At 48.9% G+C, this 57,671-nt stretch carries 55 protein-coding genes, 1 tRNA gene and 1 pseudogene (1 of these 57 running past the window's edge); 27 read left to right on the top strand and 30 right to left on the bottom strand.

Features of this window, described 5'->3' with window-relative positions; all coding sequences use genetic code 11:
- The 3 genes from IXB50_RS11045 to IXB50_RS11055 form a co-directional block, all read left to right on the top strand.
- Positions 1-286, top strand: a 286-nt coding sequence (locus IXB50_RS11045; RefSeq protein ID WP_215609026.1) for a hypothetical protein, incomplete at its 5' end; no start/stop codon positions are given.
- A 237-nt stretch (positions 287-523) separates the two neighbouring features.
- Positions 524-1,300, top strand: coding sequence for an SDR family oxidoreductase (locus IXB50_RS11050; RefSeq protein ID WP_215609027.1), 777 nt, complete (start codon positions 524-526; stop codon positions 1,298-1,300).
- A 183-nt stretch (positions 1,301-1,483) separates the two neighbouring features.
- Positions 1,484-1,798: a helix-turn-helix domain-containing protein gene (locus tag IXB50_RS11055; protein WP_215609028.1), complete on the top strand. Its 315-nt coding sequence runs from the start codon at positions 1,484-1,486 to the stop codon at positions 1,796-1,798.
- A gap of 47 nt (positions 1,799-1,845) precedes the next feature.
- Here IXB50_RS11055 and IXB50_RS11060 read toward each other — a convergent pair whose 3' ends face one another.
- Positions 1,846-3,048, bottom strand: coding sequence for a Shedu immune nuclease family protein (locus IXB50_RS11060; protein ID WP_215609029.1), 1,203 nt, complete (start codon positions 3,046-3,048; stop codon positions 1,846-1,848).
- 117 nt (positions 3,049-3,165) lie between these two features.
- Here IXB50_RS11060 and IXB50_RS11065 point away from each other — a divergent pair, with 117 nt between their 5' ends.
- Positions 3,166-3,303, top strand: a complete 138-nt coding sequence (locus IXB50_RS11065) for a hypothetical protein (protein WP_215609030.1) — start codon at positions 3,166-3,168, stop codon at positions 3,301-3,303.
- Between the two features lie 117 nt (positions 3,304-3,420).
- Positions 3,421-3,660 (top strand): hypothetical protein, encoded by a 240-nt coding sequence (locus IXB50_RS11070; protein WP_215609031.1) that lies wholly within the window; start codon positions 3,421-3,423, stop codon positions 3,658-3,660.
- Between the two features lie 331 nt (positions 3,661-3,991).
- Here the strand turns inward: IXB50_RS11070 and IXB50_RS11075 are convergent, their stop codons facing one another.
- From IXB50_RS11075 to IXB50_RS11090, 4 genes are all read right to left on the bottom strand, one after another.
- On the bottom strand, positions 3,992-4,594 hold the full coding sequence (locus IXB50_RS11075) for a hypothetical protein (RefSeq protein WP_215609032.1): 603 nt from the start codon (positions 4,592-4,594) through the stop codon (positions 3,992-3,994).
- Positions 4,595-4,653: 59 nt separating this feature from the next.
- On the bottom strand, positions 4,654-5,163 hold the full coding sequence (locus IXB50_RS11080; protein ID WP_215609033.1) for a hypothetical protein: 510 nt from the start codon (positions 5,161-5,163) through the stop codon (positions 4,654-4,656).
- 7 nt (positions 5,164-5,170) lie between these two features.
- Entirely contained in the window at positions 5,171-7,795 is a 2,625-nt protein-coding gene (locus IXB50_RS11085) for an eCIS core domain-containing protein (protein ID WP_215609034.1), read from the bottom strand.
- A 236-nt stretch (positions 7,796-8,031) separates the two neighbouring features.
- Positions 8,032-8,385 carry a hypothetical protein gene (locus tag IXB50_RS11090; protein WP_215609035.1) on the bottom strand — a complete coding sequence of 118 codons (354 nt, stop codon included), beginning with the start codon at positions 8,383-8,385 and terminating at the stop codon, positions 8,032-8,034.
- A gap of 102 nt (positions 8,386-8,487) precedes the next feature.
- On the opposite strand from IXB50_RS11090, the gene IXB50_RS11095 reads away from it, so the two are divergent.
- On the top strand, positions 8,488-9,063 hold the full coding sequence (locus IXB50_RS11095; protein ID WP_215609036.1) for a Uma2 family endonuclease: 576 nt from the start codon (positions 8,488-8,490) through the stop codon (positions 9,061-9,063).
- A gap of 134 nt (positions 9,064-9,197) precedes the next feature.
- Entirely contained in the window at positions 9,198-9,866 is a 669-nt protein-coding gene (locus IXB50_RS11100) for a CIA30 family protein (protein WP_215609037.1), read from the top strand.
- Between the two features lie 75 nt (positions 9,867-9,941).
- Here IXB50_RS11100 and sodC read toward each other — a convergent pair whose 3' ends face one another.
- The 5 genes from sodC to IXB50_RS11125 all read right to left on the bottom strand — a co-directional run bounded on the left by sodC (position 9,942) and on the right by IXB50_RS11125 (position 15,122).
- The gene (gene sodC, locus IXB50_RS11105) at positions 9,942-10,490 is read right to left on the bottom strand and encodes a superoxide dismutase family protein (RefSeq protein ID WP_215609038.1); all 549 of its coding nucleotides are present in this window, start codon (positions 10,488-10,490) and stop codon (positions 9,942-9,944) included.
- Positions 10,491-10,845: 355 nt separating this feature from the next.
- A complete protein-coding gene (locus IXB50_RS11110; RefSeq protein ID WP_215609039.1) occupies positions 10,846-11,736 on the bottom strand; it encodes a DMT family transporter in 891 nt (296 codons plus the stop codon).
- Between the two features lie 14 nt (positions 11,737-11,750).
- Positions 11,751-12,326, bottom strand: a complete 576-nt coding sequence (locus tag IXB50_RS11115) for a Uma2 family endonuclease (RefSeq protein ID WP_215609040.1) — start codon at positions 12,324-12,326, stop codon at positions 11,751-11,753.
- 117 nt (positions 12,327-12,443) lie between these two features.
- Positions 12,444-14,351: a fumarate reductase/succinate dehydrogenase flavoprotein subunit gene (locus IXB50_RS11120; RefSeq protein WP_215609041.1), complete on the bottom strand. Its 1,908-nt coding sequence runs from the start codon at positions 14,349-14,351 to the stop codon at positions 12,444-12,446.
- Between the two features lie 72 nt (positions 14,352-14,423).
- Positions 14,424-15,122, bottom strand: coding sequence for a succinate dehydrogenase cytochrome b subunit (locus IXB50_RS11125; RefSeq protein ID WP_215609042.1), 699 nt, complete (start codon positions 15,120-15,122; stop codon positions 14,424-14,426).
- A gap of 223 nt (positions 15,123-15,345) precedes the next feature.
- Between IXB50_RS11125 and IXB50_RS11130 the strand changes: the two genes are divergently transcribed.
- On the top strand, positions 15,346-17,994 hold the full coding sequence (locus IXB50_RS11130) for a BRCT domain-containing protein (protein WP_215609043.1): 2,649 nt from the start codon (positions 15,346-15,348) through the stop codon (positions 17,992-17,994).
- A 132-nt stretch (positions 17,995-18,126) separates the two neighbouring features.
- On the opposite strand, the gene IXB50_RS11135 is transcribed toward IXB50_RS11130, so the two are convergent.
- Positions 18,127-18,546 carry a peptidylprolyl isomerase gene (locus IXB50_RS11135; protein WP_215609044.1) on the bottom strand — a complete coding sequence of 140 codons (420 nt, stop codon included), beginning with the start codon at positions 18,544-18,546 and terminating at the stop codon, positions 18,127-18,129.
- Between IXB50_RS11135 and IXB50_RS11140 the strand changes: the two genes are divergently transcribed.
- Positions 18,545-18,691, top strand: coding sequence for a hypothetical protein (locus IXB50_RS11140; protein ID WP_215609045.1), 147 nt, complete (start codon positions 18,545-18,547; stop codon positions 18,689-18,691). The genes IXB50_RS11135 and IXB50_RS11140 overlap by 2 nt on opposite strands.
- On the opposite strand, the gene IXB50_RS11145 is transcribed toward IXB50_RS11140, so the two are convergent.
- Positions 18,669-19,556: a HEAT repeat domain-containing protein gene (locus IXB50_RS11145; protein ID WP_215609046.1), complete on the bottom strand. Its 888-nt coding sequence runs from the start codon at positions 19,554-19,556 to the stop codon at positions 18,669-18,671. The genes IXB50_RS11140 and IXB50_RS11145 overlap by 23 nt on opposite strands.
- A 212-nt stretch (positions 19,557-19,768) precedes the next feature.
- Between IXB50_RS11145 and rsfS the strand changes: the two genes are divergently transcribed.
- From rsfS to IXB50_RS11170, 5 genes are all read left to right on the top strand, one after another.
- Complete coding sequence (rsfS, locus tag IXB50_RS11150; protein WP_246564409.1) at positions 19,769-20,224, top strand: ribosome silencing factor; 456 nt, start codon at positions 19,769-19,771, stop codon at positions 20,222-20,224.
- Between the two features lie 97 nt (positions 20,225-20,321).
- Positions 20,322-20,819 carry a CGLD27 family protein gene (locus tag IXB50_RS11155; RefSeq protein WP_215609047.1) on the top strand — a complete coding sequence of 166 codons (498 nt, stop codon included), beginning with the start codon at positions 20,322-20,324 and terminating at the stop codon, positions 20,817-20,819.
- 151 nt (positions 20,820-20,970) lie between these two features.
- Positions 20,971-21,924, top strand: a complete 954-nt coding sequence (locus IXB50_RS11160) for an asparaginase (protein WP_215609048.1) — start codon at positions 20,971-20,973, stop codon at positions 21,922-21,924.
- A gap of 82 nt (positions 21,925-22,006) precedes the next feature.
- Positions 22,007-22,083: transfer RNA gene (locus IXB50_RS11165), tRNA-Met, on the top strand.
- A 186-nt stretch (positions 22,084-22,269) separates the two neighbouring features.
- Positions 22,270-22,830 (top strand): peroxiredoxin, encoded by a 561-nt coding sequence (locus tag IXB50_RS11170; protein ID WP_215609049.1) that lies wholly within the window; start codon positions 22,270-22,272, stop codon positions 22,828-22,830.
- 56 nt (positions 22,831-22,886) lie between these two features.
- Here IXB50_RS11170 and IXB50_RS11175 read toward each other — a convergent pair whose 3' ends face one another.
- Entirely contained in the window at positions 22,887-23,624 is a 738-nt protein-coding gene (locus IXB50_RS11175; RefSeq protein ID WP_215609050.1) for a succinate dehydrogenase/fumarate reductase iron-sulfur subunit, read from the bottom strand.
- Between the two features lie 493 nt (positions 23,625-24,117).
- Here IXB50_RS11175 and IXB50_RS11180 point away from each other — a divergent pair, with 493 nt between their 5' ends.
- Positions 24,118-24,702, top strand: coding sequence for a hypothetical protein (locus tag IXB50_RS11180; protein WP_215609051.1), 585 nt, complete (start codon positions 24,118-24,120; stop codon positions 24,700-24,702).
- Here IXB50_RS11180 and arsM read toward each other — a convergent pair.
- The 8 genes from arsM to lysA all read right to left on the bottom strand — a co-directional run bounded on the left by arsM (position 24,699) and on the right by lysA (position 32,207).
- Positions 24,699-25,667 carry an arsenosugar biosynthesis arsenite methyltransferase ArsM gene (gene arsM, locus IXB50_RS11185; RefSeq protein WP_215609052.1) on the bottom strand — a complete coding sequence of 323 codons (969 nt, stop codon included), beginning with the start codon at positions 25,665-25,667 and terminating at the stop codon, positions 24,699-24,701. The genes IXB50_RS11180 and arsM overlap by 4 nt on opposite strands.
- 212 nt (positions 25,668-25,879) lie before the next feature.
- Positions 25,880-26,302, bottom strand: coding sequence for a hypothetical protein (locus IXB50_RS11190; protein WP_215609053.1), 423 nt, complete (start codon positions 26,300-26,302; stop codon positions 25,880-25,882).
- A 14-nt stretch (positions 26,303-26,316) separates the two neighbouring features.
- The gene (locus IXB50_RS11195; protein WP_215609054.1) at positions 26,317-27,018 is read right to left on the bottom strand and encodes a DUF5671 domain-containing protein; all 702 of its coding nucleotides are present in this window, start codon (positions 27,016-27,018) and stop codon (positions 26,317-26,319) included.
- A gap of 148 nt (positions 27,019-27,166) precedes the next feature.
- Positions 27,167-27,781 (bottom strand): GNAT family N-acetyltransferase, encoded by a 615-nt coding sequence (locus tag IXB50_RS11200; RefSeq protein WP_246564411.1) that lies wholly within the window; start codon positions 27,779-27,781, stop codon positions 27,167-27,169.
- A gap of 32 nt (positions 27,782-27,813) precedes the next feature.
- A complete protein-coding gene (gene hisS, locus IXB50_RS11205; protein ID WP_215609106.1) occupies positions 27,814-29,097 on the bottom strand; it encodes a histidine--tRNA ligase in 1,284 nt (427 codons plus the stop codon).
- An 87-nt stretch (positions 29,098-29,184) separates the two neighbouring features.
- Positions 29,185-29,475, bottom strand: coding sequence for a photosynthetic electron transport-dependent transcriptional regulator PedR (gene pedR / locus IXB50_RS11210; protein ID WP_215609055.1), 291 nt, complete (start codon positions 29,473-29,475; stop codon positions 29,185-29,187).
- 112 nt (positions 29,476-29,587) lie between these two features.
- Entirely contained in the window at positions 29,588-30,439 is an 852-nt protein-coding gene (gene cdaA, locus IXB50_RS11215) for a diadenylate cyclase CdaA (RefSeq protein ID WP_215609056.1), read from the bottom strand.
- A 376-nt stretch (positions 30,440-30,815) separates the two neighbouring features.
- Positions 30,816-32,207, bottom strand: a complete 1,392-nt coding sequence (gene lysA, locus IXB50_RS11220) for a diaminopimelate decarboxylase (protein ID WP_215609057.1) — start codon at positions 32,205-32,207, stop codon at positions 30,816-30,818.
- Between the two features lie 147 nt (positions 32,208-32,354).
- On the opposite strand from lysA, the gene rimI reads away from it, so the two are divergent.
- The 3 genes from rimI to IXB50_RS11235 all read left to right on the top strand — a co-directional run bounded on the left by rimI (position 32,355) and on the right by IXB50_RS11235 (position 36,547).
- Positions 32,355-32,903, top strand: coding sequence for a ribosomal protein S18-alanine N-acetyltransferase (gene rimI, locus IXB50_RS11225; protein WP_215609107.1), 549 nt, complete (start codon positions 32,355-32,357; stop codon positions 32,901-32,903).
- A 336-nt stretch (positions 32,904-33,239) separates the two neighbouring features.
- Complete coding sequence (locus tag IXB50_RS11230; RefSeq protein ID WP_215609058.1) at positions 33,240-35,711, top strand: ATP-dependent Clp protease ATP-binding subunit; 2,472 nt, start codon at positions 33,240-33,242, stop codon at positions 35,709-35,711.
- 377 nt (positions 35,712-36,088) lie between these two features.
- Positions 36,089-36,547: a hypothetical protein gene (locus tag IXB50_RS11235; RefSeq protein ID WP_215609059.1), complete on the top strand. Its 459-nt coding sequence runs from the start codon at positions 36,089-36,091 to the stop codon at positions 36,545-36,547.
- A gap of 88 nt (positions 36,548-36,635) precedes the next feature.
- On the opposite strand, the gene IXB50_RS11240 is transcribed toward IXB50_RS11235, so the two are convergent.
- On the bottom strand, positions 36,636-37,601 hold the full coding sequence (locus IXB50_RS11240) for a DUF362 domain-containing protein (RefSeq protein WP_215609060.1): 966 nt from the start codon (positions 37,599-37,601) through the stop codon (positions 36,636-36,638).
- Positions 37,602-37,747: 146 nt separating this feature from the next.
- Here IXB50_RS11240 and IXB50_RS11245 point away from each other — a divergent pair, with 146 nt between their 5' ends.
- Positions 37,748-38,491 (top strand): DUF554 domain-containing protein, encoded by a 744-nt coding sequence (locus IXB50_RS11245; protein ID WP_215609108.1) that lies wholly within the window; start codon positions 37,748-37,750, stop codon positions 38,489-38,491.
- 3 nt (positions 38,492-38,494) lie between these two features.
- On the opposite strand, the gene IXB50_RS11250 is transcribed toward IXB50_RS11245, so the two are convergent.
- Both IXB50_RS11250 and IXB50_RS22465 read right to left on the bottom strand, forming a co-directional pair.
- On the bottom strand, positions 38,495-39,124 hold the full coding sequence (locus IXB50_RS11250; RefSeq protein ID WP_215609061.1) for a hypothetical protein: 630 nt from the start codon (positions 39,122-39,124) through the stop codon (positions 38,495-38,497).
- A 125-nt stretch (positions 39,125-39,249) separates the two neighbouring features.
- Positions 39,250-39,375: a hypothetical protein gene (locus tag IXB50_RS22465; RefSeq protein WP_281413272.1), complete on the bottom strand. Its 126-nt coding sequence runs from the start codon at positions 39,373-39,375 to the stop codon at positions 39,250-39,252.
- A 213-nt stretch (positions 39,376-39,588) separates the two neighbouring features.
- Between IXB50_RS22465 and IXB50_RS11255 the strand changes: the two genes are divergently transcribed.
- Positions 39,589-40,395 (top strand): Uma2 family endonuclease, encoded by an 807-nt coding sequence (locus IXB50_RS11255; RefSeq protein ID WP_215609062.1) that lies wholly within the window; start codon positions 39,589-39,591, stop codon positions 40,393-40,395.
- Between the two features lie 39 nt (positions 40,396-40,434).
- Here the strand turns inward: IXB50_RS11255 and IXB50_RS11260 are convergent, their stop codons facing one another.
- On the bottom strand, positions 40,435-43,383 hold the full coding sequence (locus tag IXB50_RS11260; protein ID WP_215609063.1) for a two-partner secretion domain-containing protein: 2,949 nt from the start codon (positions 43,381-43,383) through the stop codon (positions 40,435-40,437).
- A gap of 392 nt (positions 43,384-43,775) precedes the next feature.
- On the opposite strand from IXB50_RS11260, the gene IXB50_RS11265 reads away from it, so the two are divergent.
- The 4 genes from IXB50_RS11265 (at position 43,776) to IXB50_RS11280 (ending at position 50,525) form a co-directional block, all read left to right on the top strand.
- On the top strand, positions 43,776-46,316 hold the full coding sequence (locus IXB50_RS11265; RefSeq protein WP_246564415.1) for a CHAT domain-containing protein: 2,541 nt from the start codon (positions 43,776-43,778) through the stop codon (positions 46,314-46,316).
- A gap of 359 nt (positions 46,317-46,675) precedes the next feature.
- Positions 46,676-47,326: a DUF928 domain-containing protein gene (locus IXB50_RS11270; protein WP_215609064.1), complete on the top strand. Its 651-nt coding sequence runs from the start codon at positions 46,676-46,678 to the stop codon at positions 47,324-47,326.
- A 189-nt stretch (positions 47,327-47,515) separates the two neighbouring features.
- Positions 47,516-49,930, top strand: a complete 2,415-nt coding sequence (locus IXB50_RS11275) for a CHASE2 domain-containing protein (RefSeq protein ID WP_215609065.1) — start codon at positions 47,516-47,518, stop codon at positions 49,928-49,930.
- Positions 49,931-49,988: 58 nt separating this feature from the next.
- Positions 49,989-50,525 (top strand): Uma2 family endonuclease, encoded by a 537-nt coding sequence (locus IXB50_RS11280; RefSeq protein WP_215609066.1) that lies wholly within the window; start codon positions 49,989-49,991, stop codon positions 50,523-50,525.
- A 29-nt stretch (positions 50,526-50,554) separates the two neighbouring features.
- Here IXB50_RS11280 and IXB50_RS11285 read toward each other — a convergent pair whose 3' ends face one another.
- Complete coding sequence (locus IXB50_RS11285) at positions 50,555-50,944, bottom strand: VOC family protein (RefSeq protein WP_215609067.1); 390 nt, start codon at positions 50,942-50,944, stop codon at positions 50,555-50,557.
- Between the two features lie 187 nt (positions 50,945-51,131).
- Between IXB50_RS11285 and IXB50_RS11290 the strand changes: the two genes are divergently transcribed.
- The 3 genes and pseudogenes from IXB50_RS11290 to IXB50_RS22100 form a co-directional block, all read left to right on the top strand.
- On the top strand, positions 51,132-51,476 hold the full coding sequence (locus IXB50_RS11290) for a DUF4870 domain-containing protein (protein ID WP_215609068.1): 345 nt from the start codon (positions 51,132-51,134) through the stop codon (positions 51,474-51,476).
- A gap of 223 nt (positions 51,477-51,699) precedes the next feature.
- A complete protein-coding gene (locus IXB50_RS11295; RefSeq protein WP_215609069.1) occupies positions 51,700-53,886 on the top strand; it encodes a hypothetical protein in 2,187 nt (728 codons plus the stop codon).
- A gap of 165 nt (positions 53,887-54,051) precedes the next feature.
- Positions 54,052-54,162: pseudogene (locus IXB50_RS22100) on the top strand (Uma2 family endonuclease); the annotation flags it as partial.
- A 74-nt stretch (positions 54,163-54,236) separates the two neighbouring features.
- Here IXB50_RS22100 and IXB50_RS11305 read toward each other — a convergent pair.
- From IXB50_RS11305 to cobA, 4 genes are all read right to left on the bottom strand, one after another.
- Positions 54,237-54,992 (bottom strand): DUF4058 family protein, encoded by a 756-nt coding sequence (locus tag IXB50_RS11305; RefSeq protein WP_246564418.1) that lies wholly within the window; start codon positions 54,990-54,992, stop codon positions 54,237-54,239.
- A gap of 398 nt (positions 54,993-55,390) precedes the next feature.
- On the bottom strand, positions 55,391-55,738 hold the full coding sequence (locus tag IXB50_RS11310) for a putative quinol monooxygenase (protein WP_215609070.1): 348 nt from the start codon (positions 55,736-55,738) through the stop codon (positions 55,391-55,393).
- 520 nt (positions 55,739-56,258) lie between these two features.
- A complete protein-coding gene (coaE, locus tag IXB50_RS11315) occupies positions 56,259-56,861 on the bottom strand; it encodes a dephospho-CoA kinase (protein ID WP_215609071.1) in 603 nt (200 codons plus the stop codon).
- Positions 56,858-57,671, bottom strand: partial view of a uroporphyrinogen-III C-methyltransferase gene (gene cobA, locus IXB50_RS11320; RefSeq protein WP_215609072.1) — the 3' portion only. Its footprint extends 728 nt past the window's final position; 814 of the gene's 1,542 nt are visible here — the last part of the coding sequence; its start codon lies beyond the right edge, outside the window; the stop codon is at positions 56,858-56,860. The genes coaE and cobA overlap by 4 nt, the downstream gene beginning before the upstream one ends.

The following is a 57,671-nucleotide window of genomic DNA, read 5'->3' on the forward strand; positions in this document are numbered from 1 at the left end:
CCATTCGTATCACTTCATGTCTTTGCTATCTTGTCAATGCGTAAGTCCTAAAGACCATCCATTATTCTTCCTGACAACATTATTTGCCAATCTACCATTTATCCAAAAGTCATTGGGCACTTTTCATTTTCAATGTGATCAGCTGAAATCGTCATTACAGGGCTCATCTATTCATTGTGCTGAGGTTGGAGACGAGCTCTTGCAGCTTTACTTTAAGGCTTTGGTAGCACAGAATCTGTTGTCTGCTAGTTCTCCTGTTGTGGAGCACTTACCTATGGCTGTATAGATGAGAAAAGGGGGTGTCGAATTAACCTAACTCGACACCCCCTTCTAAAAAAATGTTCTTGTGTCGCTATGTCGCTGCGCGAACCTGAGCTTCATTCTTTAATTTATACGGAGTTTTCCTGGATAATATGCTGAGTATGAAAGCTATATTGCCTTGTTCAGTTAAATAAATGCAAAATTTGTATCTGCAGAAAGTCTCTATACTAAAGACTACGGAACCCTATGGTGTTTACCTTTTATGTCCCATCCTCTTCAAGTTTTAGTCACAGGTGCAACTGGACGGACCGGTTCTTTGGTAGCCCAAAAACTTCAAGCATTAACTGAATCATTTGTTGTTAGGGGTTTTGCTCGCTCCTCCCAAAAAGCTACAGAACTGTTTGGTTCAACTGAGAATTTCTTTTTTGGCAGCATCCTTGAGCCTGATAGCCTGACACCTGCCCTGGAAGGTTGTGATGCTTTGGTGATCCTGACCAGTGCTGCACCGCAGATGAAACCGCCCACTCAGCCGGGACAGCGTCCAGAGTTTACGTTTGCACCGGGTGAAATGCCTGAACAGATTGACTATCAGGGGCAGATTAATCAGATTGATGCGGCTAAACGAGCAGGGGTGAAGCAGATTGTGGTGGTGGGATCCATGGGCGGCACCGACGAGAAGCATTTTCTCAACACCATGGGTAATGGCAAGATTTTGGTCTGGAAACGCAAAGCGGAACAGTATTTGATTGACTCGGGTGTGGATTACACGATTATTCGAGCGGGTGGTTTGTTAGATCAACCAGGGGGCAAGCGAGAACTGGTTGTGAGTAAAGATGATGTCCTACTTGGCAATGCACCAGAGGGTGTCACGACTTCCATTCCTCGGGCTGATGTGGCTGAAGTAGCAGTACAGGCATTGCTAGAGTCTGCTGCTCGCAATAAAGCCTTTGATGTTGTTTCAAAGCCAGAGGCAACGAATCAAGCACCAGTAACAAATGATTTCAAGGCTCTATTTACTAAAACTCAACCGGGTTTGTAGGTAAACTCTATGGGGCTACACGTCATGGGCGAACACAATGGAGTAATAAATCAGTCCACTGAATACAGGCTCGGGCTTCTGTTCCAGTAGATTTGAGAAAAAACAGAGCCGAGATTCGTCTAGTGCTACTTCTGCCCAGTAAGCGCCCTAGACAATACGGTACAGATAAATCGGAGCAATAGGATGGATCAGGCTAAAAGAGAACGTTTGGAATCTAAAGGGTGGAAAATTGGAACAGTTTCAGACTTTCTAAAGTTAACACCCGAGGAGACTATTCTTGTTGAAATTAAGTTAGCACTCAGCCAAGGCTTGAAGGAGCGTCTTCAAAAGCTGATGACTCAAAGTACGCTTGCTTCTAAAATCAGCTCCAGCCAACCTCGGATTGCCAAAGCTGAAAATGGTGATGCTTCGGTCTCTATTGAATTATTGCTCCGGGCGATATTGGCAACCGGTGCAACACCGCAAGATATTGGAAAGATTATTGCTAGTGTGGGGTAAGCGGCTAAAGCTCTGAGTAATGCGTTAAGAAAGCATTTTACAATAGGCTAACAATTAGTATTACGGATGTGACGCCAATGGTCAATTATCCGTTCTAGTCGGTTCAATAGGTCATCATACGTAATGATGTCTACAAGGTTTTTGTACTTCCTACGAATTACCTCAAAATCAAGTAACTGCGTATTCGAAAGGTTATGACTTCGGCCAGCAATGACAATTCCGCTCGGATTAGTGATTTTGATTTTCATTCCTGTAGGAAGTTCGGCAGCATATCGCTGAGTGAGAGTACGTTCGCCATCAGAGCCCCATCTATTTAGAAAGAATATATATTTTTCAAGTTGCATAATGCTTCCCGACAACTCCCGCAGAGGAACATGGTTATCTCTATATGTACCAGGCGTTACGATTGCACTATCGGATGGTTTCTTTATTTCAATCAAGTCAATGGTCCCTGAAGCATCAACAAGCAAGAAGTCTACACGTCTTATAGTCTTTGAGAATGGATCGCGTATGGGAGGCTCTCGAAATACCCTTACATATTTGGGGTAGAGGAGTTGAAGAATATCAACAATTTCCTCTTGCCAGCGATTCTCAGAAGGGGTTTCTTCAGCATTAAGCATATCTTTCAGTTTGCAATATGTTGCCTCAAATTTATGCTGTTCAAACTCAGCGACATCAGGTAACAACAAGTCCACATGACGATCACCTCGAAGATTTCGTACTCTGTGGAATTTTTGCAAGTAGTCTTTTTTGGGGTTTAGATATTCACTTAATATACTAGAAATCCTTGCTTGTGCATATCTTGTAACTTCAGTTGAGGTTGGGAAATGAGATAGCAATTCTTCAAAGCCTTCTGTAGGAATAGCTGCATGATGTGACCCACCAACATATATGTCATCGGATGAGAGTTTGTCTATTCGGCCAAAAATTGAAATATCTCGCTCTGCAAGAAATATCTTTCGCGAGAACCTTAGATCTTTGTGCAGATATAGAGAGTTTTCGAGATTAAGTATTCGCTTTTTAACCTGGTAGTATTCACCGCGCAATTCCGCCAAGATAAACTCCACTGGCTCAAATTCTAAGTCAGGCTCCTCACTTTTAGCTGAGATGAGGTCCTCTGACTTGAATAGAAACCGTTTGGCAATTCGAACTTCTCCTGCAGACTGTAAATTTTTATATATCCACGATTCTCCCCTAAGGTTAGGAGTATACGAAAGAATTAGACGATTTTCACGCTTGATAAATTCCAATGGTTAATTCGTTAGTTAAATTAAAGATATAGCTATTGCGTATATAAAAATTTTCTGGATTATCTTTTCACTTCAGGAGCCATACAGATATTTTAGGTTAACGTTGCTTTTGAGACTTTGATATGGCTTGACGAAAGCCTGGTAACCGTTCTAAAGTTACCCAATGCTGCTAGTGCAGCTGTTCCACTAGAACCTAATAACTTGGCACCATCGGCAGGTGTGGCGACACCTAACCGATGGCTACCCACGGATTAACACGCAATCCACGGGATTGGGATATTATGCCCTACCCCCTGCGATTTGCAATACATCGTGGGGGCTAGGGAATTAGGTTCTGGCTTTCCTTAACCCTTCTGATGGAGAACCAGAACCATGTTTCAAGACCCAACTCAGGGCGCGATCGCGCCCACCCATTCACCTGCTCCGCTACCAGAACACAACTACGAATACGGACGACATATGCTATTTGGCACCCTGAGCTTTGTGCAGATCACCATTAAGCTACTGCACAAACTCAACTACGCTGAGCCCAACGACTGGAGCCGTCCGCTACCCACCGGACAGCCCAATGAAGTCATGGCAATTTTGACCAAGAAGGTAAGAATCGACTAAGGCTGAGGCGTACGGTTGTGCTGCTTGCAGGTGTGCGATCGCACACCTGCAGCAAACTAAAATATAGCAGCAGGGTATCAACTTAATGCGGGACGTTTTCTGGAAGATAGTCGTTGGTAGTTAGTCGTGAAACTTCAGTCAGGGACTAACTGCCAACCACGAACCACTAACTTCCTTACCTGATAAGAATTTCCCGTTTACGCGGATACCCTAGTAGGACACAATATGACAGCAGCAATTATTAAGTGCTTATGCAAAATTAATTGCAAACTCTTCTCCAAAACCTGCCAGTCCCACGCCCGGTTCAAACCCTAGGTGCAAGATATAAGCATCAACTTTTACTAGGCGCAATATCTAGCAGCATTAGTGAGCCCAGGCTCGCACTGGCCCTGACATGATCATTCCTTTCTACAAGTTCTTCTGGGGCGTCAGGGGCACAGGCAGAGATCAGCGAGAGATGCACTTTCCAGGCTGCGGCTTGGCGACGCAGCAGTAGGGTATAAAGCCTAAGGTAAGTATGCGGCAGCTGGACTAGCCCCTGATAGAGCTGTAGCTCATCTACAGCGAGTTGCATTTGTAGCTCTGGACTGATTGGTTGCGATCGCCATTCCACTAACCGAGGCGAGGGAGTCGATAGCTGCATCAGGTGAATGCTGGGTAGCCCTGTGAGCTGAATGAAGGCATTAACCCAGTTACTCAGGTCATGGTCGGCATTCGCCCGGGACATATAGCTCACCGTGAGCAGCTCTCCAGGCTGCGGTCCAGAATAAATATGCTCTTGCTCGATGGAGGTTTCATTCAGTTGGGGAGATAAGGACCAGTGACGGCAGACCGGCAAACGATACTTCAGTCTGGAGCAAGTGACGACTTTAGTCGGCCAGTCTTCCAGAGTGACAGACTGCATCCAGATGGGTCTAGTTTCAGGCTTGAGCATGGGTTTGGAGAGAGTTTATAATTTTAGCCTTGTGTTCTTATATCAAAATGCTTAACGATCTACTCTACAGGCTCCCAACCATTGGGTTCGAGTAGAGTTAGCTGCCCTTGCTCAACCGTTAAAAAGAGTCGAACGGTGGTTTTAGATTTGAGTGAGCGGTATTGCCCGGAGGGACCGGCCCAGCCAGTGGGACGTTGGCCAGATTGCCAATAGTAAACATCAATTTGGCTAGCTGGGGCTGGCAAAACGTCAGGTAGTGGAAAACTGATCAGTGGGGCAGTGTTGGGAGAAATCGCAGCCTTTTCAACCGTCTCGACAGTGACCACGGCATGATATTGGTGGTTACTACCTATATCGATTGGGACTTCTTCCGTAGATACCTGCTGGATGGCACCAGTCACCACAAAAAGAGAATTATCTCGTAACTCAGTATTCGCCTGGGGCGGTAGGGCGGCCTGGGCAGGTGCTGCCGTCAGCAAGACGATGCCGACTAGACTGACCAACATGGCGATCACTATGCCAATAATTAGGCCAATAACATTGGGTAGTGCCAGGGTTGCAAGCATCATTTAACTCCTAATCCGTGGGAATCTTCGCGCCGATGCTCAGACCGTCGAAATATTTCGTCACTTCGCTCAGCTCGATCCAAAAGACACCTGCATTTCTATTTGATTTTGTCTTAACAGGTACATTCCCATCATTATCAATATTTTGATAGTCATATTGATATTCGCGTCCATATGATCCCCAAGGATTGCGCAGCTGCATCAAACGATACTTGCCATCTTCTTTTCCGAGTGCCGGGGCGCTGATATCGTCACTAGTACAGGTTTGCAATACTGAGTAGGCATGTCTGCCTGCAAGGCCGCCTTTTTTCTGCTCGCCAGCAGCACCGTTAAAGCCTGATTGAGTAGCTTCTATGTATTTATGGGTGCTCATTGTAACGGGTTGTCCTGCCTTTAATGCCACCTGAATGTTGGTGAACAATCCTGTTTGAAACTCAGTATACTGACCTTTGCCAAGCTTACCTGGCAAATACTTGGCAAGTGCTTTGAGAACAACCTCTTTTTTCCCATTCTCTTCTTGTGAGCCTTGCTTAAAGGCCTTATCGACTTCTTCTAACGTTACCTGGACAGCAACGTCACCGCCCAGATTCTGACGTGTGCTCTCTTTTAAGAACAGCATTCCTTGAACGGCTGCAAACGTATTACCACTGGTGGAAAGACCATTTTTTTCAAATACTTCACCAATCTTGGCTAAGGTTTCGCCCGCTGGGTCATTGTCACTGCGCTGATTGAGTGAGGTATGTTCTGAAGCTTCACCTAAGAGTACTTCAAAGGCATGACTAGACAAGCCTCCAGCAATATCATCGTAGGATGGGCTTTGACTTTGATTATCCTCTTCTAAGGTGCCAGCAAAACCGCCTGCTACATAAGCTTTTTGCATCATCTTCACCCATAGTTGCCCCTGGTTATAAAGTTTTTGACCACTCTGACTCTGAGGAATTGATTTTTCGACTTTAATGTATTGGGGAGTGAATGTTTTTTCGCCATTGCCTCCTGACTGGACCTGGAACAAGCGCACAGCTACCGCGTCCTCTTGGTCACGCATAATCTTTTTGAAATACTGAGGTCGCGTAGTGGCAATACTCATCAGAGCTGCTTGGAAGTAGCAATCACCCAAATTTGTTTGTTTGACATCATTGGGGTCAGGATCGCGACCATCGGGGAACAGTTCAACATCGACTTTTTTGTATCTTTCAGATTCTGTTTTAATTTCAGTGAGATCCGTTTTCGCAACCCAGCAAATGTGCTGATTAAATCGTCCCTGCAGAAGTTTGACTGCCACATGGTTAGGGAAATTCTGTTGACCTTGAACGGGGTTAATGATGTGGACCTGGACATCTGCTTGAATCCCAAGATTCTCTCGCGTCATTGGGAAGAATGCTTGCGTTCCTCCAGGGACAAAATGTAGGGCTGATTGAGTTTCCTTGATCTTATGGTGGGCCTCATCCTGCTGCCTGAGTTTAGGATCGTCTTGCAAAGGTGCATCTTCAAACGCTTGTTCTGTTTGAATTTGAGTCTCGATTATCGTCAGCTGCTCCTGAATATGGTTGAGGAGCTCAACCACACTTTGCTTGAGCTCCTGCATGCTTGCCCGCTTGTTATTTCTTCTTTCTCGTTTCGTTTTATTACTAAAGAATGTATTTTCCTTCTCAGGATGAGCGGTTAGCCAGGTATCAATTGAACGACTAATTCCATCTAAATCGTCTATGCGTCTCCTAAATTTAGATTTTTTAACTTCATCAGGATTATCGAGATTCAAGGGTTCGTAGCTAAGGCTGTGGGTATTGTAACTGTCGACAGCGGTGACAATATTGTTAAATGCAGTTCCAGTACTGTTACCTGTAGGAGCTGTTAATGAATCATTTTCTGTCACCCGTTGAATAATGCCTGTTGCTAGGGGGCTGACCTGTTCTGGTTTGCGCTGAGGCTGCTGCTGAATTTGCTGAGTTGCGCCCTGTTGCAGTGTATGGGTGACTTCATGGGCAATCAGTTCCTGACCATTGCGACTGCTGGGGTTGTATTCTCCTTGTTTGAAGTAAATATCTGCCCCGGTGGTAAAGGCTTTGGCCTGAATAGACTGGCTCAGCTGATTTGCTTGACTGTCGGTGTGCACGCGCACGTTGCTCAAGTTAGCGCCCATGGCCGATTCCATCTGACTCTGCAACTGGGGCTGTAGGGGACTACCACCGCCTCGGGTGTGGTTGAGCTGCGATTCAAAATCACTGCTGGCTTCACCAGAGACAATGCCGCCTTGACGCTGGACGGGAACCTGTAGCAGAGGATCGGGTACAAGGCGAGTTGTGCTACTCAGTGGCGATCTCTGAATGGGATTGCCTGGCGGTGCAGAGGGGGGTGTAGGGACTGGTGTCAGGGGACCTGCATTAATGTGGTCTACGACCTGATGAGCCACGGCGTCGGCTTCTTTTTCTAGTGGATCGTTGGGCGTGCCAATCGTCACCTTGGGCTGAACAATATCGATATCAGCAAAGCTAAAGCTGAGCGACTGGGGAGTCTGTCCGTCTAACTGAGTGGGTTCGGTGGCTGGTTGCGACGCAAAGGGGCGAGTTTGTAGAGCGTTTTGCAATTGAGGCGCTGTGCCTTTTTGCGGATCTGGGAACCGATGGGAGGTTTTCATAGTTAGCTGCCTTTAGCCTGTACCTATCACCACGTCTGATTCTGAATTCTGATATGGATAGCTACGCTAGGATGCACAGCTCAACAGATCAACTAACTGCAGTTGATGATATTTCTGCCTGCGGTTAACGGATATTCGGTTGGAATTAGTGGCAGCTTTGTATAAGTTGCTGTGGTTTCGAATCGATCAGAAATCAATCAATCATTAGTCAGCGATACACTTGTTGGTCCACTACGCTAGAGGTTTATTCCGTAGTAGTTTCGAACATCCTGGCGTAGCAAAAATATCACCATTGGGATGCCAAAGAAAATGTATGCCGAGGGAATGTATAGAATAGTGATGATAAGCGCGATAATGTAAATCGCCTTATTGGGTTTATGCAGGATGCAGGCAAAAATAATTGTCGCCAGGCCTAGCAAAACGCAAAAAATCCCAAAACCATAGAAAAAGACAGCGGGTAGTTCCGCCTCCCTGAGTGCTGATTCAAACATGGGTAGAGCAAAGCAACCTGCGCCTAAGCCAAGGTATACCAATCCACTGAGGATCAGTGGAATACGCATCAGCGAAAAAGGGATATTGGGATTAGCCATGGCTTCTTTTAGCGATGTAGGTATATATCAAAAATCGGAATCATGCTCTATCTTAACTATCGCTAAAATTAGATAATTAGGAATGCCTTGGGGCCATTGCTTATGACACCCCTTACCTTGACCCTCAATCCCATTGTGCCGTTGACCCGCGAACAGTTTTATCAGCTGTGCCAGGTCAATCGCGATATCCGTATGGAGCGAAGCAATACAGGAGACTTAATTTTGATACCACCAACCGGATGGGGCACGGGCAAACGTAATGCGGACCTGACGACGGAACTCAATATTTGGAATCGTCAGACAAAGCTTGGCATCGTCTTTGACTCTTCTACAGGATTTTCATTGCCCAATGGCTCCGATCGTTCACCTGATGCCGCTTGGGTACAAAAAACACGCATCGAAGCCCTGGCCCCTGACCCAGCTAGGTTTTTACCCTTAGCCCCCGACTTTGTCATTGAACTGCGGTCAGCAACGGATAAACTAGTGCCGCTACAACACAAAATGGCAGAGTATCAGGACTGTGGTGTGCGTTTGGGTTGGCTGATTGATCCCCAGAATAAACAGGTAGAGATTTATCGTGGGGGACAATCACCAGAGTGTTTGAGTCATCCTAAACAGTTATCGGGTGAAGAGGTACTCCCTGGCTTTGTTCTGAAATTAGTGGATATTTGGGATTAATGGTTGAGAGTCATGGCAGAGCTATAGGAGCCACTCGCCAGGCAGAAGTCTGGGAGCTAAGTCTGAGGAGCAGCAACGCCCAGAAATTTATACCGCTTATACAATAAAGGAGTTCGTCAACTGGGCTTGGGGCTATGCCAGAGCAAACCCGTCAATCGTGGGATTTCGGTCGCTTTTTTGACACCCTCAATTACTTTGACGCCATCCCTATCATTAGTTCATTGCAAACCATGTTCTTTGGTTCACCGCCACCGCCGCCACCTCAGCTCCAGGCCAATATTATCTTTGACTTTCGTCAGCCTACGGAGCAAATGCGTGAACTGTGGGGTGCCCTTGATGATGTGGTCATGGGCGGCGTTAGCCAGAGTGGAGCCCAGCTGCAGTCAGAAGGATTAGCCTTTACTGGCTATGTGTCCACAGCAAATTCTGGTGGCTTTGCCTCAGTGCGTACTCGAAATTTTGAGCCGCCCTTAGACCTGAGTGCCTATAGCGGTATCGAGCTACGGGTAAAGGGTGACGGACAACGCTATAAATTCTTTTTACGTGACGGAGCAGGCTGGGATACTGTGGCCTACGCCTATTCTTTTGATACGGCTAATGGTGGTTGGGTAACCGTGAGGATTCCATTTGCTGATATGAAAGCTGTGCAGAGAGCAAGAGTCGTACAGCGGAGTCCCATCAACACAGGACGGATCTACTCGCTACAGATCATGCTGAGCAAGTTTGAGTATGATCGTCAACTGAATCCGCATTTTCAGGCGGGTCCGTTTCAGCTACTGGTGGAGTCGGTGAAGGTTTATTAGCTGGGTTCGCCTATGCTCATCTTTTCGATAATGCTCTGGGTGAACGGAGTTGAACCCAGCGACAGATCGTCTCAACTACTCACCAATAACACCACAGGCAAGACGAGGGCCGCCACCGCCAAGGGCGGCAGGCTCATCGGAGAAGTTATCTCCATGCATATGAATCATTAATGAACGATTTTTTAGGAAACTGGCATCTAGTCGAGGTGCTAAGACAGGTGTGGTTGCTGTGCCGTCTGTTGCCACAAAGAGAGGGGGTAAGTCTCCTAGGTGACCAGAACCGTAGGGACCTTCATGGCTACCGGTTTCAAAGGGATCAAAATGCCCCCCCGCAGCTAACCCAGCAACGGGTTCGCCTTGCTTGAATCCAGGGCCACAGGCAGGATTTGTATGGATATGAAACCCATGCATCCCTGGGGACAGGTTGATAAGATTTGGGGTGAGAACTAAGCCATAACGAGTATCTTTAAGGGTGACAGTGCCGATGGCCGGGCCCAGACCTCGCTGGTCGGTTAGATTAACATCAACGCTAACGATATGGTCATTAGCATAGGCTGGTGCAAAAGCGATAACAACGATGAGTGCTGCCAGAGCAATGATGAGGGGTTTTAAGCGCTTAACCATACTAAGAGTTTGTATTTAGAGGGTGCTTGTGAACTGATTGTCAGATTAATTGTTAAGAATTAATCAACAATAAGAATTAACCAATAGTTAGCTGGGAGTCAGCTATCCCTCTCTACATAGATAATTGCTACAGTCAGACCCGCTTCAGGGGAAGATTGTTAAACTTTCTACGAACTATCTTTAAAGTCTCGAAGTATTTTGCTTAGGAAATGCTGAGGATGATTTAGGAGACAAAATCCTGGCGAATAACCCCCGATATCGAAGGGCATCCACAAGGGGATGCCCCTACAGAATTATCCATTTTGAATCGAGGTTATCGAGGGTGAGGAATTCGGATTTGGTATTACTTGCCTGCTTAGTTTGTAGTATCTCCCTTCCGAGCATAGAGAATCCCGACAATGAGCAATAAGGCTCCAAGCGCTCCAGACCAGCTAATAGGCTCTTTAAAAGCAAAAATCCCTAATAAAGCGGCGGTCAGCGGTTCTAGTAAAACAGCAATGCCTGCTACAGTAGCCGGTGTATGGCGAATGCCGAGCATATAAATGCTATAGGCGATGCCACAGGTGATCAGGCCAAGGTAAAGCGAAAAGGGTAGAGCCTTGAGCCAAATGTCTAAGGTGGGGTGGATTACTAGGGTGGGAGTGAGTACGAGCGCAGCGGCAGTGAAGCTATAGGTTGCGATCGCAATAGCATCCATTCGAACCACCAGCGATTTTGCCAGAACTGCATACCCTGAATAGGAGAAAGCGGCTCCAAACGCTAAGGCTACCCCAAGGAGAAATTGACTGCCATCGATTTGTAACGCCTCAGGTTGAGCAATTAACAGAACTGTCCCCGTAACCCCCAGGGTTAGAGCGATACATAAACCGCGAGTCAGTTTCTCTCCCAGAAATGCAATAGCTAGCAAAGCGATGATCAACGGTGACGAACAAACCGAAACCATTGCTGTCATGGCCACCCCGACATAGGGCACTGCTGCAAAGTAAAACACTTGATACCCTGCCATACATAGACCCATGGCGATTAAGGGTAAACGACAGACTTTAGGCGGCCAATAGATCGAGGTTCTCTGAAGTTGTCGACGAGTATTCTGCCTGTGCCACAGCCAAAAGATAGGCAGACCAAAGACGATACGCCATAGGCTTACGATTAATGGAGAAACGGTTACCTGCTGGGAGATCAGGACTGAGATGGTCCCGGTGGTGCCCCACGTAATGGCAGCAAGGCATATAAGAAGTAGACCCATGTGATGGCTTCAACTTACCAAATTAAGGTTAGGTTTAATACAAAGCCTGGTAAAACCTCTTCATCGGAAAGAGATTGTGGATTATCTAAAATTTCAGGTGACTGATTAGGGCGATAAATTTCAACCTGTCGCTGTTTACGATGCAGCAGCCATCCTAAACGAGCACCGTTGTCTCGGTATTCTTCCATTTTCTGACGCGTGCGTTCTAGCGAATCACTGGGAGACATCAGCTCCACAACAAAATCTGGGCAGAGAGGCACAAATTTTTCCCGTTGTGCTGGTGTTAAAGCATCCCAACGCGAACGTTTTACCCAAGCTGCATCGGGTGAACGATCGGCTCCATTGGGTAGCTTGAATCCAGTGGAGGAATCAAATACTTCACCCAGGTTTGTACGCGTATTCCAAAGATCGAGCTGGGTGGTGAGCTTCACATTCCGTCTACCAGTTTCACCCCCCGTCGGTGCCATGATGATTAATTCTCCAGATGCTGTCCGCTCAAATTTCAGCTCATGGTTTTTCTGGCAGAGCTGCAAAAACTGCTCGTCGGTTAAATCTAGATCCAATACCAGTGGGGCCAGCAATGCTGTCATTAATCCTCCCAACATTCACTAGAGATATCCATAGTATAAGCAAACAGACATTGGCTTGAATTTTCGTGCTCTTGCTTTATTGCTGCTTAGAGAGTAAAGATTCAGTTTCCATGCTGCTTACTTATAACTTCTTTGCGTCAGTTCAACGTTATCAAAGACCAAAGGCTCCTGATGTAACTCAGGGGGCTGTTCATCACCGTTGTAGGCCCAGGCAGCCGCATAGGCATAGTCGTTGTCGTTGCGTTTGGCCTCACCATCATTAGTCTGGTATTCCTCTCGGAAGTGGCAGCCACAGGATTCTTCTCGGTTGAGGGCATCACGAGCCATGAGTTCGCCAAGTTCTAAGAAGTCGGCCAGACGCCCCGCATATTCTAAATTCTTGTTGAGGGTATTGGCTTGGCCAGGAACGCGCAGATTTTGCCAGAATTCTGCACGGAGAGATTGGATTTGGCTGATGACAGAATGGAGGCTGTTGCGATCGCGACTCATGCCCACATGGTCCCACACCAGCTGCCCCAGCTCCCGGTGGAACTGCATCACGGTTTTATCACCTTGAATGCTCAGCAGTTTTTGCGTTTTACTGCGGACGGAGGCCTCGGCTTCGGCAAAGGCTGCATGGCTAGTATCTACTGGTGGCAAGGGATTGCCAGCCAGATAGTCGCCCAGGGTATAGGGAATCACAAAGTAGCCGTCTGCCAGTCCTTGCATAAGCGCACTGGCTCCCAGGCGATTGGCTCCATGATCAGAGAAGTTAGCTTCACCCAAGACAAACAATCCTGGAACCGTACTCATGAGGTGATAGTCCACCCACAGGCCACCCATGGTGTAATGTACCGCTGGGTAAATGCGCATAGGGACTTCATAGGGGTTTTCATCCGTGATGCGTTGGTACATCTGAAAGAGATTGCCGTAACGGTTTGCGATCGCTTCGCGACCATCTCGCACCATGGCATCCCGAAAGTCTAGATACACAGCCAGCCCCGTTGCACCCACACCACGACCTTGATCTGTCATTTGCTTGGCATTCCGTGAGGCCACATCCCGAGGCACTAGATTACCAAAGCTGGGATAGCGTTTTTCTAAATAATAGTCTCTCTCCTCTTCAGGAATGTCATTGGGGGGACGAGGGTCTCCCGGCTTGAGTGGGACCCAAACGCGACCATCATTACGTAAACTCTCACTCATCAGGGTGAGTTTTGACTGATAGTCTCCTGATACTGGAATGCAAGTAGGATGAATCTGCGTATAACAAGGATTGGCAAAGTAGGCCCCCCGCTTATAGCAACGCCATGCGGCTGTCACATTGGAGTTTCGGCCATTGGTAGATAAGTAAAACACATTGCCATACCCGCCAGTACACAGCAGCACTGCGTCCCCCTGGTGACGCTCTAACGCTCCCGTGATCAAGTTACGAGTAATAATCCCTCTAGCATGGCCATTGATCACCACCAGATCGAGCATTTCTCGCCGTGTAAAAATCTCAATCTGGTCTGCCATTTTCATCATGGCGCTGTAGGCTCCGAGCAGGAGCTGTTGCCCCGTTTGACCACGGGCATAGAACGTTCGCGATACCTGAGCACCACCAAAGGATCGATTAGCTAACAGACCTCCATATTCCCTGGCAAAGGGTACTCCCTGGGCCACACAGTGGTCGATAATATGGTTGCTAATCTGTGCTAAACGATACACATTGGCCTCGCGGGAGCGATAGTCTCCCCCTTTAATGGTGTCGTAAAACAACCGCCAGATACTATCCCCATCATTGGGATAGTTTTTGGTCGCGTTGATACCTCCCTGGGCCGCAATGCTATGGGCTCGCCGAGGAGAATCTTGAATGCAAAAGCTTTTGACGTGATAACCCAATTCTGCCAGTGTTGCTGACGCTGACGCTCCGGCCAGACCCGTTCCAACAATAATAATCGTGTGTTTCCGCTTGTTATTAGGATTGACAAGCTGACAGTGGTCCTTAAAATTATTCCACTTGTCTTTTAATGAACCGTGAGGAATCCGAGGGTCTAGAGACATGGGGAAAAGACTGTAGGTTGCGGTTAAAGGATAAAACCCAACAGGGGTTAGACAGGGTAAAGGGCACAAAACTCACGTCACCAACCCAAAATAAATACCTAAAGGTAAGGCAACAAAACCAAGTGCAATACTGATGGCTAAGACCAAGCTAGCTACATACATAGCTGGTCGTACCGTTGTATCTAAAGCTCCTAAGGATTGAAACGCACTCCAGATCCCATGGCGAAGATGGCTGGCTAACATCACTAGAACCCCGGTATAGCTAAAGGCATACAAAGGCTGTTGAAATTTTTCGATTACTAACCGGGCTAGATCCCGCACGTCCGAACCAGGCACGGTATAGCGTGTCCCAAACTTAAAGGTGAGTAGGTGCCAGACCAAAAAACAGCCCAGCACTAGCCCGGTCACAATCATGGTGCGAGAACTGAGGGTTTGATAGCTTGGGTTTCCGGCTGATGCATAGGTGGCATACCCTTGGGGACGAGCTTGCAAACGCCCTAGGAAAATCTGCACCCCCATCAGGATATGAAAAACAACAAAGCCTAGCAGAATTAGCTCAATCAGCCACAACAATGGTCCTAGCTGCTCCAGGGTGTGGCCATATTGGTTATACCCATCGGCACTCACTAGCAAAATCAGATTGCCTGCCATATGGATAATGACGAATGTGACTAGGGCTAGGCCACTGATACCCGTGATCAGCTTTTTGCCAATGGCGGATTGGTGGAGAGTAAGTAGCCGGTTTAATCCAGCGGAGGACGTTGAGGTCATGGGCTTGGGCACTGGGAATATCTATAGTTTGACGGTACGCTTCCCGTGTTTGGAAGAATCTCATGAAAAATATAGATGATGAAACGGATGGCGGCATCATGACCGTGGGATAGATACCTCACTGCCCTGCCAATATCTAAAACATTATTGCTAACCAGTGTCGGTGTTCCCATAGCTGTTTACCATAGTTACTCCGTTAACTTAGTTGAGTGACAGTGGCTCCATGGACTACAACACCCTAGTTTCAGGACTGGCAGGACTGGACTACACCCTAGTTTCAGAACTGGCAGGAACTGCTGTAAGTGCAGCAGCTTTGGTGGGTGCCGTGATGGCTGGTCGCCAGGGCAAACAGAAGGCCCTGCAAGCGACTGAGCTGGCTACCTTGGAGTCGGCTAAAACTAAACTGACGCAGCAGGTGACCCAGGCCAAGGCGCAAACTCAGACTCTGACTGAGGCGATGGCTCTGGCCAAGGATGCGGTCATGGGGCTGGAGCAGCAGGTGAGTGAGCTCAAGGCTGAGCGCGATCGCATTTCTAAAACATCCACTCAAACTAAGGCCAAAGTTAGCCAGTTGGAAGGGCAAGTCACCGATCTGACCAAGGAGAAGCACACCCTAGAGCAGACCTTGAAACAGGAATGCGAGGTGACTAGTCAGCTCCGCGATCGCACTAGTAAATTAGACGACTCCCTAAAATCGGCTCAGCAGCGTTTAACCGAGTTGACCAGGGTTGAGCAGCAGTTAAAGCAGCTACAGAAGACGGCCCAAGCTCGTCAGACTGAGTCTGATCTGCAGTTAGAAAAGCTACGGACTCAAAACGCCACCCTCCAAAAACAATTCAATGGGGCGAAGTCTGAAAAAAGTGACTTAGCCCAAACCGTTTTGACGTTAGAACAATCAAAGCAGCAATTAGAACAATCCCTCAAAGCGGCTCAACAAAGTGACACTGAGGCTCAAAACACCATTACCCAGTTGACTCAGCAATTGGATCAGCTGCAGTCAACCGCTCAGACAGAAACCGCCCAGGCTCAGACAACCATTACTCAACTGACTCAGCAGTTAGACCAGGCTAATGCCACAGCCGAAATAGACGCGGCCCAGGCCCAGACAACCATTGCTCAACTAACGCAGCAACTAGAACAACAGCATGCTCAGCAAGCGGACCTAGCCCAAACCATTGAGCAACAGCAAGCAGAGATTGCCCAGCGTGAACAAGTCCAGGCTGAAAGCGTAAACCAAGAACGAGAACAACTGCAGCGAGAAATAGAAACGAGTCAGACCCAGCTCACCCAAGCTCAAACCCAGATTGCGACCCTGGAGACAGAACTCACCCAAGTACAGCAAGCTTTGGCAGACGCCCAGCTCTCCTTTGACCAAGAGACCGCATTACGCACCCAAACTGAAACAGACGCCACCCAACTCCAGACAACCATAGCTCAACTAACTCAGCAATTGGACCAGGCCAACGCAACGGCTGAGTCAAATGCCACCCAGGCCCAAACAACCATAGCTGAGCTAACCCAGCAACTAGAACAACAGCGTGACCAGCGAGACGTCCTAGCTCAAACGGTTAAGCAACAGCAAGCAGAAGCCGCCCAGCGTGAACAAATCCAGGCTGAAAGCTTAGGCCAAGAACGAGGACAGCTGCAGCGAGAAATAGAAACAAGTCAGATCCAGCTCACCCAGGCTCAAGCCCAGATTGCGACCCTGGAGACAGAACTCACCCAATTACAGCAATCTTTGGCAGACGCTCAGGCCTCGTTTGACCAAGAGACCGCATTACGTGCCCAGACTGAGACAGACGCCACCCAGGCCCAGACAACGATTAATCAACTGACTGAGCAGTTGGAACAGGTCAACGCAACGACCAAGACAGAAGCCACCCAACTCCAGACAACGATTAATCAACTGACTGAGCAGTTGGAGCAGGCTAACGTAACGGCCAAGACAGAAGCCACTCAACTCCAGACAACCATCGCTCAGCTAACCCAGCAGCTAGAACAACAGCGTGACCAGCATGATGCCCTAGCCCAGACGGTGAAGCAACAGCAAACAGAAGTTGCCCAACGTGAACAAGCTCAGACTGAAAGCCTAGACCAGGAACGACAACAGCTGCAGCGAGAAATAGACGCGAGTCAGACCCAGCTGACCCAGGCCCAGGCCCAGGTTGCTACCCTGGAGTCAGAACTAGCTCAGGTTCAGCAATCGTTAGTAGAGGCTCAGGTCTCGTTTGATCGAGAGACCACATTACGCACTCAGCTAGAAGAAATCACCCAGGCCCACCAACAGTTAGTGCAACAAACGGCTCAACAAACGCCCCAATTAAATCGGCAGGTGGAAGAGTTGACATCCATTAACTCCCAACTGACTCAACAGTTACAATCTGCCCAGGATAATATGGCAGCCCAGACTGATCAGATAAAAGCCATGGTCAAAGAGCAAGCGGCCATGAAAGAAGCTTTAGATATTAGCCAAACTGTGATTGCATCACTCCAAAAACAGTCCCCGCCAGCGCCAGCCTCTACGTCTAAAGAAGTCGTTGTCGAAGAGGGGGCACCAGCCAATAAGCAGCTTAATTCCCCAACAGCTTCCCTAGAAGCGTCCCCAGAGGCAAATGCGGAGGCAAATGCTACATCCGACGGGATAGCGGGTAAAAGCTTTGTGATCACCGGGACTCTAAAAGATCTCTCATCTGAACAGGTGACTCAGCTGATTACAAATGCAGGTGGGCGTATCAACAAAATGCCAAGTGGAAAAACCGATTACATTGTCGTTGGTAGAAATCCTGGTAGTAAGCTCAAAAAGGCTGAAAAGTACAATACGCCCCAACTTAACGAAGCTCAGTTGTTGGAGTTGCTACAGCCACCTAGCTAGCAATCTAAAAAATACCGTCAAAAATCACCCCGGCATTTTGAAATACCAGGGTGATTGCAGACTGAGAAATAACTATCACATTACTGGCTAATGTCGAGCGCTGTGATCGCTATAACGACCAGTCATGTCAGGTTATTCTTGAATGGTTACTGACATGATTTTATCGCCGCCGCTAATGGCATTGACAACATCCATATCTGTGGTTTTACCAAAGACTGTATGGACTCCATCTAGGTGGGGCTGAGGCGCATGGCAAATAAAGAACTGGCTACCGCCTGTATCACGTCCAGCATGGGCCATGGATAGGCTACCGGCTTCGTGCTTATTGGGGTTAATCTCACACTTGATTTTGTAACCGGGGCCACCAGTACCAGTGCCGTTTGGACAGCCACCTTGGATCATGAAGTTAGGGATGACGCGGTGGAAGTTGAGTCCGTCATAAAATCCATCCTTGGAAAGCTTGACGAAATTAGCAACCGTGTTGGGAGCATCATTGTCAAAGAATTCGATATTGATGGTTCCCTTTTCGGTTTCCATGATTGCTTTAGTCATGCAGGCATCCTCATATAGCAGAGCGGGTAAAAAAGACCATGACGTTGCTGATCCCTTGGTCAACAACGGCAAGACCCTTGCCTATGATGGCAGCAAGGGTAGTTTGGCTCAAGCGAGAGGCTTTAGCGACGACGCTTTTTTTTAGTTGTTTTAGCTTTTTGAGCTGGTTTCTTGGCACCTTTAAACCGGCTGAGGGCAGCACTGGCAGCGGCCACAATCCGATTATCAGTATCTCTAAGTGCTTGTCGCAGAAAAGGGATTGCTTTAATCGAGCCTGATTCTTGCAGGGCTGTCACGGCAGCTAGGCGCACGTCAGCATTGTTGTCTTTGGTGAGTTTGCCAAGCTGAGGAACGGCGCAAACGGCCTCTTTACGATTCATGGCGGCGGCCTGGCCTAGAGCCGTTGCTGTCTGAGTTAGTTCTAAATCACGAGCGGTGTGAGCAGATTTAGAGACAGGCGTTACAGTCGTTGGGGGGGCAGATGCTGGTGTGGCCCCATGCTGGGATGTCACCGTTAATGGTTCAGATGTGGCTTTAGGGAGATTGCTGGCCTCTGTCCAAGGATCAGGAATCGGTGTGAAGCTGCTGCCGGTGGTTGGCTGGGGGGGATCTGTAGCCTTGACAGACGGGGTAGGGGTATCTGCAATATCTTCTATAGGTGCTGCTGCTGTATCCGCGTCTTCAGTGCTTTCCTGACTTTCTTGACTATTAATGCTGATTAAGGCTGCAATGCGGGCTTCGTATTCAGCCTCTAATTCGGTGAGTTGTTCCTCATGGTTATCCTGGTAAAGCTCAATTTTATTGGCCAGCTGCTGTTCATAGTCAGCTTCCATTTTGGTCAGGGTTGCATTGAGGTCTTGGGCATGATCTTCCTGTAAGCGATTCAATCGGTTTAGGGATTGCTGGAGGGCATTGTCTTGACGGCGAATAATACGCTGCATTAGAAAGGCCGTTACACCAGAGCCAATTCCTAATCCAATTAGTACGCCTATCCCTGCTTGTGTTGCCATAGCGGCGTTCCCTCAATTAACTCATTTCCAAGATCAGGTGGATTATCCCCTATGATGGCAAAGTTTGACATCCGGGATGGATCCGAGATGGATATCTGTGAATGTATTACACCTCATTACACTATGTCAGCAGAATTATTTAATATGCTCTGCTTCAAATAATTTGCATTACCGTGTAAGTACCACTGATTTTATGAGGGAGATTAGTATCGTTGACTGAGGCACTTAAGTTAGACACATCAGGGACTGTAGATGTAAACCCATCAGAATATGATGAGATCGAAGCTAAGACAGACGAAAAGGCATTAGCCTTTGCCATGGCCATTGCCCATGCGGCTGATGATCGCAAGGCTGAGGACATTGCCATTCTTCAGGTGGGTGATGCTTCCTATCTCGCCGACTATTTTGTGATTGCGACTGGATTTACCAACGTTCAGGTTCGAGCTATTGCCCGCTCCATCGAATCCACTATCGAAACCGACCATGGTCGCTCTCCCCTACGTACAGAGGGTGCTGATGAAGGTAAATGGGTGATCTATGACTACGGTGATGTGATTGCTCACATTTTTCAACCCCGTGAACGCGAATATTACGACCTCGAAGCATTCTGGGGCCATGTCAAGCGCATTGAGTTTATTCCGACTCCCCCTGCTGGCTTGGGGCAATAGTGCGATTGAGAAATGGTGCTCAAGCGTATAACGCTCAAGAGCATAGTGCTAAAGAATTCTGTCCTATGATGTAATTATTCATATGTAATCATTGGCTATGAAACGCTCTGCGCCTCGCTGTCCTGTTCCTGCTGAGCAGCTGCCTATTCGAGAATATGAAGAGATGCGAGAGTCTTGGTTTTACAGTTGGGGGGCTCGGGATCTACGGGGTTATGCTCTACCAGTGGTAGTCGTTTGGGGATTGAGCTGGTTAATATCGGGTCCCATTGCAGCTGTCAGCTTTTCGCCTACTCATTTTCTTAATAAGTTTTTAATGAGTGCGGCTTTGGGGGCCTTAGTGATTCCTCTACTAACGCTACTACAGCTCTACGTGGGCTGGTCCCATGTGGGGAATCGGTTACAGATTAGGGATCTGCCTTATGAGGAGTCCGGTTGGTACGATGGCCAAATATGGACAAAACCTGATGATATCTTTAAGCGCGATCGCATAATTGTTGATTACCAGATCAAGCCAATTTTGCTGCGCTTAAGAAAGACCTTTGGCATTATGTTGGGTTGCCTATTGTTTGGTATTGCCAGTTTGTCAGTATTTTGAACATTCTCATCAACCGAGTGATGCTCATGGAAATGGGTCAGCATTGGCATGGTTCGGATTATGAAGATGCCAACGTTGAGTCAACAGTATAATAATTTATTTGCCGATATTGCCTACTAGGCAATGTTTCTAGCTGTTTCAATCAAAATCTATGCCTAGGCCAAGCCGTATCTCCACTGCTCCACTAGTGGTTCAATTGCTGAGAGAAGGGATTGTTGAGTCTGTACACCAGGTCCATGCAGCAGTGGCTGATAGTCGTGGGCGAGTCTTGTCAGTGGCAGGTGACGCCGATAATGCCAGTTTTATTCGCTCCTCACTCAAGCCATTTCAGGCAATGGCCGTGACGGCTACGGGCGCTTTAGATGCCTTTAATCTCAGCGATAAGGATCTGGCCATTATTTGCGGCTCTCACCAAGGGCTGACTGCCCAAGCGCGGCAGGTGTTTGGGATCTTATGGCGGGCTGATTTAGAACCTACCTCTCTTCAATGCCCTGTGCCTGCTGATAAAAACAGTCCCCTGGAGCATAACTGTTCAGGTAAGCATGCAGGCATGTTGGCCGTTTGTAAGCAGCAGGGATGGGAAATTAATAGCTATCTGCAGCGCAACCACCCCTTACAAAAGCTAATTCTCAAGAGTTTTTCGGGGTTATTGGGCATGCCATCCGATGAGTTTATCTGTGCCCATGATGACTGTGGTGCCCCTACATACTTTATGCAACTACGTCAGATGTCGACACTGTATGCCAAGCTAGCGTCGGGTGAAAATCTGGAGATGGAGCGAGTAGTGCGGGCCATGACTCATCATCCAGAGATGGTTTCTGGACCTGGTGGTTTTGATACTGAGCTAATGCGTCTGACCAACGGTGAAATCTTGAGCAAGTCTGGGGCAGAAGGGATTCAATGTATCAGTCGGGTGGGTGAAGGTTTAGGCGTGGCTCTCAAAGTCGTTGATGGGGCCAAGCGAGCAAAATATGCAGCCGCTCTCCATATTTTGCGACAGCTGGGATGGCTTTCCCCTGATCATGCTGATACGTTGGCCGAAACCTATTTGAATCTGAGCGACTATAAACGCTTGGATATGGTGGGTGAGATTGCGCTGTCCTAAAGAATTTCCGGGGATCCATCATTCTGCTGAAAAAAGGTATTGCGGTTTACACACCACCTCGCTATATTAGTAAAGCGCTCAACGCGGGGTAGAGCAGTCTGGTAGCTCGTCGGGCTCATAACCCGAAGGTCGTTGGTTCAAATCCGGCCCCCGCCACCAATAAAAAAATAAGGACTTAAGCAAATGCTTAAGTCCTTATTTTTTGAGAAAAAGTTCAAGCTCAGTCACTGGTGCATATCCCAGGGCACCCACAAGGGGATGCCCCTAGCAATTTTTACAGAATCCATTCACCCATAATCCCGAAATGTTAACTTAAGTAAAGTGATTGCTTTGCTGGTCTTTGTTATGACGCTTGTGTTGGTTCGTCGTTTTGTTGGCCGTCTGATTTTGCCAGTTCTGTTGGCCTTTGGCTTGCTCGTGGGGCCATCAGCACCAGCCCATGCCCTGGGTGGTGAGCAAGTGCCTTTGGGGGAGCCTGCTCCTAATTTCACCTTGCCCACCAATGTTGGTGATGGAGAGATCTCCCTATCGGATTATTTAGGACAGTGGGTTGTTCTGTATTTTTACCCCAAGGACTTTACCCCTGGTTGTACTCTAGAAGCGCAACGTTTTCAGCGGGATTTACCAGAGTTTATGGAGCGCAATGCTCAAGTGATTGGGGTGAGTGCTGACGATGTGGATAGTCACGCTGAGTTTTGTGACTCTGAAGGTCTAAAGTTTCCACTGTTGGCTGATGCTGATGGTGCGGTCAGTCGTGCTTACGGTTCTTGGATGAAACCCATGTCCATGCGTCATACCTATTTGGTTGATCCTAACGGTACGATGCAGGAACGTTTTCTCGGTGTTCGTCCGGCGATCCATAGCCAAGAGGTTTTAACCCGTTTGGATGAATTGCAACAGGCTTAGCTTTTGACCGATTTTTCGTAGAGACGTTCCATGGAACGTCTCTACGAGGACGGCAATTAAAATATGGCCTTCAGGTATTCGCGGCGCATGGTTGCGATCGCATCAATCGAAATCCCCTTGGGACAGACAGCCTGACACTCACCGTGATTAGAACAATCGCCAAATCCCTCAGCAGACATCTGCTCTGTCATCCTAAGGACTCGCTGCTGACCTTCGGGCTGACCTTGGGGGAGTAAAGCTAGGTGAGCGATCTTAGCAGCAGTGAATAGGGACGCTGATGCATTGGGGCAAGCGGCGACACAGGCTCCACAGCCAATACAGGTGGCATAATCAAAGGCCGCTTGAGCATGAGCAGGGGCCACTGGCGTACTGTTCGCTTCTGGAGCTGATCCCGTTTTAACCGAGATAAATCCTCCAGCTGCCAGAATCCGATCAAAGGCACCACGATCTACCACCAAGTCTTTCACAATGGGAAATGCTTCAGCTCGCCACGGTTCAATGACGATCGTATCGCCATCCTGAAAGTGTCTCATGTATAGCTGACAGGTAGCAGTCTGCTGCTGTGGCCCGTGGGCATGGCCATTGATCATCAGATTACAGGAGCCACAGATACCTTCCCTACAATCGTGATCAAACTCGATTGGCGTTTGCCCTGATAGTGTGAGCTGCTCATTTAAAAAGTCCAGCGTTTCTAAAAAGGACATATCGGAGGATACACCAGATAGCGTGTAGTTCTCCAGCTTTCCCTGCCGTTCTGGAGCATTTTGCCGCCAAACATTAAACGTTAGCTGCATTTTCTTCTTTTTCCTGCCTACCGTTTAATGGTACGGTGCGTTGCCCTTGAGTGCCACCAGGCCCTGACCATCAAAACCTTACGTTAAGCTTAAGTTTTAGTCGACTACTGCCAGATTAATGAATGGCTTGAGTGGAAAGTTGTTATCAGGAGATCTTTTAGCCATTAACGTGTCAAATTAATGGTGCATATGCTCATGCATGATTAGAGTGTTCGCCATTTAGCCTAAATTTTACTGCCTAAATGTAGGGCTCTTGTCTCAAAACATGTTTTGTAAGCTGTTGCCCATGGTTTCGAGTTTCCGTATTTGTGCTGCAACGTCCGCAAATTTTCAGAAGAGCCTGTACTGAATTAAAACAATTTTTCTTGTAATCTCCTTATTGTCACTGGCGTCTTTTGTTACCAGTGTCATTTAGCTTTGGTATACGGGGGGCATCGTGACCGACGCTATATTTAGCGACTCAACTCAACTAAGCCAAGGTTGTCTTCTTGCCATGAAAAATCGTCTCTTTTTAATAGCTGTTATGACTGCTACAGTAACACTCTCTGATGCGCACGCGGCTCTTGCTGAAACTGTTTCCTATAATTTTACTGTAGATGTGCTGTCAGGACCTCTGTCAGGCGAAAGTTATATAGGCGTGACATCTGTTGATTTGACTGATCCGATCACTAATAACGAAAATATTAAAACCACATCGATTACGTTTAGCGTTGGTGGTGTTGAGTTTACCGAGGCTGATGATGTTCAAGATATTGATGCTAACTCTCCTAGAGCAAATTTCCAGAATGGTGAGTTTCTTGGCAACACTTATATTGTGTCTCGTCTTGGTAACAACCCAACAGAGATTCCATTAGTTCAGAATGTCTCTATCGATGGTTTTGCTATTGACAACAGTGATTTTGGTTATGTTGTGGGGGCAGATCTTTATAGAGGTACGGTCAGGTACTTTTTACCCCCTGAGTCTAATGAGGCCAATGGGCCAACGCAATCGGTCCCCGAGCCATCAATGTGGCTCGGGCTAGCAACCATAGGTTGTACCGCAGGGTATGGTCGCCGGTTAACTCGTCGTGCTAGTTAACAACAGCCTCCTCCGTCATAAAACCAGGTAGATGGTGTTAAAACAATATCATTAGGAAAACGACTGGCCAAATTGGTGGCTGTTTTGTCGCACACCGCTAGGGGGATGCCCGGTTGCATAATGTGTCCGGCCCGATCATCCAAGTAGTCTTCGTTACCCGCATAGACGGCTGTTTTTCCCGTAAAGACACAGGCTCCATCAGGGGGGATAGGCACTTTAAAGGCCACAGAGTCTAAACTCTCTAGTAGTAAAGGCTGGTTTAGCTTATAGGTTTCTTTGCCCAGTAAGCGGTAGGGACGCCGAGCTCGAATTTCGACTTGGCCGAATCCGGTATCGATGAGAGCCTGAATATATTCGTTATAGGTGAGGGCTCCAGACAGACATAGGGCCCGTAACCGCTCATCTTGCTGCAGGTGCAATGGGATTGGGCGAGTCGCAATCGGATCGCTCATGACTAAGCGCCCACCAGGTTTAATCACACGATAGGCTTCTTTGAGGGCGCGGGCTAGATCGTTAGGTTCAAAAATGTTGAAGAGACAGTTCTGAGCCATGACATCGACAGAGTTGTCAGGCAGGGGCAAATTGAAGGCATCACCTTCGCGAATGTCGACAAAGCTGGTATCAAACCAGTCGTTTTCTGCTGCTGCGATGGCTAAGTTTCGCTGGGCAGCTACCCGCATGGAGTCCACAGGATCCACTGCAATGATGGCCTGGGGGCGTCGTGAGAAATAAGAAAATTGTAAGGCTTCAATACCCCCACCAACACCAACGTAGAGAACGGTTGGATCGCCTGATAGTTCAGAGGGATGAACGGTTGTACCGCAACCATAGTTCATTTCCTGCATCAGGGTCGGTACGTTCAATCCGGGCAGCTGGAGCGGTGTGCTTTGTACACAGCAAAGTCCCACCATCGGATCTTCGGCCACGTCACTGTAGAACTTTGCTGTGGTTTCAAGGTAGCTCATGGTGTTTTCCTAGGGGAAAGAGTTAGGGGAGGAATGTCTGATTGTAGGTGGTTAGACCGTCGTTTTGTTGATTACGTTAGGAGAAAATCATGCCGACGGCCATATCCAATGTTATTAACCCCCATGCAGCTGAAAATCTCCTGAAAATCGGCTGAACCTGTCGTGATGGTCTGTGTCTACTGCAGTTTTCTGCTGTCCTTCAATGCAGGTTTTCAATATAGAGATGGGGCTGCTTGGTTCACATCTAATTCAAAGCAGTAGCTCCCTTGGGGATGTTGCCAGTTTTTGGGATTGGTATTAGCGATTTTATGGGTGCTGCTATCCGTGGCGAAGTTGGCGCAGAGTTGATACTGACTATCGTCAAGTTTGGTGTACCGATAGAGTTCTTGGGTAATGGGGTCTTCGCGCTGGTCCTCAGGATCTAGGGTTTCGGGTAGGACATAGTCGTCTTGATCCTGTTTTTTCCAGTAGAGCGTATTTGCGATCGCACTCAAATCTTCTAATCGCTGTCGATCACTCATAATCAGCCGCTGTTGACCCGGCGTTCCCAATATCCAAAACCCCGCTACAGCAGCAGCGGCAACAGCTACAGTGGCCAGGGCGGCAAATGTACGGTCAAATATAGAGTGGGTCATATTAGACAATGGAGTTAAATCTGAACCGGACGTCGCTGAACCCATTGGGAATAGTAGGTTAGAACGCCACCGTCAATGATCAAAATAACTAACACCTTAAGCAAAAAACGTGGGGTTAATTCACCCCGCAAAAACGATGTGAGAAAGGCCATTAATGTACCAATCCCAACCAGGGCAACCACGAGCAGAGCGATGTAAGTGAGCCACTTGCGCACACCTGAGTAGGTTTTTTCTCGATATACAGAGAGGTCTTTGAGAATTTTGCGCATGAGGAGTAGGTATACCGGATAGGCCACTAACAGCCGTGCCAGACAGAATGCAATTTGAAATGATGAATCACCATAGGCACGGCTGAGGGGATCGGGGATCACATGATCAATCAAAATAAACCCGATTTCACCTAAGGCTTGGGTCCACATGCCCAGGGTGACAAAGGAAAGCAAATATACGAAGGCGTCTCTTGCTGATTCCCCTTGACCGCCATGGGGAGAGGGAATAGGCATTCCCACTAGCTCTTCATAGACGACAAAATAAGCGCGCTCAATTTCGCGTTGAGGCCAGCCGAAACTCCGGAGTAGCGTGCTAATAAACTCATCAGATGCGCCCTGGCTACGGGCTGCTGCAATGAAATTGACCAGTTCTGAACGGTTTTTGGGTTGGGTTAGGGGAGGTTCAGACGACTGATCAGATGAGTCTTGAGGGAAGTTTTGAACCATATATACAGTGTTAGCGTTTACTTTTTGATTACGCTAACACTGCTATTAACAGACGTTTGAGAGAGCGGATAATTCTTAATTTGAGCCTGGGGTATAGGGGCATCCCCTGGGGGTGCCCTGGGGGATATGAATAGGTCAAATTCTGACCTTAAAGATTGGGTCGTAACGAACCAGGCCAGGGGCCAGGTGGACTTTGGGGTAGATCAAAGATGGCCCGCTGTTGGTCGTATATAGCCAGACCTCGGGCTTGATAATTTTTGAGGGCATGGGGGCCATCGATAGAATTAGTATGTACCCAGACTCGTTTTGAGGTCAGTTCCCAGGCCGTTTTTAGGGCTTGGGTCAGTAGATAACCACCGTGGCCCTGGCCGATAAACTGGGGCAATAGACCAAAGTATTCGATCTTGGCACTCTGATCAGGCTGTTGAGAGAGCTCGAAGTAGCCCGCTGGCGTGCCTTGGACATAACCTACCCAGGTCCGAATATGGTCCTGGGTGAGATAGTCTAACCATTGTTGATAGGTCCACCGCAGCCGATCCATCCAGTACCAGGATCCACCTACGGCTGTGTAGAGAAACCGCTGGAATTCTGGGCAAGGGGCAATGGCTTCTGTCAAGGTCAGTTCCGTAGGATCTGCAGGGATAATCTGCTCTGCAGAGAGCATTTCCAGATAGGTGGTAGTGACCTCTAGTCTGGCCATGGCTTCAAGGATGGTGAGTTTTGGGTTTTGAATGATGAGTTGTAGGGCTAACTTAAAACTCATTATTCAAAATTAGAAACTGTATTAGAAACTGTTTAAGATTGGCGCAGGGTGGCGATTTTGGTTCTCAGGGAGTCGGCCTGGTCGAGGAGGGCCGATTGGGGCATTTCTGCCTGTTCACCGGAGCTTAGCCATTTAAGCTGGACGGTGCCCTCGACTGCTTCGGCGTCGCCCAGGATCAAGCAGCCAAGGGCACCACTGCGGTCGGCTCGCTTAAACTGTTTGCCAAAGGCGCTACCACTGAGGTCAATTTCGACTGAAAACCCTTGATGACGAAGGCTTTGGGCCAGGATGGTAGTTGCCGGTTCTGCCTTTTCGCCACGGGAGACAATGTAGAAATCCAGGGTGGGTGCTGGGATGCTCTGAAGTTGCTGAAGTAAAATAGCCAACCGTTCTAGACCGATGGCAAAGCCGATGGCGGGGACTTCAGGTCCACCCAGTTGTTGAACCAACCCGTCGTAGCGCCCACCACCGCATACAGTGGCCTGGGCCCCGAGATCCGCTGACATAATCTCAAAAGCGGTGTGGGTGTAGTAGTCAAGACCGCGCACTAAGCGAGGATTAATCGTGAAGTCGATATCGAGGGTGCTGAGCTGCTGCTGGACTTGGTTAAAGTGGTTTTGAGAATCTTCACTGAGGTGATCCAGCAGGCTAGGGGCACCTTTGACGATTTCTTGGGTCCGGCTGTCTTTACTGTCGAGGATGCGTAGAGGGTTACGCGTCAACCGATCTTGAGAATCTGCATCGAGCTCATCCTTATAGGGTGTGAGGTAGCTGACCAGGGCATCACGGTAGGCCTGGCGGTCTGCGCCATTGCCCACTGAGTTAATGTCGAGGCTAAGAGATTTGAGACCAAGGGCTTGGAGGATATCCGTTGCGATCGCAATCACCTCCACATCTGCCCTTGGATCGCGACTGCCCAAAATCTCCACATCCAGCTGATGAAACTGCCGCTGGCGACCCTTTTGGGGACGTTCATAACGAAAGGCCGGGCCAGTGTGCCATAGCCGTTGCACACCACCACTGGCAAATAATTTATTGCTAATAAAGGCCCGTACCAGTCCCGCCGTAATCTCAGGTCGCAGCGTAATCGAACGGCCACCCCGATCCTCAAAGGAGTACATCTCCTTACCAACCACATCAGTGGCCTCGCCAATACCCCGAGCAAACAACTCCGTTTGCTCAAACATGGGGGGACGAATTTCTCGATAAGCCGCCCGGTGAAGCACATCCCGAGCTGTCGATTCCATATTCTGCCACACCGTTACCTCGTCGGGCAGAATGTCACGGGTACCTCGCAAGGCCTGGATATTGCTCATTGATAGGCGACTAACAATCATGGTGGGCAATGCCCACCCTACCAAATGATCTCACCACTCACCACTCACCATTCACCACTCACCTTGTCAAGATGCCAATTCCTGTTGCCCATTCGTCCCTGGCAAATTGCAGCAGTTAACGTCATCAATGCACACCTTGCCCCATTTCAAGGCCCAGCGGACTAAGGCCACCCGGTTGCCGGTATCAGTTTTATTCAGCACATTACTGATGTGATTATCGACAGTGCGCTTACTAATTTCTAACTGAGTGGAAATCTCCTGGTTAGTTAAGCCAGCAGCAACCAGCTCAACAATTTGCAATTCCCGTTCTGATAGAGGTGCTTTCTCTTTTGCCTGGGAAGATTGGCTGGTTGACATGGAATATCCCTCGCTCACTGCGTATATATGCTTAGTGCCCATTACATCATAACTATTTTCAAGATGGGACATGGCTTTAGGGTTTTTTACGACTAACGTCGTTTTTTTACGACTAACGTCTAACTAGTTTGCGTGTCCATTTCCATAATCCGGTCAGTCGACGACCCAGATTGAGGAGCTCGGGGGCAACAGTATCGCTTTCAACAACCGGCGTAAACTGTTCCTGGAGCAGCTCCCGTAGGCGATTACTAGTCAGAGGTCGATTTAATTTACCCCGCTGAGCGATCGAAATAGAGCCAGTTTCTTCGGAAACAACGACACATAAACAATTTTCAATCCGCTCAGTAATCCCCATGGCAGCGCGATGACGAGTACCCAGCTGCCGGGATGCAGTCCGTTCTGAAATGGGTAAAATCACCCCTGCGGCGACGATGCGAGAAGCCCGGATCAAAATGGCACCATCATGGAGTAGGGTACTGGTTTGAAAAATAGTTTGGATAAGCTCTTTGGATAGGTCTGCATTGAGCCGTACCCCAGGTACTGAAAAGTCATTTTCATCAATGGGAGGACCAATTTCTAAAATCATCAGTGCCCCCGTCCGTTTTTGAGAGAGTTCACGCACCGCATCGACCAGTTCATCGATGACACTGTCCGGTCTAGGCATGGGGGTTTTGCTAGGGGAAAATAGCTGTATAATTTCCCCGCGTCCTAGCAATTCTAGAAACCGACGGATTTCTGCCTGGAGTAGAAAAGCCATAGCAACGGCTGCACCAAAGGATAAATTGGTCAGCACAAAGCCCAGCAGCGATAGTCCCAGTGCATGACTAAGGACAGCGGCTAGCATCAATACAATCAGCCCCCGAATCATCCAGAGGTTACGGCGTTCGCCAATAACCACCAGCATTAGGTAGATGAGAACGAGAACAAGGGCGATGTCAATGATATGGACAAACAGACCTAACAAGTGTCAGCCCCAACCTGGGTTTGCAATACAAGGTTCAATACACAGCGCTTTAGACGCCAGCTGCAGCATTCAAAACCGCTCGGCCTACGGTAGCAGGGGTCACTACATGTCCTGCAATTCTATTTGAGTAGGCCCCTGCAGTTGGTGTTACTCGGCCAACGCTGTCTCTAATTGCAATTACGAGGTGCTATAGCCGATCTCAGGATGCACCTCGTTCAAAAATTAGGATCTACAGGAGCAGGATTTGCAGATGTATAAACTATAGATAGTCAGGCGCTGCAGGAGCGACTAATCTAAAGACTACCCAAGTGGTCTATGACGTGTATCTCGTTTTTTATTCTAGGCATAATAGTCCTGTTGGGTGTCAGGCTTACCCCTAGACCTTGAGATAACTGGGTAGACGATCGTAACGTATCAGATCTGCATCGGTTTCTCGTTCCACAATGAGAGAGGCCTGACCATTGTTGACTAGTACAGCTGCCGGGCGTGGTACACGATTGTAGTTAGAGGCCATGCTGTAGTTGTAGGCTCCGGTGGCAGGAATGGCGACAATGTCGCCTGATTCAAGGACCGGTAGCTGGGCATCATGGATGACCACATCCCCTGATTCGCAGTGCTTGCCTGCAAGGGTGATGGTCTCGCTGAGGGGGGCTGACATTTTGCTAGCGGCTAAGACTCGGTAGATCGATTGATAGGTAATGGGACGGGGATTGTCAGACATGCCACCATCTACCGATGCATAGGTGCGAATGCCGGGCACGGTCTTTTGACTGCCGATGGTGTAGGCAGTGACGCAGGCACTGCCAATCAGGGACCGGCCTGGCTCGCAAATTAATCTCGGTAATGAGACATTGGCCGCTTGACAGGCCTTGACCATGTGGTCGCAAACCACCTTCGCCCAATCGATAATGCTTGGTGGGTCATCAGCTTCGATGTAGCGAATGCCTAGACCACCGCCCACATCTAGTTCACTGATGGGTAACCCGTAGCGCTTAGCGGTTTCCATCCAAGTTACTAGGACGGCAGATAAGTCCTTATGGGGCTGCAGCTCAAAGATCTGGGAACCGATGTGGGCGTGGAGACCAATACAGGTGAGCGCAGTTTGCTGAGTAATGTAGGCAAAAACCTCTTCTAGTTGATCGGGGTCAAAGCCAAATTTGCTATCGATATGGCCGGTTTTGATGTATTCATGGGTGTGACATTCAATGCCGGGGGTGAGGCGTAGCAGGATGGTGGCAGGGGTGTCTGGAGTAGTTAGGATACCGAGGGTTCTAAGCTCATGCCAGTTATCGACGACAATACGGCAGCCTGCCTCGATACCCTGCTGAAGTTCGCTACGGGACTTATTATTGCCATGAAAATATATCTTGTCTGAGCTGACGCCGGCTTTTAGAGCGGTGAGCAGTTCCCCCCCAGAGACAACGTCAATGGCCAGACCTTCCTGGTTTGCGATCGCACACACGGCCAAACAGTTCCATGCTTTTGACGCGTACATCACCAGAGAATCTCCTGGATAGAACTGCTTAAAAGCCTGGCGATATTGCTGACAAGCCGTTCGTAGCGTGAATTCATCCAAAATATATAGGGGTGAGCCAAACTCCTGGACCAGATCGAGTACATCACAGTCCCCTACTTCCAGGTGGTCCTGCCTATTTACCCGAGCACTCAAGGGAAGAATCCGCTGATTAGGAGAGTCGGTTCCATCGGTCTCCAAATAAAGGCGGCTGGATTGAACGGTTTGATTTGCAGAAGGAAGTATGGACACCATAGATTAGTCGTCAAATTGTCAGAGGATGCATCACCCAAGCGCCTTGGATGGTTGCACCCTAGCGGTTGAAGTAACGTCGTAAGCTCCAGTGTACAATCCGCACCTGTTCCCAGGTGACCTGCTAGAAAATATTGGCAATGCCCCATGATGACTTCCCTGACCTGTCGAATTTTGAATGATGAGTTGCTCCCTGCTGTGCTGGAGCTAGATCGACTCTGTCTGGGAGGGCTATGGACCGAAGCAGGCTATCGTCGTGAGATCGACAGCCCCAATAGCGATTTGTTAGTGCTGTTGGCCGATCAAGATATCATTGGCCTGGGATGTTTGTGGGCAATTTTAGATGAAGCCCATATCACCACGCTAGCGATTCACCCCGATTACCATCGCCAGCGTTTGGGGCAATTTTTATTGATACAGCTACTGTATTTGGCTGGCAAACGAACCCTCACCCACGCCACTCTAGAAGTGCGGGCCTCCAACCAACGAGCCCTTAGTCTTTATCAAAAATTTGATTTTCGGACAGCGGGACGACGTAAGCGTTATTACAAAGATGACGAGGATGCTCTAATCCTGTGGCGTAGCCAACTACAAACACCTGAGTTCTTGCAATCTTTAGAGCATCTAGAAAGAGAGTGCATAGAAACATTTGATACATACCAATATCATTGGTCGCCAGGTGTAACGTTTGATCATTAATACGTATTAAATGTTTATACACAAAATGAGCTCGTCAATACTGCAGTGCAATTGGCGAGCAATTATCTATATATATGGGATGTAGTTTTAAAACTCATACTGGGTTCGGCTTAAATCCGGGTTAAGGCTATCAGTAGTCATTAACCCGTGATGTAGCTAGTGCGACCCATGTGAATCCAATCCAATCTCAAGACTGAGGCTCCATTCATTTTGTTGTAGTAGATCTTTTTTATTCGCTAGATCCTTTGCAAGTAGTGAATACCGGCACAGTTTCACCAAAAATGCCTGTGCTAGAATCAGGGCAACTCCGCACAAGCCAGGTGATGAAAAGCCGCCATGTTTGAACGCTTTACAGAAAAAGCCATTAAGGTGATCATGCTCGCCCAAGAAGAGGCCCGCCGATTGGGTCACAACTTTGTGGGTACTGAGCAAATCCTTCTCGGTCTCATCGGAGAAGGAACCGGCGTAGCCGCCAAAGTTCTGAAGTCCATGGGGGTCAATCTGAAAGATGCTCGGATCGAAGTCGAAAAGATTATCGGTCGTGGATCCGGGTTCGTCGCTGTAGAGATTCCCTTCACACCGCGTGCTAAGCGGGTACTAGAGCTGTCCCTGGAAGAAGCCCGCCAGCTGGGTCACAACTATATTGGTACCGAGCATTTATTGCTAGGGCTGATTCGTGAAGGTGAAGGCGTAGCGGCTCGTGTCCTTGAGAATCTTGGCGTTGATCTATCTAAGGTGCGCACCCAGGTGATTCGGATGTTGGGTGAAACCGCAGAGGTATCTACTGGTGGTGGCCAGGGGCGTACGAAGACGCCTACCCTGGATGAATTTGGGTCTAACCTGACCCAGATGGCGTCGGAAGGTAAGCTTGACCCCGTGGTGGGTCGTCAAAAAGAAATTGAACGTGTCATTCAAATCCTCGGTCGTCGTACCAAGAATAACCCTGTTCTGATTGGTGAACCGGGGGTGGGTAAAACCGCGATTGCTGAGGGCTTGGCCCAACGTATTGCCAACGGTGATGTGCCCGATATCCTTGAAGAAAAGCGAGTGGTTACCTTGGACATTGGTCTGCTGGTGGCAGGTACCAAGTATCGGGGTGAATTTGAGGAACGCCTAAAGAAAATTATGGATGAAATTCGCTCTGCGGCGAATGTCATTCTCGTGATCGATGAGGTCCATACGCTAATCGGCGCTGGTGCCGCTGAAGGTGCCATTGATGCGGCGAATATCCTTAAGCCTGCTTTGGCTCGGGGTGAGCTGCAGTGTATTGGTGCGACGACTTTGGATGAGTATCGTAAGCACATTGAGCGAGATGCGGCTCTGGAGCGTCGTTTCCAGCCTGTCATGGTGGGTGAGCCCAGTGTTGAAGAAACCATTGAGATCCTGCATGGCTTGCGCGATCGCTATGAGCAGCACCACAAGCTCAAGATTCTAGACGAATCATTGGAAGCTGCGGCTAAGCTAGCTGATCGTTATATTTCCGATCGCTATTTACCTGACAAGGCCATCGACCTAGTCGATGAAGCTGGTTCTCGGGTGCGGTTGATCAATTCCCAGCTGCCACCGGCGGCCAAGGAGCTAGATCGTGAGCTGCGCGGTGTGCTTAAGGATAAAGATAATGCGGTGCGTTCTCAGGACTTTGATAAGGCTGGAGAATTGCGCGATCGCGAAATGGAAATCAAGGCCGAAATCCGAGCCATTGCCCAGAGCAAGCGTACCGATGACGCTGCCGGTAACTCTGAGTCTCCTGAAGTCACCGAAGAGGACATTGCCAATATCGTCGCCTCCTGGACAGGGGTTCCTGTCAATAAGCTGACCGAAACCGAGTCCGATAAGCTGCTTAATATGGAAGATACGCTGCATCAGCGTGTTATTGGCCAAGATGAGGCCGTAAAAGCCATTTCTCGGGCAATTCGGCGGGCGCGCGTAGGGTTGAAAAACCCCAATCGCCCCATCGCCAGCTTTGTATTCTCTGGACCGACAGGTGTGGGTAAAACTGAGCTAACCAAGACATTGGCCTCTTACTTCTTCGGTTCTGAAGAAGCCATGATTCGTCTTGACATGTCCGAATTTATGGAGCGCCACACAGTTTCCAAGCTGATTGGCTCTCCTCCTGGCTATGTCGGCTATAGCGAAGGTGGTCAGCTGACTGAAGCCGTCCGTCGTCGCCCCTACACCGTTGTGCTGTTTGACGAGATCGAGAAAGCCCACCCTGATGTCTTCAACATGCTGTTGCAGATATTGGAAGATGGACGCTTGACCGATGCTAAAGGTCGGACGGTGGACTTTAAGAACACCTTGCTGATCCTGACGTCCAATATCGGTTCTAAAGTGATTGAAAAAGGCGGCGGTGGTCTTGGCTTTGAGCTAGAGGAAGATGCAGCCGAGTCCCAGTACAATCGGATCCGGTCCTTGGTGAACGAAGAACTCAAGCAGTACTTCCGTCCTGAGTTCCTCAACCGTTTGGATGAGATTATTGTCTTCCGTCAGCTTACCAAGCCTGAGGTTAAGGAAATCTCCGATATCCTACTCAAGGAAGTCTTTGGTCGGTTAACCGAACAAGGAATTACCCTTGATGTGACCGATAAATTTAAAGATCGTCTGGTGGAAGAAGGATACAATCCCAGCTACGGTGCTCGACCATTGCGTCGTGCCATTATGCGATTACTGGAAGATACTCTGGCCGAGGAAATCCTATCCAGTCGTTTGAAAGATGGTGATACTGCCGTCGTTGACGTGGATGATAAGGGTAAGGTTGTGATTGTGGCTAGAGAGAAGCGAGAACTGCTTACCCAAGGAGCTGATTAATCCCAGACCTAACTGCGATCGACCGCGATTGATTTTGAAATGGCTTCTTGATGTCAGATTAGGAAGCCATTTTTTAATGCAATTGATTTTTTGTGAACGGAGTAAAGGTATCGTTTAGATACACAACCGTTAACTATTGTAAACTGACTTAACGCTTCCTTGCGTGCCATGAGCATCAGCTTTGATAATGATCTTACCGACAAGCAACCTTGCTGTAGGGTCACAAGAGCTGATAGCTTCAGCGAAATTATTGTTATGTGTTGCTGAATCTTAGGATGGCCGAATGATCAACTTTGTTAGCTGCTAGGTAACAAAGTTGTCAAAAGCATCCCATGAATCAGCAATGCGATTGCTGTTTGATTAGGAGCATAGTTAGAGTGCTGGACAAACTTTTAGGTAAAAAGTCTAGATACTATTTAGAACTGTCCGAAGATGAAATAGCAGCTGTTCCTAAGCCTGCCGATACGCCAACGCCCAAGTCTGCTGCACCAAAAGCAGCACCAGTTGCCGACGCTAAACCTGCTGCACCAAAAGCAACACCAGTCGCCGCCGCTAAACCTGCTACACCAAAAGCGGCCAGTGATAAGGCTAGTGAAAAAGCAGTGACGCCAGCAGTGGCAACTAACCCTATTCCAGATTCCCAAGAGCTAATCCGCACGGCCTTGGCAGCTTCAGTGACCTCATCACAGCCCTTAGCTGAAAAAGGGCCTGAACCTACATTCTCTTCTGACTATTTAATGCCGAAGGCTTCTGCAGGTCGTCGTCGTCCTGGGCCTAGCATGTCACCATTTAAATCAATGGCTAAGAACATGAGACGACAAAGTTCTGGTTTCTAGCGGCATATTTCCCAATTATTTTAATTAACTGGAAAATAGAAATAGCGGGATACGGTGATCGTATCCCGCTATTTCTATCTAATGAGTTTTAGCGATTGGCATAGGCTGCCATGGGTTCCTGAATAAAGCGAATGTACAGATGCTTGAAAGTGGACTTCATCACCCGAGGCATACCAAAGTCGATGGGCATTAGTTTTTTGGGAAACTGCCAATTTTCAATACTCAGTTCAGACGGTGACTGGAGAACAAACTCAATGTTCTCGGGGCAAAGCCCTAGCCGTTGGGAGGCAGCAACCGTTGGGATCTGAGATGGGGCTACCTGGAGGACATCTACCATAGCTCGGTCTAGGGCGTAGACATTTGGTGATGCGCCTAGGACCCCGAGCTGTCTTGGCTCGCCACCGCTGGGACCATTACCCTCATGGCCGATGATGCCATCTAAAATCGTCAGGTCCGGGTCGATTGCTTGGGCCGTTTCTACCAACATTTGGGCAAATCGCTGACGGTCTTTGCCCGCTTCCATGTGCCACCAGGCCTTCATTTTGCCTGGAACACAGCCAAAGAGATTCTTGACTCCCATGGTGAGGGTAAGCTGCACGTGGGATTTAATCTTAGGTAGATTAATCACCACATCCGCTTCCATCGCCTCTTTAGAAAGCAGTAAATTGTCAAAGTCATTATCTGCCTTTTGCTGCTCCAGGTTGTAGCGCTGGCCATGGAGTTCGACGATAGGCAGGTCAAGTTTTTGCGCCCACTTTAGTAGGCCATTGGCCTTGGCCACACCATAGGCACTACCAAATGCCGGGCTATCACCTAAAAACGGTTTGCCACCGACTTCTTGAACGAGTTTGGCAACGCAATAGACCACCTCGGGCCGGGTAGTACATTCTTTTGTCGGTCGTGAGCCTGTAAGTAGATTGGGCTTGAGAAGTACTCGCTGTCCTGGTTTGACATAAGCTGCCATGCCACCTAAAGGAGCCAATAGATCACGAATCTGCTGCTCTAGTGTTTCGACGTTGTAGCTAGTGGCTTTGATCAGACTAACGGAAACCATAGAAAGCTCAAGAAATAGTCAATGTCATCATTTAATTGTGGGGCCGACGACTCAAAAGTGCAATAACCCGCTAGAAAAGACAGGCTACAGGTTGTACGGTGACCAAGGGACCGATGGTTTCTAAGGACACTAGTGAAGAAAAAATGATGCTAAGCCTGTGGGCAAAGACAAGTGGTACTTGGATTAATGTGGCGCTGGTGCTGTTAGGTACGGTTAGCGGGCTCATCTTGCGAGGACGATTGCCTCGGGCGATGCAGGATGTGATTACCCAGGCAATGGGGCTCATTACCCTATTTATTGGGATACAGATGGCACAGCCGTTAACTCAGGTCAATGCGGGCCAGATTGCTGGAGTTATTGTTGGCATGGTGGCTTTGGTAATTGGGGGGCTGTTAGGAGAATGGTGGCAGATTGAAAAACGTCTGGCTGCGATTGGTGATTGGTTAAAGACTAAATTTGGTGGGGGTAGCCGGTTTACTGAGGGGTTTGTTGCAGCTAGTTTGTTGTATTGCATTGGTCCGATGGCTATTTTAGGTAGTCTCAACAATGGTCTCAGCGGTGACGGAACAATTTTGATTATCAAGGGCACAATGGATGGTTTGATATCAGTTGCATTGACGGGGAGTTATGGAGCTGGTGTAGGATTTTCGGTGTTGCCAGTGGCGGTTTATCAGGGAGGATTGTCGTTGTTGGCAGGATTGTTATCTGGTGGGATTGGTGACCCGGCAACTGCGCCTAGCATTTTGTTGGTGACTGGCGTAGGCGGCGTAATCATTATGGGGATTGGGTTTAATTTGTTGCAGGTGGCAACGATTCGAGTGGCGTCGTTTTTACCAGCATTGTTGTTGACTCCATTGTTTTATCAACTGTGTCAGTTTTTGAGCGTTTAGTGGTTAGGCTCTGACAACAGATTTATTTTCTATGATGCCAATAAGTGTAGAGACTAAGATGTCTAAATCCCCTGGCAATTTGAACAGTTCCAAATCTTGTGTGATTATCTGTTGTTGAGGATCGAGTTTGCCAAAGCGCCAAACTTCTCCAATGGTGACAGCACCAAATAATGGTTCGGATGATTCTTGCTGTTTTGCCAGGGCGATGAGTTCGACGGCTAGTTGTGTAAATCCTCGCGATAGATCATCATTTTTCGCTTCAATAATCAAAAATTCATGATCAGAGCGTAGTAGATAATCTAGATTGCCTTTGAGCCATTGACTGACGTTAAGGGGATATTCGATTTTGAGCTGACAGTTACAGAAAGCGGCTACGTCTATCAAAATAGGAGCTACTAAAGTTTCCCGGCGAGCCGTTTCGCTGGTCAAACTGACAACGGGTAATGTGCGCTCAATACGTTGCTGTAGTTCGGTGAGCTGGGGCAAAATGTGTTGACCCTGGGGTAAGGCGATTCTTGCTTTTTTTAGACGGTAGCCAAACTCGGCCAGGATATCCTCTGGGTCATAGGTCATTTCAAAGTATGACCGGAAAGTATAGGAGCGCTCAGGATCTAGAAGTTGCAGTTTAGCCATGTGATTCAGTTTTTAAGCCTAAGGCTCTAAAACACAGAAGTTACTTCAACTATAGCGAAACCCAGTATCTTGCTCACAGGCTCTGCCTGAAGCATAACGCCTGTGGCTCTGCCACCAGATCAGGCCTACACCTGCATCCATTTTTTCAGCACTCGCATGGGCTGACCACTTTTGGGTTCGATTTGCTCTTTGCTCCAGGCGTTGGGATCGGCGAAGCCAAGCTTGTGTAGATGTTTAATGATTAGCTCCATGGCAATGGTTGAACCAATAAGGATGATGAGGACCGACTAGATGTTCTAAATCTTTGTTGTCTACAACAAAATTTTCGAGAAGGAGTTTAGAGTGCATAGTATCAATGTGTGTCTGAAAAGTTAGTTTCTATGGTGACTAATTTTCTATAATTTACTTATGCTTTTTCCATTAGTTTCTAAAACGATATAGCGCTTAGTCTAGTGCACTATCTCATGCCCATCCCCACTGGCCATTCCGTCCCCCAAACCGAGCAGCCTCGCTCCCCTCGCGAGACACTGCCCACCATGTATGACCTCCCCAGCGAATTTCCCGAGGAACCCGGTTTGCCAGACGAATTTCACGACCTCCAACCCCAACTACTCAGCCGGACCCTGCGTCTACAAGACTACGCTGCCGAAAACCGCTTTACCGGCTCCGACCTCAACCTTTACTACGACGTCCATCACCCCCTCTGGCACAAACGCCCCGACTGGTTTCTGGCACTAGATGTCCCCCGCCTTTACGATGGCCATGACCTACGCCGTAGCTATGTCGTCTGGCAAGAAGGCCAAGCCCCTGCGGTCGTTGTAGAGTTTCTATCCCCCCGCACCGAACACGAAGATCTGGGACGATTTTACAAAGATAGTGACCAGATCCCCGACGACATTGACTCTGAGCTATTGTCAGAAGGTGACAATAGTCGCCCTCCTAGCAAAGTAGACGTCTACGAACAATACCTACGAGTCCCCCATTACCTGGTCTATAGCCGCTACACCCAACGCCTGCGCTACTTCAAGCTCATTGGTCGTCGTTATCAAGAGCAACCTGTCCAGGACGGTACCCCCATGCTCTGGCTAGATGACCTAAAAATCGGCATGGGCCTATGGGAAGGCTACTTTGAAGGACTACCCGGCCCCTGGCTGCGATGGTGTGATGCAGAAGGCAACTGGTTGCTGACAGATACAGAACAAGCAGAAAAGCGAGCAGATCAATTAGCAGAACGCCTCAGAGCAATGGGCATTGATCCAAATACGATTTAGACCAATGTCTGGGTGCTGTAGATGCAGCCTGATTACGATTTATTGGAAGTTCTGACGATGAGCCGCACATTCGCCTGATGCATCATGCTGCCCACTAAACCTAGGCGTCTCAGTTGAGCTAGCCGCTAATAAAATCTGACCATTTTCACTTATCTGCACATGATTAGCCTCACGCATAGGCTGAGCATCTAAGATTGTTGTATGCTCAGTTGTCGAGAGTCCGTCGTCCGCCATAGCCGTCGCCGGGGCAACATCATTCAAAAACCGCCAATCCTGCCAGCTACCAGAGGTTTGCAAACGCCTGGTGGGATTTGACGGTAGCCCATTTTGTCCTCCAATTACAAAACGATTACTACTATCCGCTGGACAGCCCGCAACAATTTGATCCGTCGGATCCGTCACCGTCACCGGTAACTCCACCAAACCACTATCCGCATCGAGTTCTGGTGTATTCAGTTCAACAACACCACTAAACTCAGGCCCCAGCGCCGATGTCGCCGTAATATCACTCTCAGAAGTCAGCATTTCTCTAAAGTCGGTGCCCAAAATACTTTGGGCCGTAACACTGACTCGTCCACCTCTGCCCTGCTGAGCATTGGCCGTAATATCACTATTGTCGAGGGCAATTAAGAAAATAGTATCAACATCAATGTTACCGCCATCAGCATTACCAGCATCGGTATTGATACTACTGCCTTGCCGCAGCAACAAAACAGGAGTTTGTAGCTCGATGTTGCCTCCTGCCCCTGCCGCTGTAGCCGCGTTGATGGTGCCGCCATTGTCTAACCGAATCAGGTTGGCAGTGGCATTTAGAGTACCTGCATCACCAGAACCAAGGCTGTTGATTGCGATCGCACCCCCATCCCGAATAATTAACTCACCGGCACTCACTTGTAATTCTCCTGCGCTACCAGTGGCCACAACCCCTGGAAAATCATCCCGTCCAGATGACGACGTTAAACTACTTGGAATCACCACAGGGATCCCTAGGGGAGTGCTCAAACCAGTGCCGCTAATATCTAATACACCCTCTACATTAACGGTCAGAGTGCCGCCTGGGCCGCTGCTAAAGGTAGTCGTAGAAATGTTGGCCCCATCGCTAATAACCAGATTTCCGGTGTTCAGTACCACATCTCCCGCCGGAGCACCGCTAAAGCTGGATGTCCCCGGACCACTGACAAATCGTCCATCGAGGGACAACCCAACAATTGTTGTGGTCCCGTTTACATTGAGAATTACATCGCCAGCGGCCCCTCCCAATGGAATTAGGCCTGTGCCCAAAAAAGCCCCCGTTTGATTACCGATTTGGGCTCCTCCAGCCGTTGTTAGCTCTTGGGTATTAATTTCAATATTGCCGCCTGGGCCAGTGCCAAAAATACTGTTGGCAAAAATGCCCGTGGGCACAATCGCCCCTGGAGGCGTATTCAACAAGTCAACCGACTCGGTGGCGTTAACTACTAGCTCGCCGCCATTGCCAGCGCCAAAGGTGAATGTTTGTAACAGTCCCCCATCTCGTAGGGTTAGCCGTTGGGTGTCAAGGCTCAAGTCGCCTGCATCTTGAGTGGTGCCTTGCAGCGTACCGGTTAAAAAGATGGAGCTGATAATGTCTACGGACTCAGTGGCCGTGATCAAGGCATCGCCACCGGAGCCATTACCGCTAGTTGTAGTTGAAATTAATGCGCCATCTTGCAACCTCAATCGGGCTGTATCAATGAACAGTTGACCGGCTGGCCCTGACCCACCACTCCCTGCTAATAGGCCACTCTCGGCAGCAGAAATGTCTAAATTACCTTGAATAGCACTGATAAAAAGTGCTTGTAGGGTTTCAAATCCTGAGCCACTCAGTTCAATGGAGTCGGTGGCTCGTAGAACTAGATTGCCCCCGGTGCCATTGCCCCCCGTGGAGGCAGACAGCAAACCGCGATCGCGAACCTGCAGTTGCTTCGTATCAACAATCAGGTCACCGCCCATACCATCGGCGATGGTATCCGTACTCAACCGGCTAATAATCTGACCATTGGCCGAGTCTCCTTGAACGATGACCGAGTCAGTGGCCGTTATCCTCAAATCTCCCCCTGGCAAGGGACCTCGGGTAACGGCTAAGATCTGAGATCCGTCTTCGACGAGAACAGTTTGCCCCTGTAAATCAATGTCTCCAGCTCCAGGCCCGATGGTATTCAGCAAAGCTCCCTGACTCAGGTGAATCGCGCCAAATCTGGGAATGCTGTCGTATTCCAGGTCAAAGCCGGTGGGAATGGGGCTGAGGTTGACCTGCCCCTCAGCGGCACTAATAATCTCTAACCGTCCTAATGGAGCCGACACAGTCCCCCCGGTCATGGTGACATCCCCACCCACCAGAGCCAGGGTATGACCAGGGGTGACAAATAACCCCGGCAGCGTGGGGGGAAAGTTACCCGGACCGTCTACACGGATTTCTCCCGGCATTGTGCCCAGATTTAAACCGACGGGGGTACTGACGGTCAGGAGTGGCGGAGTATTAGCCGTCCTCGCACTAAAAATACTGCCATCGTTGAAGACGACATTGTCAGCACTGCTAGCGATAAAGGAGCCCGGTACCTGGAGAACGGCATTGGGACCAAAGATAATGCCGTTGGGGTTGAGCAAAAATAAATCGACGTTGCCCTGGGCTGCGATCGCACCGTCAATATCAGAGGGCAGTCCCCCCGTCACCCGCGTAACGATATTGGTCAAGGATGGATCATTTTGGAAAAGTGCCGCCCCCCCTATGGGTATCGAAAACTGCTGAAAGCTATGAAATAGCGTTTGGCCATCGATGGTGAGGGTACCGCCACCAATGGGGCAAATCGTACAGCCATTGGGCACGACCGAATTTGTGGGTAGCGTATTATCAGGACTGATCTGGGCCTGGGCTGTAGGGATAATACCGTTCGTGGCTACGGCACTCAAGAGCGTTGTTGCCATCACCCAGCTGTAACTTGGCCACTTAGACCAGACTAGTCGGGACATCGTAGGGAGCCTCGTTCTCATGACAGGTCTAGCTGAATAATTTAGCCTGACGACAAGCGATCTTTGCCTTATTAGTAGTCTTACAGGTTATCTCCCAAATTGTCGGGAGAATCCTTAGAATTACCGAATGGCAAGCACTGACTGACGCCCCCTCACTCGATAGGCTAGGGCTGTCATGCCACCATTCCTCGTTGATCGTGGTTAAGAAATATAATCTTGACCCCACTCAACTGATGTTATGTCCTGATTGTTAGGGACATTGGTTGAATGAAACTGCGAGACGTCGTTTCTCAAAACGATGACGGGGCCTAATGGCGATGCGACTAATACCGGTATTTTTGCAACTAGTTAGCAGACGGTTTTTGAGACGTAGCTTACTAGTGGTGCTAGCCATGGCTATCAGTTGGCTGGTGGTTTGGGGTACGCCTATAACCGCTAGCAGTGCCAGCGACAAGCTCGCCAGCAGTGAGCCTGCCTTAGAGCATGGCAGTACCTTGTTTGCTGCGGGGCAGCTGTCAGCGGCAGCGGATGTGTGGCAGCAGGCGGCTCAGGACTATGCAGCCCAGGGGAATCAATCAGACCAGGCCAGGGCACTGCACTATTTAGCGCTGGCCTATTTTAATTTGGGTCGGTGGGAGCTGGCTCAGGCTGCCAATACCGAGAGTCAAACTCAATTAGAAGAACTAGAAGCGGCCTCAGGGACAGATACGACCCGAACGGATATGCCCTTGCTGGGAGCAATCTTGAATTTGCACGGACAGTTGCAACTGGTATTAGGTCAACCTGAACAGGGGATTGAGACCTGGAAACAAGCGGCAGCGACCTATGCCTCGGTGGAGGATACGACAGGGCAGTTGGGGGCTCAGCTCAATCAAGCTAAGGCGTTACAAACGTTAGGCTACTATCAACAGTCTCAACAATTGCTGGAACAGTCCCTGGCGCTATTGCAGACCCAGGCTGATCCAGTGGTCCGCGCCACCGGTCTCAAACTGTTGGGTATGGCCTCCCAGGCGATGGGTGATTTGGAACGATCTCAATCCTTACTCACCGAAAGCCTGGCAATTACTCAAAAATTGGTGGCAACCCAACCCGTTTTTGCCGATCAGGCCAGCGCTACCCTGATTGGCTTGGGCAATACCTTAGCGGTTCGTGGAGAGACCGAGGCAGCGTTATCCCATTATCAACAGGCTGCCGATATGGCCGGTCAGCCCCTGACTCGCATTGATGCCCAGCTCAATCAGCTACAGCTATTGGTGAAGACGGAGCAGTGGTCCCTGGCCCAGCCGCTGATAGCCGCGTTGCCCGCTCAGTTAAGGACTTTGCCACCAGGACGGGATATGGTCTATGCCCAAGTCAATTTTGCGGCTAATTGGATCCGAGCGACCCAATCCTCTCAGTTAGGTCAGCAACTATCTCAACAAAGGACAGAGATTGCTCAGATGCTGGCAGCTGCGGTCAAAACGGCTCATGGTCTGTCGGATACAAGGGCTGAAGCCTTTGCCCTGGGACAGCTGGGGAATTTGTATGAGATGGCTCGACAGTGGCAAGAGGCCCAAACACTGACCCAGCAGGCCATGGATCTGGCGGTTGGTCTGGATGCCCCTGACTTAAAGACGACCTGGCAGTGGCAGTTGGGGCGCATCTTGAAGCAACAAGGGCAGACGGAGGGTGCGATCGCAGCTTACGGAGATGCGATCGATTCACTCCAGTCCTTGCGACAGGAACTGGTCGCCCTCAATCCCGATCTACAGTTCTCCTTTCTCGAAACTGTTGAACCGGTTTACCGCGAGCTGGTCTCGTTGTTGTTAGATAGCAATCCCAATCAGGCTCAGTTACAACAGGCCAGACAGCTGATTGAATCCCTCCAGTTGGCTGAACTGGATAACTTTTTCCGCCATGCTTGTCTGCAGGCAAAACCTCAGTTAATTGACACCATCGATGCCACCGCCGCTGTTCTCTATCCAATCATTTTGCCTGAGCGGTTAGCCGTGATTGTTTCACGACCGGGGCAGCCCCTGTTTTACTACGAAACCCGATTGCCCCAGGCTGACATCGAAGCCACCATGGCTCAGTTGCAGCTTTATCTCAATCCTCACTTTTTTGAAGAGGATCGGCTCCAGCTTTCTCAGCAGCTTTACGACTGGCTGATCCGTCCGGCGGTCGATTTTCTAGGGGATACCCAAACCCTTGTTTTTGTGTTGGATGGCACACTGCGCAATTTGCCGATGGCCGCGTTGCATGACGGGAAACAATATTTAATCGAACGCTATGGTATTGCTCTCAGCCCAGGGTTACAGTTGCTGGAACCAAAGTCCCTCAATATTGAGCGTCTAGATGTGTTGACCGGTGGTTTGAGTGTTGCTCAACAAGGGTTTTCTGCTTTGCCTGCGGTCGACACAGAAGTTAACCAAATTGCCGCTACGCTACCGACGACCCAACTGCTTAACCAAACATTTACTACCGATCGCCTCAAAGACACTCTCGGCGATGTCCCCTTTTCGGTCGTACATTTGGCCACCCACGGTCAGTTTAGCTCCAAGGCCGAGGATACATTTCTGGTGACCTGGGACGGTCGCATCAATGTTCAAGACCTCAATGCTCTATTGCAGCCGAGCAGGCGAGATCTGCAGCAACCGTTAGAGCTATTAGTGCTCAGCGCCTGTCAGACGGCCACGGGAGATAAACGGGCAGCCCTGGGTTTGGCCGGAATTGCTTTACGGTCTGGGGCTCGTAGTACCTTGGCAACACTTTGGCAGGTGAATGATGAATCGACCGCTACCCTGATGGTGGAGTTTTATCAGCAGCTAACGGATAACCCAGATATGACCAGGGCGGCAGCTCTCAGGGCGGCACAGTTGAAATTGTTAAAGCATCCCCAATACGAGCAGCCATTTTATTGGGCACCGTTTGTGTTGGTGGGTAACTGGTTGTAATAAATCTTGTCCATATTCAGCATTGGAATTTTACGGTTCAGTCAATGGTTAGGAGTTAGGGGAGGGTGAGGTTTTATGAAGCGATGCTGAACCTTGGGGAACAAACCAAGAAAATTAAATAAGGGTGCCCTATCAATTCACGTCATATCTACTGTAGAGAGGGATAAATAACTAAACCCCCGAGAGTCAAAAAGCTCACCTTATGCCTCCTTAAAGTCTTTTTTTAATCTTTCCTATAAGCTCCCATACCTATGAAATCCCCTCTGTGCTTATGTCTAACCCTGCTAGGGACCCTATCATTAGGGTGCTTGCTCAGTTCAGAAATCCAGGCTAAAACCACTTCATCTGTCTTGGGCCGCATGAGTTCTTCTGTTATATCAGCGTCCAATGCGTTCGTGCTCTTTGTGCCGCCCACCGATGAAACGGTGGATAATTCTCGCGGCGGGGCGTCTCGTCCTACCGCATTGAAATGTATTCACGATGATGCCTATGCGTTTCCCATGGTGGCACTGATTCCTCAATCTGGGGTAGGCCTAACGGTTGCTGCCCATCCCACCCTGTTGGTTTATGTGCCCCCGTCAAAGGCAACCCAGGCGCATTTGACCTTGAGGAATGCTGACCAGAGTGGGTTGTATCAAGGCCGGATACAGCTTCCCAAAACTGGCGGTGTACTTCGGATTGCTTTGCCCACCGATAGTCCTGAATTGGCGGTAGGGGAAACCTATGATTGGTCCCTCGCATTGCTTTGTCAGCCGACTCAAACCGATATGCCCATTGCTAGTGGTCAGATTCGCCGTGTAGAGCTGTCTGATAATGTACTGAGCGATCAGCAGTCTTTGTTGTCAAAGGCCATCATCTATGGGCAGTCTGGTGTTTGGCATGATATGTTAGCCACTCTGGCGATGCTGCGACAGACGCAGCCAGATAACAATGCCCTCTATGCTAATTGGACTGAGGTGCTTACAGTTGAAGATCTAGATGCGATCGCAAACGCCCCATTGCTTAACTAGTGTTTTGTCAAGAATTATCTGTACCCTACAATTTGCCCTTGACTAATTGCTACACCTCAGCAAATTTGCTCTCCTTGCTTGCTTTGTGGCATGTCAGCCACCCTATCCTGTGATAATGCCAGTATGGTGCTGCCAGAAAAGAACAGGACACGACAGAGTAGGACGAACAGTAATTCCCAGATAAGTTAGATGCGATGGATTGCGGCCCTTTTAACAACACCGATTGTGGCTGGCTTAGTAGTAGCCATTCGATTTACGGGTGCATTGCAGTTATTAGAATGGGCCATCTACGATCAGTATTTTCAGCTACGGGCGACAGAATCCATTGATCAACGCATTGTGTTGGTCACCATTGGTGAATCTGACATCAGTGCCCTCGGCCAGTGGCCTCTCTCTGACGCCACGCTGGCCCAGCTGATGCGCAATCTCAATCAGCATCAGCCAGCTGTGATTGGTTTGGACCTATATCGCGACTTGCCAGTGGAGCCTGGGTCCCAAGACTGGTTGGAGGTGATGGCGTCCACCCCTAACCTCATTGGCGTGGAAAAAGCGATTGGGCGTACCGTGGCTCCACCGGCTGAGTTAGAACGCCAGGGACAAGTGGCTTTGACCGATCTACTGGTGGATGCCGATGGTAAGTTTCGGCGGGGACTATTATCCCATCCAAACGGGGATGATCAGCTACGACTGGGTCTGGGGGCCGAGTTGGCAGTTCGCTATCTAGAGAAAAAGGAGGTGCCCCAGGAGGTAGTGGATGCGGAGCAGAAAATATACCGTCTGGGACAGGCAATATTGCAACCTTTGCGGGGTAACGATGGTGGTTATATTCGTACGAATGCGGGTGGCTACCAAATCCTGATTAACTTTCGGGGACATGCCCACCACTTTCCCAGAGTGTCTGTGACCGATGTGCTAAACAATGATCTAGAACCGGCGTTGATTCGCGATCGCATCGTCATTGTTGGCGGTATGGCCACTAGCCTCAATGATCTGTTCTATACCCCTTACAGTAGTCGCCTGATCAATACCCCCGAAGCAACGGCAGGCATGGTGATCCATGCAAACTTGGCGAGTACGCTGGTCAGTGCCGCCCTGGATGGTCGGGCGGTATTGCGAGTGTGGCCTGAGCCCATCGAAGTCGGCTGGATTATGCTTTGGTCAGGGTTAGGAGCCTTAGGCTACTGGTGGTTGCTAGAAGCCAAACGCCATAGCAAGGACAGGTTTAACCATGTGGTTGTCGGGATTGTCTCGGTGGTGTTGGCCAGTGGTTTTCTGATGGTGAGCAGTTACCTGGCTTTTTTAGGGGGGTGGTGGATTCCAGTCGTGCCTCCGTTTTTAGCCTTAATCGGATCTGCTAGCGTGATCACAGGTTACGAAATTATTAAGCTGCAACAATACCGTGCAGAATTAGCCCAGCAAAACCTCAAACTGGAAAAAGATAAAATTCGAGCTGAAGCCGCCTCCCAAGCCAAAAGCCAGTTTTTAGCTAAGATGAGCCATGAATTTCGGACTCCTCTCAATGCTATTTTGGGCTTTACTCAGTTGATGAACCAGGATCCGTCTCTGACGGCGCAACAGCAAAAGTCTTTAGACATTATTAATCTCAGTGGTGAACATCTACTGAATTTAATTAACGACATTCTCGAAATTTCTAAAATAGAAGCGAATCGCGTTGTCCTACATAAGACCAATGTGGACCTGTATAGTCTGCTTGATATGTTGAAGGCCATGCTGGAGTCAAAGGCCCTGGCAAAAGGGCTACAGCTACAGTTTGAGCGGAGTCCTAATGTGCCTCAGTTTGTGACAGCGGATGAAGGCAAACTACGTCAGGTGTTAATTAATCTGTTGGATAACGCGATTAAATTCACCCAGGTAGGCAGTGTTATTCTGCGGCTTTCAGAGACTGTTAAAGAGCGCTCAAAAATCATGCTGCACTTCAAAATAGAAGATACGGGCTCTGGCATTGCGGAGGACGATGTCTCGAAGCTGTTTGAGATTTTTACCCAGGGTAAGGTCGGACAAACCTTTTTTGACGGAGTGGGTCTAGGATTACCCATTAGTCAGCAGCTGGTTAAGTTGATGGGAGGAGAGATTACTGTCAAGACTGTCGTAAATCAAGGAACAACGTTTCAGTTTGATATTCCAGCTAGTCTAGAACCCTCACCCCAGACTAACCTCCCACCGATAAAGAGGGTAAAAAGTTTGGCCGCTGACCAGGAAGATTTCCGCATCTTGATTGCTGACGATGAGCCCATTAGTCGGAAGCTGCTAAATAAACTGCTAACCTCTCTCGGCTTTCAAACCCGTGAAGCAACTAATGGACAAGAAGCTGTTGAGCTTTGGGAAAGCTGGCATCCCCATTTTATTTGGATGGATGTGCAAATGCCAATCATGAATGGTTGGGAAGCGACGCGTCAAATTCGCCAGAAAAGTTTAGAAACTAATAAATCGTCGCCAACCATCGTAGCGATTACGGCCAATGCGTTTGCAGAAGATCGTGAGCTTAGTTTGGGGGCTGGCTGTGATGATTTTGTTAGTAAACCCTTTCGACGGGATGAGCTGCTGGACAAGCTATCCAAATATTTAGGAGTACGCTATCAGTGAATCTGTGTCAATAAGTATGACAGCTATACTAGAACTATAAAGACACCCTTTATCCACCATGGTTGCTACCAGCACCGTCCCCAAACTCACCCTCAACGACTGGCTGAACAACCCACCTCCCAGAACAGAATGGGTTGACGGTGGCTTGATTCAAAAACAAGGCATGACCCTCAAACATAGCAAGCTCCAACGTCGCCTCAGCACCCTCTGGAGTCTCTATGCTGACGCCCAAAACCTAGGTGGCGAAGTCTACACAGAAGCACCTTGCCGCACCCAGAATCAAGGCCGATTTCCTGACGTAGCCTACCTCACCCCAGCCTTGCTAACCCAATACGGTGACGCTAAAGTTCTCCCCCAAAGCTTTCCCCTAAGTGCAGAAATCGTTTCCCCAACCGACCTGGCCGAAGACATGATCGCCAAAGCCTACGAATATCTTGCCTCTGGCGGCGAAGAAGTCTGGCTAGTTTACCCTGATAGTCGTTGGATAATTGTTGTCACAGCCAACAACAAACAGATTTTTGGCCAGGGAGAGATGGCTGAAACTCAGAAAGCTCTAGAAGGTTTTAGCATCAGTGTTGATACTTTATTAGCCTAAGTTACAAATTTTGACACCTTAGCCTCTGCTTAGGCAACTAGTTCTGCGGCTTTGGCTTCAGAGGTATTAGGCTGACTGGGTTCATAGAGATACTCAAACCAGTTACCAAAGGGGTCGCGACCGTAAAAGGAGGCCGTACCATCGCGGTGCTCATGGATTTCGGTCAGTTTTATATCTTCTTGGCTGAGCTTGGCGTAGGCTTCATCAATGGCTGCCCGATCATCAAATACAAAGCCAAAGTGTGGACCGGCTTGATCATAGTCGGGACTGAGTAGAGCCAGCCCATCATTGCCCGCTTTCAAATAGGCCCAGTCGTTATCCTGCCACACCAGGTTCATGCCTAGATTTTGATAAAACTTGGCAGCAGCAGCGATATCGTTGACGCAAATTGCCACGTGGCCCAGGCGTTTGAGTTCCATTAGTCCGTCCTTAATGTCGTCAGCACTTTTAGTCGTTTTTAATATTGTAAACGCCTCATCGTAGACGGTTATTTGATGTCTATAGTGGGGGCAATTATTGGATTGGTACCGACTACGGTTTTCCCTAACGGTCTCATTGACAGCATCAATTACTATAAAGTCACAACAAAAAAAGGACTAAAACGTCATGGATGCAGCATTTGACAGCGATAAGCGTAGAGTTTTATCAGCCCTTTCCCATGGGTCTATTTTTCTGAGTCAGCTTCTATTTTCGGCAGGGCTTCCAGCTGCCCTGTGGATTATTTCCGATGATCCAGTTGTCAAAGAAAATTCTAAAGAAGCGTTGAACTTTCATCTGAATATCTGGGTTTACAGTTTTATCATTGGAATTCTGTGTTGGTTGCTGATCGGCTGGTTGTTTGTCATTCCTCTGTTGATTTTTCAATGGGTGATGCCAATTTTTGCAATTTTGCATAGCTTTAGCACCCCTGATAGTGCTTTTAAATACCTATTCATTCTGCGTTTCCTTTAAGCCAGAATGAATGCCTAATGCTGAGAAGCCTCCACTACAATAAAAAGTGGCTTTGAGGTGTATTTTCGTTATACGTGAAAATACGTAGACTGTTTCAGCATTTGATGACACGTAAAGACTTGACATATCTCCTGATAGATTCATAGCCAGGATGAATAGAAGAATAAGCAGTCCAGTATAAAGACGGGCTGCTTTTTTCGTCACTGCAATCGGTAAAAAATCCGTGAAGAAACATCGCTGGCTTGATTTAACTGAGTATGCACTGTTGGTCGGCTCTGGTGCTGGAACAGTGGCCTCAGTTGCCACACAACAGGTGCTATTGGCTGCGGCCCCGCTCTCATTATTGGCGGGGTTAGGATTGCTCAATCGACGGCAGCTCCAGGCAAAGCTATCTGAGAGCCAGTCAGTAATGTTGTCGGTGAATAGTAAATTGGACGAACGCCTGCACGATGTAAAGGAGCAGATTGACGATTTGCCAAGCCATGAACAGCTGTCAGCGGTGCGGCAGTCCATAGTGGCTCAAAATCAGCAGGACATCCTCAGTCTTACCCAGGTTTTTGAATATACGCGAAAAACGTTGACGGAAAAGATTGAGGCACAGGAAATTCCAGAAATCAAACAGCTGCGTCAGGAGCTGGTGGATCTGCAGGACCAGCATACTCGACTGTGTATCGCGCTAAAGGATGTGCGATCGCGTTGTCAGCAGTTATCTGATACCAGTCGTCTGGAGACGATTGAATCTGTGTTGACCAAGCTCAAAGCAGAGCTCATGCAGCAGCGTGTGCATATAGAAGTATTGGGGGCTGATACAAAAAATAACCACGCCGGTCTCAATGACAAGCTCCACTACATAGAGCAGCGTGTACAGCAGCTAACGACTGAGGAGCGTCAGTCCCTGCTACGGGAGGAAGTACAAGAGTTGGTGAAAACCGTTTCCGATATGGTGTCTCGGAATGAGTTTTTAGAGCTAGCGGCCAATGTCAAGGAAAAGATCTCGCCCCAGGAGACTATCCTGCAGCTGGCTCCGTCCTTTGACCCGGATGAAGTCGATCAACTGCAGCAGCGCATAGAGCTACTAGAACAGCAGCTCGGTAAAGTGACTGAATCCGTCTTAGATGCCGTTGCTGAAACCCTGGAACCTTTGGATAAGGGCATGGCCAGTATGGATCGGCTCAAGCAACGTCTGGATGCCACCGATCAACAAATGAGCACCATGACGAATGTAGTGCTCGAAGCAGTGGCCGAGACCCTCGAACCCTTACAAGCTGCATTGGCCAATAGCGCCGATAGCCAGTGGGTATTGGACTTTGCCAATGTAGAAGGTAAGTCCAACAGCCGCAAGGCCCTGGAAGAATTGCTAGCTCAGGCGCGTGATCGGATGGTCCTGGTCTGGCCCTGGTCAGATAATGTACATCTGGATGCCGATCTACTCGAACAATTTCATCAGTTGTTAGCCCGAAATTGTCGTCTATCTATTGGCTGGTGTCATCGAGGAGACAATCGTGAACATCCTTTATTGCGCAATATTAGCCAGCGCTGGAGTGAAAGTAGCACCCGGCATCGTCAACTAAAACAAGCTCTCAAGCAGTTGCTACCCCTTAAACAAGCCTATCCAAATTTGTTCTCGTTTAAGATTTTGGGTACCACTGAAAATTTTGCTGTCTGTGACTCCAAATCTGCCCTGATCGGCATGCAAAACCTCGCTACCCAGACAAGTCTGTTTCCCACGGTAAAGCTAAGGTTGCGCACCACTGATTCAGCCGTGATTCACCCCTTGATTCACCGCTTTGAGAATCCCACCATTGGCAATGAGGATGCTGGTTCTTATTTCAATCGAGGCATTACTCGCTATGACATGCGTAACTATGCTGGAGCCGTTGACGACTTTACCCAGGTGATTAGCATTCGTCCCAGTGCAGCGGCCTATAACTGTCGCGGCGTTGCCTGGGCAGAAATGAGTGACTATGCCGATGCGCTGCGGGACTTTGGCCATGCACTCCGATTAGATACGCGATTATTTGCCGCCCGGTGCAACCGAGGCGCATTGAGGTTAAATGTTCGAGACTATGCGGGTGCCATCAGTGACTTGGAAACCGCCGTTGAAATTCGCCCCGAGAGTGCGATTCCCTATTTCTATCTGGGACAAGCGCTCCAAGCGTTGGGCGAACTACGGCAGGCCGTTGAGAAATTTGGTTTAGCCATTGAACGACAGCCTAACTTGGCACTGCCCTACTGCTATCGTGGCGCAGTTTACCAAAAGCAAGGTAATTTACGGCAGGCGATCGCGGATCTAGAAGTGGCCGCACAGCTCTTGCGCACCAGTGGTGATGCCAATAACCTCAACCAGGTGATGCGCAAGCTGGAAACACTCAAACAACGATTACCTGTCAAAACGACGGTATTGCTTTAACTAGTTACCTTAGGGCTTCAGAGGCGTTGGGCACAACAGATTCAGATGTACATAGCTCAACGTCGTCGTTAGCAGGTAATCCGATAAGTGTTTGCTACCCTAGATAGTAGCTGCTTTGCATAATGTCAAAGGACTGCTAACGTATGACCCCAGCGACGACTCCAGATCGAGATTGTGTCTAACAAGGTCGGCAATGAGTTGGGTAGTAAGTTGCAGGACTATGCGCGACTGGGAGTGACCTATTACGTGGTATTTGATCCATTGCAGCAGTTAGGGGTAGATCCCGATCAACTTACCTAGTCGTAGCTAGCCAAAAGCTATCGCCTTGATTCCCTAGCTATCCGTAAAACTTAGCCCTGCAAACTTTCCAACCAGGCATAGTCTGCTTTCCTCAGAGGAGGCACTGGCTGTTGTTGATAATCAATTGTCAGATCCAATGCAGCCGCATCATAAACAACCTGCATTAGCTGACCTAGATCGATCACCGGTTCATCATCCCCCGAACGCAGTGGTATCGCAAAACAGGGTAGGGAATCTCGCAAAGTAAACGGATACAGCTCGGCAACAGGTCGTTGAGCCACTCGACTCACCAAAACACGATAGTCCGATATCTGAGCACTGTTAACCGGTAACGGGTCTCCACTTCGCAACAAGTCAATTTCTACCAAATGACTCTCACTGTTCAAAACCTTTGTTCGTTTTGTCAAATATTGATTTCGTCCCTCGCCAGATCGCTTATTTTTTGGCGATAATACCTCGATTACCGTGACCACTTCCCCCGTTGTCACGTCTCGAATTTCCAAATACCTCTCAACGGTAGCCTCCCATTCCGGTAACTCTACTAATACCGGTTGACTGACCGTAGCCGTTAGAGTGGCTGCCTCCTGCCTCGCCTCGGGCTTTTGCTGTACCAACGAGACATCGGGAATACCAATTAAAACCGTTTCCTCATAGACACGCTTCTCAACCGCTGCTCGATACTTAGGAGTAATTTGTGGATTCAGCATCCGTGCCAGTTCCACAATCAACCAGGAGTGAACCTCTGGCCATAGAGATGGCGATTCTAAATAAGGATTCATCCCAGGGAAGGGAAACGGAGCAGGCATTTTGAAGACCTAGCTGAAGATTATAAACATTATTGTATTGGACATAACCGAGCCTGACAGGTCATTTGAAATCTTAGCTGCCAGCTTACGATAGCAGCGATTCCGAGTCATCTTGCTCCATAATCTTTGTGTGCAGCAAGATGACTTCTTGGCTAGTGAGGTAGCGCATCAGGCTAACCGCTGATAGAGTTCAGCATTTTTTGAAGAACATAGTCTGCAGCCGTTTGAAAGGGTTGTTCGGGCTGATTGATTAAGGATTCGATAAGACAGTCCATCACAGCTTAAGTTTACTGTCTACGACTTCGGGGGAAGATCATCATCCGCTTCCCCCGTTTCACCCACATCACCGGTCCCTTGCACCGATAAATACATCCCCGAACACCGGTTACGCCCTTTAACTAGGCCGCTACAGCCTGGGCCAATTGACCCATCAGCCCAATCTCACTGCAGACTTCATAGAATTTGATGTCAGGGGGAGTGGCAAAGAGAGCCGATAACTCTCTCACAATGGCTTGATAGGTAGGGCTTTGGTTAGCTTCCATATTATCGACGTTGTCCCAAAGGATAACGGCGATACCTCGGTCAGTGCCAGGCTCTTGGAAAAGATAAGCACCCTGGAACCCATCGTCAAAGGTGCCCACGGCCTGCTCATAAAGCTGGCGTGCTTGGGAAAAACGACCAGGCTTAAATTCACCAATAGCGATGTAGGCCTGCTTATGCTTAAGAAAATCACTAAAGTCAGTCATAGCTCTCACACGTTTTAAGAGGATTAACTTCCAAGTGTGAAGCAATTGTTCTTGATGAACACTTTTTTGTGATGTTGGTTTGTGATTCTTAGGGTTGAGTTACGACACAACATTGGCCGACTAGGCCCATGATCGTAACCCATGGTCGCCAGGGTAGACCTGGCTCATATAGGATATGCCAGGCAATCGGCAGGACAGGCGTAGGTTGGGTTGAATTTATCAAACCTCACATCGAGAGAATGGGAGGGATTAGTCATGGAAAATGAGCATCTGTCTGATGTCAGGGATCAGGACATTTTGTTTACGCTCCTTTACCTTTGATGACCTTGGCAGGTCTGTTTTAAATTGAGGTTATTAAATTCGGCTTCAGATGCCGAGGCCCCCTGCCGTCCCACTTTCTTGAATACCCCAAACTCCTAATCCTGGGGGCTTTGAGTCTAATCGCCCCCAATATTAGGAGTTTGGGGCACATTCGAGGAGACTCATTTTTGCTTTCTATTTTATAAATGATTAGGTCAACCTACTTAGAGACCAGGATGTGGTCAATCTGTTGGTGAAGGGCGGCTAGATCTGTTGAGTTATCGAGTACGTAATCAGCCTGGGCAACCTTTTGGCTGAGGGGTAGCTGATTATTAATGCGAGCAGCAGCTTCGGATTGGGAGAGATGGTTGCGGGTCCTTAGTCGCTGTTGTTGTTGTTCTGGTCTACAGGTGACGACCCAAATTTCGCTGACTAGGTGGGTGAGGTTGGCTTCGAATAACAATGGAATGGCATAGACCAGGGTTTGAGTGGGGGGGTATTCGCGACTTACCTGGGTAAACCGCTGACGCACAAAAGGATGGATCTGCTGTTCCACCCATTGTTTCTCGGTGGGATGACTAAAAATAATGGTGCCAAGCTGTGGTCGATTGAGGCCGCCATCGGCTAAGAGAATATCATTGCCATAACGCTGCTCCAGGGTTGTCAGGATGGGCGACCCGACAGCCACAGCTTCACGGGCATAGATATCGGCGTCAAGGATGGGTAACTGGTGGGTGGTGGCAAGATAGTCGGAGACAATTGTTTTCCCAGTGGCAATACCGCCGGTAAGACCGATGATACGTCGGTTTTCAGATTTACTCATGACTGACTCATGGCCCGGTTCGCCCATTGCACAATGGCATCGGTCAGCCCCTCTAAGGTATAGGTGGTGGCTTCAATATCGACTCGACCCAGGTCTTCGTGGCAAGTTTTAGTCGTTTGGGGACCGATAGATGCGATCGCAACCCCCTCCACAACAGTCATCCACGCCTCACCAAACTGCCCTGCCATCAGCTGCTTAAAATGACGTACCGTTTTTGAACTAGCAAAGGTAATCGCATCCACCCGTTTTTGTTGCAGAGCAGCGACCGCTCCAGCGGGCATGGTTGCAGGACATCCCGACTCATAGGCAGCCACTTCTGTCACCGTTGCCCCCTGGCCTGAAAACTCTTTTACTAGCACATCTCGTCCGCCTGTTTCTACCCGTGGGAAGAGGATCTGCCGTCCTGGCAGCGGTGCCGGAAAGCTCTCCACCAGTGCATCAGCCACATAGTTATCGGGAATAAAATCAGCCCTTAACCCTCGTTCGGTGAGAATTCTGGCTGTCTTTTTGCCCACCACGGCCAGTTTGAGATGGGCCAGCTGACGGAGGTCATGCCCCTGGTGCAGCAGCCGGTCCAAAAAGAAATTAACCGCATTAGCTGACGTCAGCACCAGCCAGTCAAACTTTTGTAAGTTATCCAAGGCCTGATCCAGGCCTGCCCAGCTAGACGGTGGTCGAATTTCCAACGCAGGCAGATCAATCACTGTGGCCCCCTGGTGATTAAGCAAGGTGGTAAAAGCACTGGACTGCCCCGTTGCGCGAGTAACGAGAATTGTTTTGTTAGCCAAAGGCTGAATTCCAGTCATACCT

The organism is Leptothoe spongobia TAU-MAC 1115 (assembly GCF_018739885.1).
In the GTDB taxonomy this organism is placed as follows: Bacteria; Cyanobacteriota; Cyanobacteriia; order Phormidesmidales; family Phormidesmidaceae; genus Leptothoe; species Leptothoe spongobia.

Excerpts from the sequence above, each read along its gene's own strand:
- IXB50_RS11175 (WP_215609050.1), bottom strand. The coding sequence starts at position 23,624 with ATGCAGCTAACGTTTAATGTTTGGCGGCAAAATGCTCCAGAACGGCAG.
- IXB50_RS11155 (WP_215609047.1), top strand. The coding sequence starts at position 20,322 with ATGAAACGCTCTGCGCCTCGCTGTCCTGTTCCTGCTGAGCAGCTGCCT.
- IXB50_RS11250 (WP_215609061.1), bottom strand. The coding sequence starts at position 39,124 with ATGGCTAAACTGCAACTTCTAGATCCTGAGCGCTCCTATACTTTCCGG.
- IXB50_RS11200 (WP_246564411.1), bottom strand. The coding sequence starts at position 27,781 with ATGAGTTTTAAGTTAGCCCTACAACTCATCATTCAAAACCCAAAACTC.
- sodC (WP_215609038.1), bottom strand. The coding sequence starts at position 10,490 with ATGGTTAAGCGCTTAAAACCCCTCATCATTGCTCTGGCAGCACTCATC.
- IXB50_RS11055 (WP_215609028.1), top strand. The coding sequence starts at position 1,484 with ATGGATCAGGCTAAAAGAGAACGTTTGGAATCTAAAGGGTGGAAAATT.
- IXB50_RS11305 (WP_246564418.1), bottom strand. The coding sequence starts at position 54,992 with ATGCCTGCTCCGTTTCCCTTCCCTGGGATGAATCCTTATTTAGAATCG.
- IXB50_RS11160 (WP_215609048.1), top strand. The coding sequence starts at position 20,971 with ATGCCTAGGCCAAGCCGTATCTCCACTGCTCCACTAGTGGTTCAATTG.
- pedR (WP_215609055.1), bottom strand. The coding sequence starts at position 29,475 with ATGTCAACCAGCCAATCTTCCCAGGCAAAAGAGAAAGCACCTCTATCA.
- IXB50_RS11290 (WP_215609068.1), top strand. The coding sequence starts at position 51,132 with ATGGATGCAGCATTTGACAGCGATAAGCGTAGAGTTTTATCAGCCCTT.
- IXB50_RS11125 (WP_215609042.1), bottom strand. The coding sequence starts at position 15,122 with ATGACCTCAACGTCCTCCGCTGGATTAAACCGGCTACTTACTCTCCAC.
- IXB50_RS11170 (WP_215609049.1), top strand. The coding sequence starts at position 22,270 with ATGACGCTTGTGTTGGTTCGTCGTTTTGTTGGCCGTCTGATTTTGCCA.
- IXB50_RS11095 (WP_215609036.1), top strand. The coding sequence starts at position 8,488 with ATGACACCCCTTACCTTGACCCTCAATCCCATTGTGCCGTTGACCCGC.
- IXB50_RS11140 (WP_215609045.1), top strand. The coding sequence starts at position 18,545 with ATGCAGGCATCCTCATATAGCAGAGCGGGTAAAAAAGACCATGACGTT.
- IXB50_RS11285 (WP_215609067.1), bottom strand. The coding sequence starts at position 50,944 with ATGGAACTCAAACGCCTGGGCCACGTGGCAATTTGCGTCAACGATATC.
- IXB50_RS11075 (WP_215609032.1), bottom strand. The coding sequence starts at position 4,594 with ATGCTCAAGCCTGAAACTAGACCCATCTGGATGCAGTCTGTCACTCTG.
- IXB50_RS11190 (WP_215609053.1), bottom strand. The coding sequence starts at position 26,302 with ATGACCCACTCTATATTTGACCGTACATTTGCCGCCCTGGCCACTGTA.
- IXB50_RS11230 (WP_215609058.1), top strand. The coding sequence starts at position 33,240 with ATGTTTGAACGCTTTACAGAAAAAGCCATTAAGGTGATCATGCTCGCC.
- IXB50_RS11240 (WP_215609060.1), bottom strand. The coding sequence starts at position 37,601 with ATGGTTTCCGTTAGTCTGATCAAAGCCACTAGCTACAACGTCGAAACA.
- coaE (WP_215609071.1), bottom strand. The coding sequence starts at position 56,861 with ATGAGTAAATCTGAAAACCGACGTATCATCGGTCTTACCGGCGGTATT.
- IXB50_RS11085 (WP_215609034.1), bottom strand. The coding sequence starts at position 7,795 with ATGAAAACCTCCCATCGGTTCCCAGATCCGCAAAAAGGCACAGCGCCT.
- IXB50_RS22465 (WP_281413272.1), bottom strand. The coding sequence starts at position 39,375 with ATGGAGCTAATCATTAAACATCTACACAAGCTTGGCTTCGCCGATCCC.
- IXB50_RS11080 (WP_215609033.1), bottom strand. The coding sequence starts at position 5,163 with ATGATGCTTGCAACCCTGGCACTACCCAATGTTATTGGCCTAATTATT.
- IXB50_RS11050 (WP_215609027.1), top strand. The coding sequence starts at position 524 with ATGTCCCATCCTCTTCAAGTTTTAGTCACAGGTGCAACTGGACGGACC.
- IXB50_RS11270 (WP_215609064.1), top strand. The coding sequence starts at position 46,676 with ATGAGTTCTTCTGTTATATCAGCGTCCAATGCGTTCGTGCTCTTTGTG.
- IXB50_RS11180 (WP_215609051.1), top strand. The coding sequence starts at position 24,118 with ATGAAAAATCGTCTCTTTTTAATAGCTGTTATGACTGCTACAGTAACA.
- rimI (WP_215609107.1), top strand. The coding sequence starts at position 32,355 with ATGACTTCCCTGACCTGTCGAATTTTGAATGATGAGTTGCTCCCTGCT.
- IXB50_RS11260 (WP_215609063.1), bottom strand. The coding sequence starts at position 43,383 with ATGTCCCGACTAGTCTGGTCTAAGTGGCCAAGTTACAGCTGGGTGATG.
- IXB50_RS11070 (WP_215609031.1), top strand. The coding sequence starts at position 3,421 with ATGTTTCAAGACCCAACTCAGGGCGCGATCGCGCCCACCCATTCACCT.
- IXB50_RS11195 (WP_215609054.1), bottom strand. The coding sequence starts at position 27,018 with ATGGTTCAAAACTTCCCTCAAGACTCATCTGATCAGTCGTCTGAACCT.
- arsM (WP_215609052.1), bottom strand. The coding sequence starts at position 25,667 with ATGAGCTACCTTGAAACCACAGCAAAGTTCTACAGTGACGTGGCCGAA.
- IXB50_RS11100 (WP_215609037.1), top strand. The coding sequence starts at position 9,198 with ATGCCAGAGCAAACCCGTCAATCGTGGGATTTCGGTCGCTTTTTTGAC.
- lysA (WP_215609057.1), bottom strand. The coding sequence starts at position 32,207 with ATGGTGTCCATACTTCCTTCTGCAAATCAAACCGTTCAATCCAGCCGC.
- IXB50_RS11255 (WP_215609062.1), top strand. The coding sequence starts at position 39,589 with ATGCCCATCCCCACTGGCCATTCCGTCCCCCAAACCGAGCAGCCTCGC.
- IXB50_RS11130 (WP_215609043.1), top strand. The coding sequence starts at position 15,346 with ATGGACTACAACACCCTAGTTTCAGGACTGGCAGGACTGGACTACACC.
- IXB50_RS11115 (WP_215609040.1), bottom strand. The coding sequence starts at position 12,326 with ATGACAGCATTGCTGGCCCCACTGGTATTGGATCTAGATTTAACCGAC.
- IXB50_RS11110 (WP_215609039.1), bottom strand. The coding sequence starts at position 11,736 with ATGGGTCTACTTCTTATATGCCTTGCTGCCATTACGTGGGGCACCACC.
- IXB50_RS11120 (WP_215609041.1), bottom strand. The coding sequence starts at position 14,351 with ATGTCTCTAGACCCTCGGATTCCTCACGGTTCATTAAAAGACAAGTGG.
- IXB50_RS11275 (WP_215609065.1), top strand. The coding sequence starts at position 47,516 with ATGCGATGGATTGCGGCCCTTTTAACAACACCGATTGTGGCTGGCTTA.
- IXB50_RS11265 (WP_246564415.1), top strand. The coding sequence starts at position 43,776 with ATGGCTATCAGTTGGCTGGTGGTTTGGGGTACGCCTATAACCGCTAGC.
- IXB50_RS11135 (WP_215609044.1), bottom strand. The coding sequence starts at position 18,546 with ATGACTAAAGCAATCATGGAAACCGAAAAGGGAACCATCAATATCGAA.
- IXB50_RS11090 (WP_215609035.1), bottom strand. The coding sequence starts at position 8,385 with ATGGCTAATCCCAATATCCCTTTTTCGCTGATGCGTATTCCACTGATC.
- IXB50_RS11310 (WP_215609070.1), bottom strand. The coding sequence starts at position 55,738 with ATGACTGACTTTAGTGATTTTCTTAAGCATAAGCAGGCCTACATCGCT.
- IXB50_RS11280 (WP_215609066.1), top strand. The coding sequence starts at position 49,989 with ATGGTTGCTACCAGCACCGTCCCCAAACTCACCCTCAACGACTGGCTG.
- hisS (WP_215609106.1), bottom strand. The coding sequence starts at position 29,097 with ATGAGCAATATCCAGGCCTTGCGAGGTACCCGTGACATTCTGCCCGAC.
- IXB50_RS11245 (WP_215609108.1), top strand. The coding sequence starts at position 37,748 with ATGCTAAGCCTGTGGGCAAAGACAAGTGGTACTTGGATTAATGTGGCG.
- IXB50_RS11145 (WP_215609046.1), bottom strand. The coding sequence starts at position 19,556 with ATGGCAACACAAGCAGGGATAGGCGTACTAATTGGATTAGGAATTGGC.